The sequence below is a fragment of the Saccharopolyspora erythraea NRRL 2338 genome (assembly GCF_000062885.1).
Lineage (GTDB): Bacteria > Actinomycetota > Actinomycetes > Mycobacteriales > Pseudonocardiaceae > Saccharopolyspora_D > Saccharopolyspora_D erythraea.
In genome coordinates this window covers 5,840,471-5,898,141 of the sequence record NC_009142.1, presented here as the reverse complement: position 1 = coordinate 5,898,141, position 57,671 = coordinate 5,840,471, and the positions used below count along the sequence as shown (strand labels likewise).

At 69.7% G+C, this 57,671-nt stretch carries 51 protein-coding genes and 3 rRNA genes (2 of these 54 running past the window's edge); 46 read left to right on the top strand and 8 right to left on the bottom strand.

From position 1 onward, the window contains the following. Positions 1-137, top strand: partial view of a gamma-glutamylcyclotransferase family protein gene (locus tag SACE_RS25450; protein WP_009951180.1) — the 3' end only. Its footprint begins 610 nt before the window's first position; only the last 137 of its 747 coding nucleotides appear in the window; its start codon lies off the left edge, out of view; its stop codon occupies positions 135-137. 61 nt (positions 138-198) lie between these two features. Here the strand turns inward: SACE_RS25450 and SACE_RS25445 are convergent, their stop codons facing one another. From SACE_RS25445 to SACE_RS25435, 3 genes are read right to left on the bottom strand one after another with little or no spacing between them, the layout of a single operon-like run. Then, on the bottom strand, positions 199-834 hold the full coding sequence (locus SACE_RS25445; RefSeq protein ID WP_009951181.1) for a GNAT family N-acetyltransferase: 636 nt from the start codon (positions 832-834) through the stop codon (positions 199-201). A 39-nt stretch (positions 835-873) separates the two neighbouring features. Further along, positions 874-2,031, bottom strand: coding sequence for a glycoside hydrolase 5 family protein (locus SACE_RS25440; RefSeq protein ID WP_009951184.1), 1,158 nt, complete (start codon positions 2,029-2,031; stop codon positions 874-876). Positions 2,032-2,056: 25 nt separating this feature from the next. Beyond that, on the bottom strand, positions 2,057-2,272 hold the full coding sequence (locus SACE_RS25435; protein ID WP_143538340.1) for a helix-turn-helix transcriptional regulator: 216 nt from the start codon (positions 2,270-2,272) through the stop codon (positions 2,057-2,059). 39 nt (positions 2,273-2,311) lie between these two features. Between SACE_RS25435 and SACE_RS38920 the strand changes: the two genes are divergently transcribed. Together SACE_RS38920 and SACE_RS38915 are read left to right on the top strand one after the other, a co-directional pair. Beyond that, on the top strand, positions 2,312-2,815 hold the full coding sequence (locus SACE_RS38920; protein WP_197537713.1) for a helix-turn-helix domain-containing protein: 504 nt from the start codon (positions 2,312-2,314) through the stop codon (positions 2,813-2,815). Then, entirely contained in the window at positions 2,728-3,534 is an 807-nt protein-coding gene (locus tag SACE_RS38915) for an RNA-guided endonuclease InsQ/TnpB family protein (protein WP_231850088.1), read from the top strand. The genes SACE_RS38920 and SACE_RS38915 overlap by 88 nt, the downstream gene beginning before the upstream one ends. Positions 3,535-3,568: 34 nt before the next feature. On the opposite strand, the gene SACE_RS38435 is transcribed toward SACE_RS38915, so the two are convergent. After that, entirely contained in the window at positions 3,569-3,721 is a 153-nt protein-coding gene (locus SACE_RS38435) for a hypothetical protein (protein ID WP_009951360.1), read from the bottom strand. A gap of 206 nt (positions 3,722-3,927) precedes the next feature. Here SACE_RS38435 and SACE_RS25425 point away from each other — a divergent pair, with 206 nt between their 5' ends. From SACE_RS25425 to rrf, 16 genes are all read left to right on the top strand, one after another. Then, positions 3,928-5,193: a hypothetical protein gene (locus tag SACE_RS25425; protein ID WP_009951362.1), complete on the top strand. Its 1,266-nt coding sequence runs from the start codon at positions 3,928-3,930 to the stop codon at positions 5,191-5,193. Further along, entirely contained in the window at positions 5,190-5,699 is a 510-nt protein-coding gene (locus SACE_RS25420) for an arginine repressor (protein WP_009951364.1), read from the top strand. Before SACE_RS25425 ends, SACE_RS25420 begins: the two co-directional genes overlap by 4 nt. Before the next feature lie 16 nt (positions 5,700-5,715). Then, positions 5,716-6,066, top strand: coding sequence for an Lrp/AsnC family transcriptional regulator (locus SACE_RS25415; protein ID WP_011874658.1), 351 nt, complete (start codon positions 5,716-5,718; stop codon positions 6,064-6,066). Between the two features lie 158 nt (positions 6,067-6,224). Further along, positions 6,225-7,253, top strand: a complete 1,029-nt coding sequence (gene argC, locus SACE_RS25410; RefSeq protein ID WP_009951368.1) for an N-acetyl-gamma-glutamyl-phosphate reductase — start codon at positions 6,225-6,227, stop codon at positions 7,251-7,253. Next, positions 7,250-7,726 (top strand): ACT domain-containing protein, encoded by a 477-nt coding sequence (locus SACE_RS25405; RefSeq protein ID WP_009951370.1) that lies wholly within the window; start codon positions 7,250-7,252, stop codon positions 7,724-7,726. The genes argC and SACE_RS25405 overlap by 4 nt, the downstream gene beginning before the upstream one ends. Beyond that, positions 7,723-8,880, top strand: coding sequence for a bifunctional glutamate N-acetyltransferase/amino-acid acetyltransferase ArgJ (gene argJ / locus SACE_RS25400; RefSeq protein ID WP_009951371.1), 1,158 nt, complete (start codon positions 7,723-7,725; stop codon positions 8,878-8,880). Before SACE_RS25405 ends, argJ begins: the two co-directional genes overlap by 4 nt. Then, a complete protein-coding gene (argB, locus tag SACE_RS25395; RefSeq protein WP_009951373.1) occupies positions 8,877-9,788 on the top strand; it encodes an acetylglutamate kinase in 912 nt (303 codons plus the stop codon). Before argJ ends, argB begins: the two co-directional genes overlap by 4 nt. Continuing rightward, a complete protein-coding gene (locus tag SACE_RS25390) occupies positions 9,788-10,969 on the top strand; it encodes an acetylornithine transaminase (protein WP_009951375.1) in 1,182 nt (393 codons plus the stop codon). The genes argB and SACE_RS25390 overlap by 1 nt, the downstream gene beginning before the upstream one ends. Further along, positions 10,966-11,895, top strand: coding sequence for an ornithine carbamoyltransferase (gene argF / locus SACE_RS25385; protein ID WP_009951376.1), 930 nt, complete (start codon positions 10,966-10,968; stop codon positions 11,893-11,895). The genes SACE_RS25390 and argF overlap by 4 nt, the downstream gene beginning before the upstream one ends. Beyond that, complete coding sequence (locus tag SACE_RS25380) at positions 11,892-12,389, top strand: arginine repressor (RefSeq protein WP_081495008.1); 498 nt, start codon at positions 11,892-11,894, stop codon at positions 12,387-12,389. The genes argF and SACE_RS25380 overlap by 4 nt, the downstream gene beginning before the upstream one ends. 50 nt (positions 12,390-12,439) lie before the next feature. Then, positions 12,440-13,882, top strand: coding sequence for an argininosuccinate lyase (gene argH, locus SACE_RS25375; protein WP_009951557.1), 1,443 nt, complete (start codon positions 12,440-12,442; stop codon positions 13,880-13,882). Between the two features lie 24 nt (positions 13,883-13,906). Beyond that, on the top strand, positions 13,907-14,530 hold the full coding sequence (locus SACE_RS25370) for a DNA-3-methyladenine glycosylase (RefSeq protein ID WP_009951558.1): 624 nt from the start codon (positions 13,907-13,909) through the stop codon (positions 14,528-14,530). 64 nt (positions 14,531-14,594) lie between these two features. Then, positions 14,595-15,869, top strand: coding sequence for a tyrosine--tRNA ligase (gene tyrS, locus SACE_RS25365; RefSeq protein ID WP_009951559.1), 1,275 nt, complete (start codon positions 14,595-14,597; stop codon positions 15,867-15,869). A 592-nt stretch (positions 15,870-16,461) separates the two neighbouring features. After that, a 16S ribosomal RNA gene (locus SACE_RS25360) occupies positions 16,462-17,985 on the top strand. Positions 17,986-18,222: 237 nt separating this feature from the next. Next, positions 18,223-21,297 (top strand): 23S ribosomal RNA (locus SACE_RS25355). A 127-nt stretch (positions 21,298-21,424) separates the two neighbouring features. Further along, positions 21,425-21,541, top strand: a 5S ribosomal RNA gene (rrf, locus tag SACE_RS25350). Together the 16S, 23S and 5S rRNA genes form the textbook arrangement of a ribosomal RNA operon. 190 nt (positions 21,542-21,731) lie before the next feature. On the opposite strand, the gene SACE_RS25345 is transcribed toward rrf, so the two are convergent. Next, complete coding sequence (locus SACE_RS25345) at positions 21,732-23,321, bottom strand: hypothetical protein (protein WP_044547563.1); 1,590 nt, start codon at positions 23,319-23,321, stop codon at positions 21,732-21,734. A 72-nt stretch (positions 23,322-23,393) separates the two neighbouring features. Between SACE_RS25345 and SACE_RS25340 the strand changes: the two genes are divergently transcribed. The 17 genes from SACE_RS25340 to SACE_RS25260 all read left to right on the top strand — a co-directional run bounded on the left by SACE_RS25340 (position 23,394) and on the right by SACE_RS25260 (position 41,605). Beyond that, the gene (locus SACE_RS25340; protein ID WP_021341836.1) at positions 23,394-24,431 is read left to right on the top strand and encodes a hypothetical protein; all 1,038 of its coding nucleotides are present in this window, start codon (positions 23,394-23,396) and stop codon (positions 24,429-24,431) included. Further along, positions 24,428-25,432 carry an HAD-IIA family hydrolase gene (locus SACE_RS25335; protein WP_009942359.1) on the top strand — a complete coding sequence of 335 codons (1,005 nt, stop codon included), beginning with the start codon at positions 24,428-24,430 and terminating at the stop codon, positions 25,430-25,432. The genes SACE_RS25340 and SACE_RS25335 overlap by 4 nt, the downstream gene beginning before the upstream one ends. Positions 25,433-25,535: 103 nt before the next feature. Beyond that, a complete protein-coding gene (locus SACE_RS25330; RefSeq protein WP_372491169.1) occupies positions 25,536-25,784 on the top strand; it encodes a hypothetical protein in 249 nt (82 codons plus the stop codon). Positions 25,785-25,787: 3 nt separating this feature from the next. After that, complete coding sequence (locus SACE_RS25325) at positions 25,788-26,654, top strand: TlyA family RNA methyltransferase (RefSeq protein WP_021341837.1); 867 nt, start codon at positions 25,788-25,790, stop codon at positions 26,652-26,654. An 11-nt stretch (positions 26,655-26,665) separates the two neighbouring features. Next, a complete protein-coding gene (locus SACE_RS25320; RefSeq protein WP_011874651.1) occupies positions 26,666-27,559 on the top strand; it encodes an NAD kinase in 894 nt (297 codons plus the stop codon). A 147-nt stretch (positions 27,560-27,706) separates the two neighbouring features. Next, entirely contained in the window at positions 27,707-29,527 is a 1,821-nt protein-coding gene (gene recN, locus SACE_RS25315) for a DNA repair protein RecN (protein WP_009942364.1), read from the top strand. Between the two features lie 102 nt (positions 29,528-29,629). Beyond that, complete coding sequence (gene steA, locus SACE_RS25310) at positions 29,630-30,814, top strand: putative cytokinetic ring protein SteA (protein ID WP_009942365.1); 1,185 nt, start codon at positions 29,630-29,632, stop codon at positions 30,812-30,814. Beyond that, complete coding sequence (locus SACE_RS25305) at positions 30,811-31,749, top strand: copper transporter (protein ID WP_009942366.1); 939 nt, start codon at positions 30,811-30,813, stop codon at positions 31,747-31,749. Before steA ends, SACE_RS25305 begins: the two co-directional genes overlap by 4 nt. 396 nt (positions 31,750-32,145) lie before the next feature. Further along, a complete protein-coding gene (locus SACE_RS25300) occupies positions 32,146-32,979 on the top strand; it encodes a helix-turn-helix domain-containing protein (RefSeq protein ID WP_009942367.1) in 834 nt (277 codons plus the stop codon). Between the two features lie 257 nt (positions 32,980-33,236). Continuing rightward, on the top strand, positions 33,237-34,943 hold the full coding sequence (locus SACE_RS25295; RefSeq protein WP_011874648.1) for a CTP synthase: 1,707 nt from the start codon (positions 33,237-33,239) through the stop codon (positions 34,941-34,943). Positions 34,944-35,750: 807 nt separating this feature from the next. Further along, a complete protein-coding gene (locus tag SACE_RS25290; RefSeq protein ID WP_009942370.1) occupies positions 35,751-36,419 on the top strand; it encodes an NUDIX domain-containing protein in 669 nt (222 codons plus the stop codon). Continuing rightward, positions 36,416-37,357 (top strand): site-specific tyrosine recombinase XerD, encoded by a 942-nt coding sequence (gene xerD, locus SACE_RS25285; protein ID WP_009942371.1) that lies wholly within the window; start codon positions 36,416-36,418, stop codon positions 37,355-37,357. Before SACE_RS25290 ends, xerD begins: the two co-directional genes overlap by 4 nt. Positions 37,358-37,546: 189 nt before the next feature. Beyond that, positions 37,547-38,509, top strand: a complete 963-nt coding sequence (locus tag SACE_RS25280; RefSeq protein ID WP_009942373.1) for a ParA family protein — start codon at positions 37,547-37,549, stop codon at positions 38,507-38,509. Between the two features lie 52 nt (positions 38,510-38,561). Further along, on the top strand, positions 38,562-38,879 hold the full coding sequence (locus tag SACE_RS25275; protein ID WP_009942374.1) for a hypothetical protein: 318 nt from the start codon (positions 38,562-38,564) through the stop codon (positions 38,877-38,879). Then, positions 38,876-39,736 (top strand): segregation and condensation protein A, encoded by an 861-nt coding sequence (locus SACE_RS25270; RefSeq protein WP_009942375.1) that lies wholly within the window; start codon positions 38,876-38,878, stop codon positions 39,734-39,736. The genes SACE_RS25275 and SACE_RS25270 overlap by 4 nt, the downstream gene beginning before the upstream one ends. Positions 39,737-40,122: 386 nt before the next feature. Further along, complete coding sequence (gene scpB, locus SACE_RS25265; protein WP_009942376.1) at positions 40,123-40,851, top strand: SMC-Scp complex subunit ScpB; 729 nt, start codon at positions 40,123-40,125, stop codon at positions 40,849-40,851. After that, a complete protein-coding gene (locus SACE_RS25260) occupies positions 40,844-41,605 on the top strand; it encodes a pseudouridine synthase (RefSeq protein ID WP_009942377.1) in 762 nt (253 codons plus the stop codon). The genes scpB and SACE_RS25260 overlap by 8 nt, the downstream gene beginning before the upstream one ends. A gap of 229 nt (positions 41,606-41,834) precedes the next feature. Here the strand turns inward: SACE_RS25260 and SACE_RS25255 are convergent, their stop codons facing one another. After that, entirely contained in the window at positions 41,835-43,196 is a 1,362-nt protein-coding gene (locus SACE_RS25255; protein ID WP_011874647.1) for a cation:proton antiporter, read from the bottom strand. A gap of 126 nt (positions 43,197-43,322) precedes the next feature. Further along, a complete protein-coding gene (locus SACE_RS25250; protein WP_011874646.1) occupies positions 43,323-43,805 on the bottom strand; it encodes a cation:proton antiporter regulatory subunit in 483 nt (160 codons plus the stop codon). A 145-nt stretch (positions 43,806-43,950) separates the two neighbouring features. Between SACE_RS25250 and cmk the strand changes: the two genes are divergently transcribed. The 7 genes from cmk (at position 43,951) to SACE_RS25215 (ending at position 50,304) form a co-directional block, all read left to right on the top strand. After that, positions 43,951-44,676, top strand: coding sequence for a (d)CMP kinase (gene cmk, locus SACE_RS25245; RefSeq protein WP_009942381.1), 726 nt, complete (start codon positions 43,951-43,953; stop codon positions 44,674-44,676). Positions 44,677-44,681: 5 nt separating this feature from the next. Next, positions 44,682-45,377, top strand: a complete 696-nt coding sequence (locus tag SACE_RS25240; RefSeq protein ID WP_011874644.1) for a lysophospholipid acyltransferase family protein — start codon at positions 44,682-44,684, stop codon at positions 45,375-45,377. Between the two features lie 21 nt (positions 45,378-45,398). Beyond that, entirely contained in the window at positions 45,399-46,841 is a 1,443-nt protein-coding gene (gene der / locus SACE_RS25235; protein WP_009942383.1) for a ribosome biogenesis GTPase Der, read from the top strand. Positions 46,842-46,910: 69 nt separating this feature from the next. Next, a complete protein-coding gene (locus tag SACE_RS25230) occupies positions 46,911-47,612 on the top strand; it encodes a response regulator (protein ID WP_009942385.1) in 702 nt (233 codons plus the stop codon). Then, a complete protein-coding gene (locus tag SACE_RS25225) occupies positions 47,588-48,706 on the top strand; it encodes a sensor histidine kinase (RefSeq protein ID WP_231849779.1) in 1,119 nt (372 codons plus the stop codon). Before SACE_RS25230 ends, SACE_RS25225 begins: the two co-directional genes overlap by 25 nt. 368 nt (positions 48,707-49,074) lie before the next feature. Continuing rightward, the gene (locus tag SACE_RS25220; protein ID WP_009942387.1) at positions 49,075-49,314 is read left to right on the top strand and encodes a hypothetical protein; all 240 of its coding nucleotides are present in this window, start codon (positions 49,075-49,077) and stop codon (positions 49,312-49,314) included. Positions 49,315-49,470: 156 nt separating this feature from the next. Continuing rightward, on the top strand, positions 49,471-50,304 hold the full coding sequence (locus tag SACE_RS25215; RefSeq protein ID WP_011874642.1) for an aldo/keto reductase: 834 nt from the start codon (positions 49,471-49,473) through the stop codon (positions 50,302-50,304). Positions 50,305-50,347: 43 nt separating this feature from the next. Here SACE_RS25215 and SACE_RS25210 read toward each other — a convergent pair whose 3' ends face one another. Continuing rightward, positions 50,348-52,429, bottom strand: coding sequence for a S9 family peptidase (locus SACE_RS25210; RefSeq protein WP_029621362.1), 2,082 nt, complete (start codon positions 52,427-52,429; stop codon positions 50,348-50,350). Positions 52,430-52,577: 148 nt separating this feature from the next. Here SACE_RS25210 and SACE_RS25205 point away from each other — a divergent pair, with 148 nt between their 5' ends. From SACE_RS25205 to SACE_RS25195, 3 genes are all read left to right on the top strand, one after another. Further along, positions 52,578-54,665, top strand: a complete 2,088-nt coding sequence (locus SACE_RS25205) for a glycoside hydrolase family 43 protein (protein WP_231849777.1) — start codon at positions 52,578-52,580, stop codon at positions 54,663-54,665. 252 nt (positions 54,666-54,917) lie between these two features. Further along, the gene (locus SACE_RS25200; RefSeq protein ID WP_009942392.1) at positions 54,918-55,886 is read left to right on the top strand and encodes a glycosyltransferase family 2 protein; all 969 of its coding nucleotides are present in this window, start codon (positions 54,918-54,920) and stop codon (positions 55,884-55,886) included. A gap of 37 nt (positions 55,887-55,923) precedes the next feature. Then, on the top strand, positions 55,924-57,671 hold the 5' portion of the coding sequence (locus tag SACE_RS25195) for a GtrA family protein (protein ID WP_009942393.1). The gene runs 823 nt beyond the window's last position; 1,748 of the gene's 2,571 nt are visible here — the first part of the coding sequence; it begins with the start codon at positions 55,924-55,926; its stop codon lies beyond the right edge, outside the window.

Here is a 57,671-nt window from a genome sequence, read left to right as displayed (position 1 = left end):
ACCTGGTGCGCTGCGCCGACGTCGGCCAGGACGACGCGGTGCGCCTGGTCGGGGAGCAGGCCGCCTCCGACGGGCTCCTCGTCGCCGAGATCGAGGGCGAACCGAGCGGGCCGACGCTGGCGGAGCTGTACGGCTAGGACCCTCAGCCGCCTTCTCTCTCCGGGATCTTCGACTGATGTATGTCCGGTTCGGCCGCGCCTACCCGGCGACGGGTCCGCTCGACCCACCCGGCCCGGCCAGGTGGGTCGACAGCGCCGGCCCAGCAGGGGCGCCCGGGCCCTGCGGTGAGCCGGGGTAGGAAAGCCGCGAGTAGGCGAAGCGCTCGGCGAACTCGTCGGCGGTGATGCCCATGAGCACCAGGTACTTGGCCTGCCCGCACAGGTACTCCGGGTCGCGCAGCCGCCCGTCCTCGCGGAACCCGAGCTTGCGGTGCAGGGCGAGCGAGGCGTGGTTGCAGCCGTATATGCCGACCTCGCAGCGCCGGTATCCGAGCTGGTTGAACATGAAGTCCAGCAGCACGCCGATGGCGTCCTCGGCGTAGCCGTGGCGCCGGTGGCGCGGTCCGATGCCCACGCCGTAGCCGAACCGGTCCGAGCCCGGCGCGATCCGCGTCGCGCACACCGAGCCGACCAGCACGCCGCCGTCGCGCGTCTCGATCGCCAGCCGCGGCTCGTCACCGGCGGCGGTCGGGTTCGCCCGGTGCGCCGCCCAGTGCCGGTAGCCGTCCACCGAGGGGTACCGCGCGGCGTCCCGGTCGAAGCGGATCAGGGTCGGCCGGTCCGCGTGCTGGACGCGGCGCAGCCGAACCCTGCGCCCGGCCAGCATCGCGTTCATGATCGACATTGAACCAACCCGCCCCCGGGGCCCGCGACATCAGGGGCGCACGAGCTCGGTGATCCCGCGCTGCCGCAGGTGCTCCTCGTCGCCGGCGCGGCCGGCGAGGACGAACGCGGCCCGCGCACCGTCCGCGGCCATCTCGAAGAAGAGGTCGGTGCCCTGTCCCGGATCGTCATCGGCGACGATGATGCCGGTGCGCCGCGGCTGCACCGCAGGTGGGTTGCGGTCGAACTCGGCGGCCAGCTCCCGCAGGGCCGCCCCGGCCGGCTTCAGGCGGCGGTCGTTGGTGTAGAGCCCCAGGTCGTACTCCAGCGGGTTGAGCGCGGGCACCAGCGCCTCGGAGACGTCGTGGGAGGACCACCAGGTGAAGCCGAAGACGTGGTCGCAGCTCGCGACGTTGCGCACCGACCGCCTGATCCACTCGCCGAGCAGCGGCCGTGTCTGGTCGCTGAAGTGGATCGACGGCGCGGCGCCGTCCTCCTCCACCCACACCGGGCGGTCGACCACCGGGCTGTAGGACTGCATTACCTGCACCAGCCGCTCGGCGTTGTGGGTGGCCGGCGGCCCCAGCGGATCGGTCTTGAGCACGCCCTTGAACGAGGTCCACGGGTGGATCGAGGTGACCGAGCCCGCCGACGCCAGCGCGTGGCGGCCGAACAGCCGGGTGCCGCGGGCGTCCCACGGCGCGGAGTCGCAGCCCTTGGTGTTGATCCGGCCGGGAGCGACCTGCTGGCTCACCCGCGACAGCGCGTCGAGCCACGCGTCGGCCTCGGCGGGGGAGACCTCCAGGCCCGCGTAGTTGTCCCAGTAGTAGTAGACCTCGTTGGACAGGTCGAACCCGAGGAACCGGCGGTGCCCGCCGATCCGCTCGGCGAGCGCGTGCAGCAGCCGCTGCTGGGCCGCGATGGCGGCCGGGTCGGTGAACCAGTTGGCCGGCGTGGGCTCGGTCTGCAACCAGTTCGGTGTCCAGTAGCGCGCCGAGATGTGGCCGTTGAAGACCGTCACCTCGACGTCGAGGCCGGCGTTGTCGGCCAGGTCGAGGAACCGCGCCAGCAGGTCGAGCTGGTGGCCGCTGACCAGGTCCGGCTCCGGCTGGAACGCCGACCACAGCAGGAGCAGCCGGATGTGGTGGCCCACCGCGGCGATGTCGTCGAGGTCGCGGCGCAGGTCGTCGGCGCGGAAGTCCTCCCACATGTTGTCGGTCGAGGGTGCCCGTCTGTTAGGGCGGGGGTGAATCGACCGGGCGTTTTTGGATGGCCGGGTGATCGTGTCTCCACGCTGTCAGCTCGTTGGGTTGGTAGAGGACGGTGCGGCCGATCTTCACCGGCTCCGGGAAGTCGTCGTAGGTGCTGGCGTAGCGGTACAGCGTCGCGCGGGTGACTCCGAGCAGCGCAGCGGCTTGCGGCGCGGAGATCAACCCTTCCAAATCTGTCATGGTCAAGCATGACAGATTGTGATCATGGCAAGGTTCCGCATGTACCCCACCGCAGTGCAGGAGCAGCAGATGCTGTTGCACTGCGCGCACGCGAGGTACGTATGGAACCTCGCCGTGGAGCAGCATTCGCACTGGCAGAAGGGCCGCAGGTCCGCTCCCGGGTTTGCCGAGCAGTGCAAGCAGCTCACTGAAGCCCGCGCTGCCAGCGAGTGGTTGCGCGCTGGGAACGTGGATGTGCAGCAGCAAGCGCTCAAGGACTTCGCCTACGCCAAGCAAGCTCGGTTCAGCGCTGGTTTCGGTGAGCCGACTTGGCGCAAGAAGCACAAGCACGAAGGCTTCCGAGTGATCGGAACCGACCGGGTACCAGCCTGCCGAGACGACGGAACACCGCTGCTCAACGGCAAGGGCAAGCAGGTGATGTCCCGCTCGGTGGTGGTGCGGAAACTCAACAAACACTGGGCACAAGTCAAAGCCCAGGCTGCGGATGGGTACGGTTCCGGCTCTCCCGCCGCCAACCGCCGGACGCGAAAACGTTTCGGGTGACCTGCCACAACGGTCAGTGGCACGTTGCGTTCGCCGTGATCCCCGAGCCGATCGAGGCACCTGGCAACGGTGAGACCGTGGGTATCGACCGGGGCTTGACGATCACTGCGCACCTTTCCGACGGTCGAGTGCTGAACTGCCCGCAGCTCACCGCCAAGGAACGCGCTCGGATTCGCAAACACCAGCGCCGTGCCGCCCGCGCAGCCAAGAACAGCCCCGCCAAGCAAGCCGAGTACGCCAAGGTCGCCCAGCTCAGAGCGCGGGAAGCGAACCGGCGCAAAGACTGGGCGGAGAAGACCAGCACCATGCTGGCCAGCGAATTCGATGTCATCCGGTTCGAAAAACTCAACATCCGCAACATGACCCGCACCGCGCGCGGAACCGTGGCTGAGCCCGGCCGCAACGTCCGTGCCAAGGCCGGTCTGAACCGCAGCATCCTTGCGCAGGGCTGGGGCATGCTGCGATCCCGCGCCGAACACAAAGCACCAGGCCGGGTCGAAGACGTCCCGGCGCCCTACACCAGTCTGCGTTGCAGCGACTGCGGATGGATCGAGAAGAACTCACGCAAGAGCCAAGCTGAGTTCGTCTGCGTGTCCTGCGGTTTCACCTGCAACGCTGACCTGAACGCCTCGATCAACGTCGCGGCAGGACATGCCGGAGGGACAACAACGACCCCTGGTCGTTCACCTGTCCGTGAACCTCAACTCGCCTCGCGGTGAGTTGGAATCCCACGCCTTCAGGCGAGGGAGGATGTCAAATGTGGAACCAGCGCGTCGACGGCGTGTAGTTCACGCCGAGCCGCACGCCCCGGCGGCTCGCGCCCGCGGCGTTCGCGGTCGCCGGCGCCCAGGCGAGCGTGCTCGCGGTCGCCGCCGCTGCGAACAACGTGCGTCGGTTGATGCGCATGCGGCCTCCCCGTCTCGTGGCTGTCGGTGATGGTGGTCCAGACCTGCGACGCCGACCAGCGCCCGATCGGCGCATGACCGGCGACGCGAGTGCGCCGGGCGGTCGATTCAGCCCGCTGGTCCCCCGGTCGGAGATCGCCCGGAAGGGGTCGCCGGAACGCGCCGCTGCCGTACTCTTGGCGAGGTTCGAGAACGATCTTGGGGGCGGTGGGGTTGCGCAAGCTGATCCGGCGGGCGAGGTCCCGGGCCGACTACACGTGGTTCCTCGCCGCCCGCGAGTGGCCGGTGCTCGTCTCGGCGCTCGGCGTGCTGCTCGGCGCGATCACCATCCTGCCCAGCGCGGTCGGGATCGTGCTGTCGCTGCTCGCCCTGGTGCTCGGCATCGTCACCTTCGTGCGCGACCTGCGCCAGCTCCGCGGCCGGTGGTCGGCCTACGAGTTCTCCTCGATCGCCTCGCCCTTCCCGCACCAGCGGATCCCCGCGCCCGCGGCCTACCCGGCATCCCAGTACCTTCACTTCGCCAACCGCGGCACCGCGCTGGTCAGCGACGAGATCGACCGGGCACTGCGCGAGCGTTCGTTCACCGCGGTGGTCGACGAGCAGCCCTACGCGCTGCCACCGCTCCTGCGCGCGACCGCACCGCACGTGCTGCCGATACGGGCCCGCGGCAGGCTGCTGTTCAACGGCGCGGTGGTGGGCATGCGCACCGACCCGCTGCCCGGCGCCGGCGGCGCGCCGACGCCGATCCGCCTGCACCGCGCCAGGTTCTTCGACGTCCAGTGCTCCAACGAGCTGTGCTCGATGCGCATCACCAGGCGCGACACCGGCGAGGAGTTCGACCCGCGCACCCGGCTGCTGACCGACGCCTCGGGCAGGCTGCGCACGCTGGCCGCCGGCGAGCTCGCCGACGTCGTCGGGATCTCCACCCTGGCGCTGACCACCGACGGCCACGTGCTGCTGGTGCTGCAGTCCGACCGCAACGCCGCCAGCCCGATGCTGCTGGCGCCCTCGGGCAGCGGGTCGCTGGAACCCCGCGACCTCAAGGGCCCTGGCGGGGCGGTCCACGGGGCGCTGCGCGACTCCCTGCGGGCGGGCATGGAGCGCGAGCTGCGGGAGGAGACCGGCCTGCCCGCCGAAGCGCTCGCCGGCACCGAGCTGACCGGATTCGCGCGCTGGATGGAGCGCGGCGCGAAACCGGAGTTCTTCGGGGTGACCAGGCTGTCGGTCTCCAGCGCCGAGGTCCGCGGCACCCGGGCCAAGGGCGCGGAGCTGCTGTACAGCGAGGGCGTGGACGCGGTCGGGATCGACCTCGCCGCGCTGGGTGAGGAGCTGCGGGCGGGCACCGGGGTCCTGGCCGCGGACAGCCTCCCGGACAAGATCCGCGACGTCGGATCGCTGCCCCTGCTGCTGGCGCTGCGCGCCGCGGCGCTCGTCGAAGCCGGCGAGGCGGCGGTGGAGGAGCGACGACCGTGACGACGAGGGTGGCGCGGCAGGCCCGCATCGTGGAGCTGGTGTCGTCCATGGGCGTGCGCAGCCAGACGGAGCTGGCCAGGCTGCTGGCCGGCGACGGGATCGAGGTGACGCAGGCGACGTTGTCGCGGGATCTCGACGAGTTGGGTGCGGTGAAGCTGCGCGGCCCGGACGGCGGTGCCGCGGTGTATGTCATTCCGGAGGACGGGAGTCCGGTGCGTGGGGTGCAGGGCGGGACGTCGCGGTTGAGCCGGCTTCTCGGTGAGTTGCTGGTCAGTGCCGACGGTTCCGGCAACCTGACGGTGTTGCGGACTCCGCCGGGGGCTGCGCAGTTCTTGGCGAGTGCGATCGACCGTTCGGCGTTGTTGGAGGTCGTGGGTTCGATCGCGGGTGATGACACGGTGATGGTCATCGCTCGGGAGCCGTTGACCGGGCTTGACCTGGCCGAACGCTTCACCGCCATGGCCTCCGGTCTTGAAGCCCCCGATGGGGCTTCAAGTGGCCCATAGGGCATCCGCGCTCCGCGTGGATCCCGGAGGCGAGTGCGGTGCCCGCCGCGTCAGGCCCGTCGAGCGCGACGTCGACCCGGCCGACGCTCTCGGCCTCAACTTCGAGGCTCTCGTCTTCGTCACCATGCGCAGCGCGGACCGCGAGACCCTCGACTCGGTCGTACAGGCCGTCGCCCGCGTCCCCCACGTTCTGCAGGCCCAACGGCTCTTCGGCGACCCCGACTGCCTGCTCCGCGTCATCACGCGGGACCTGCCCGCCTTCCAGGAGCTCTACGACGAGCGCCTCTCCACCCTCCCCGGAGTCCAGCGCCTCAGCTCCACCCTCGTCACGAAGAGCGTCGTCGAGAACCGGCCCCTGCCCCTCTGACAATCGCCATGCCGGACGCGCCCGGCATGGCGCTCCAACGGCTACGTTGGGGTCCGGACGGCGGTCGCCGAGAGGTGTGCCTGGCAAACCGGTGATCTTCTGCACCGGCACCCCCACTCGGTTTGATTGATGTTGCATAGGCGTGCATAATCATCCGCATGACGGTTCGGGTGGCGGTTGCGGGTGCGAGCGGCTACGCGGGCGGGGAACTCCTGCGCCTGCTGCTGTCGCACCCGGAGGTCGAGATCGGCGCGCTCACGGCGGGCGGCAATGCGGGCAGCGAGCTGGGTGCGCACCACCCCAACCTGCTGCCGCTGGCCGACCGCGTGCTGGCCGACACCACGACCGCGCAGCTCAGCGGCCACGACGTCGTCTTCCTGGCGCTGCCGCACGGCCACTCGGCCGCCATCGCCGCCGAGCTCGGCGACGACACCGTGGTCATCGACTGCGGCGCCGACCACCGGCTCAACGACCCGACCGACTGGGCCCGCTGGTACGGCGGCGAGCACCCCGGCACCTGGCCCTACGGCATCCCGGAGCTGCCCGGGCTGCGGGAGCGGCTCACCGGCGCCCGCCGGGTGGCCGTGCCCGGCTGCTTCCCGACCGTCTCGTCGCTGACCATCGCGCCCGCGCTGGCGGCAGGCCTGGTCGACCCCGAGGTCGTCGTGGTCGCGGTCACCGGCACCTCCGGCGCCGGGCGGGCGCTCAAACCGCACCTGCTCTCCGCCGAGGTCATGGGCTCGGCCAGCGTCTACGGCGTGGGCGGCGCGCACCGCCACACCCCCGAGCTGATCCAGAACCTCAGCGCCGCCGGAGGCGAGCCGGTGCGGGTGTCCTTCACGCCGGTGCTGGCCCCGATGGCGCGCGGCATCCTGGCCACCTGCAGCGCCGCGCTGCGCGCGGACACCGATGCCGAAGCGGTCCGCAAGGTCTACCTCGACGCCTACGGCGACGAGCCCTTCGTGCACGTGCTGCCCGAGGGCACCTGGCCGCAGACCTCGGCGACGCTGGGAGCCAACACGGTGCACCTGCAGGTCACCGTCGACGACGACGCCGGCCGCCTGGTCGCCGTCGGCGCGGTCGACAACCTCACCAAGGGCACCGCGGGCGCAGCCGTGCAGTGCATGAACCTCGCGCTGGGACTGCCGGAGACCACGGGCCTGCCGCTGGTGGGGGTGGCGCCGTGACCGGCTTCGACCTGCGGCTGCACCCCGAACGACTCGCGGTCGGCCTGGTGCCGCCGCACGCCAACATCGCGCTCACCGGCGGCACCGCCGCGATCCACGGCACGCTGACGACCGAGGCGGGCCGCACGGTGGTCTTCCCGCACAGCCTCGCCGAGGACGCCGGGCCCGACATCCGCGTGGAGGGCCCGTTCGTGGCGCTGGAGGTCGCCGAGACGCTGGACTTCTCGCTGACCGGCGTCCTGGTCAGCCTGCTGACCCCGCTGGCCGACGCCGGTATCGGCGTGTTCACGCTGTCGACCTTCGACACCGACTGGATCCTCGTCCCGGCCGACGACGCCGATGCCGCGGCCAAGGCGCTCACCGCCGCCGGGCACTCGGTCCGCACCGAGCCCGGCGGCACCCGCACCGGCGCATCGCAGGAGCCGCACCACCCGACCTCAGACAGCGCCCAACACACCGAGGAGCAGCGATGAGCGTGACCGGTCCAGCCGGTTTCCGTGCGGCCGGGGTGGCCGCGGGCATCAAGTCCGGGGGCGCCCTGGACCTGGCGCTGGTGGTCAACGACGGGCCGGCGAGCACCGCGGCCGGGGTGTTCACCACCAACAGGGTCAAGGCCGCGCCGGTGCTGTGGTCGCAGCAGGTCCTCCAGGAGCGGCGGCTGCGCGCGGTCGTGCTGAACTCCGGCGGCGCCAACGCCTGCACCGGCCCGGAAGGCTTCCAGGACACCCACGCCACCGCCGAGAAGGTCGCCGACGTGCTCGGCGCCGGCGCGATCGACGTCGCGGTGTGCTCCACCGGCCTGATCGGCGAGCGGCTGCCGATGGACGCCGTGCTCTCCGGCGTCGAGACCGCCGCCAAGGCCCTCGACGGCACCGAGCAGGCCGCATCCGACGCCGCCAACGCCGTGCTCACCACCGACACCCGCGCCAAGCAGGCACTTGCCACCGGGGACGGCTGGTCGGTCGGCGGCTTCGCCAAGGGCGCCGGGATGCTCGCGCCGAACATGGCCACCATGCTCAGCGTGCTGACCACCGACGCGGTGATCGGCGGCGACGACCTGGAGCGGGCGCTGCGCGAGGCCAGCCGCGTCACCTTCGGCAGGCTCGACGTCGACGGCGGCACCTCCACCAACGACACCGTCCTCGTGCTGGCCTCCGGCGCCTCCGGCGTCGAGGTCTCCGCCGAGGACTTGACCGCGGTGCTGACCGAGGTCTGCACCGACCTCGTGCGCCAATTGCAGGCCGACAGCGAAGGCGCGACCAAGGCCGTCGACATCACCGTGCGCGGCGCGCTCAGCGAGGACGACGCCGTCCACATCGGACGCACCATCGCCGAGGACAACCTGGTCAAGACCGCGCTGTTCGGCTCCGACCCGAACTGGGGCCGGATCGCCATGGCGCTGGGCCGCTCCGGGGTGGACATCGAGGCCGACAAGGTCGAGATCGCCGCCAACGGCGTCACCCTGTTCGCCGCCGGTACGCGGGCCCGCGACCGCAGCGAGGCCGACCTGTCCGGCCGCGACATCGAGATCGTGGTCGATCTGCACCTCGGCGAGCACCAGGCCACGATCCTGACCACCGACCTGTCGCACGGCTACGTCGAAGAGAACAGCGCGTACTCGTCATGACCGAGAACCCCGTGAGCGACCGGCTGTCGACCGCCGCGGAGAAGGCCAGCGTGCTCATAGAGGCGCTGCCGTGGCTGCAGCGCTTCCACGGCGCCACCGTCGTGGTCAAGTACGGCGGCAACGCCATGATCGACGACGAGCTCAAGACCGCCTTCGCCCAGGACATGGTGTTCCTGCGGCTGGCGGGCCTGCACCCGGTCGTCGTGCACGGCGGCGGACCGCAGATCACCGCGATGCTCGAACGCCTCGGCATGCAGGGCGAGTTCCGCGGCGGGCTGCGCGTCACCACGCCGGAGACGATGGACGTGGTGCGGATGGTGCTGTTCGGCCAGGTCGGCCGCGAGCTCGTCGGCCTGATCAACCAGCACGGCCCGCACGCGGTCGGCATGTCCGGGGAGGACGCCGGGCTGTTCACCGCCAGGCGCCGCACCGCGACCGTCGACGGCGAGGCCGTCGACGTCGGCCTGGTCGGCGACGTCGTGTCGGTCAACCCCGACGCCGTGCTCGACCTGATCCGCGCAGGCCGCATCCCGGTGGTCTCCACCATCGCCCCGGATCCCGACGGCGTCGTGCACAACGTCAACGCCGACACCGCCGCCGGAGCGCTGGCCGAGGCCCTCGGTGCGGAGAAGCTCGTGGTGCTCACCGACGTCGAAGGCCTCTACACCGACTGGCCGGACAGGTCGTCGCTGGTGACCAGGCTCGACGCCGACGAGCTCGAAGCGCTGCTGCCGGGACTGGCCTCCGGGATGGTGCCGAAGATGGAGGCCTGCCTGCGGGCGGTGCGCGGCGGGGTGCCGCGCGCCCACGTCATCGACGGCAGGCTCGCGCACTCGGTCCTGCTCGAAGTGTTCACCAGTGCGGGCGTGGGCACCATGGTGCTGCCCGCCGGAACGGGGGAGAAGTGATGACCGGCAACACCGACGGCGGGCAGCGCTGGCAGTCGTCCATGATGGACAACTACGGCACCCCGAAGCTGACCCTGGTCAGCGGCTCGGGCTGCGAGGTCACCGACGCCGACGGGCGGACCTACCTGGACCTGGTCAGCGGCATCGCGGTCAATGCGCTCGGCCACTGCCACCCCGCGGTGGTCCAGGCGATCGGCGACCAGGCCGCCCGGCTCGGCCACGTCTCCAACTTCTACGCCCACGACGGCGGGCTGCGGCTCGCCGAGGAACTGCTCGACCTCGCCGGGCTCACCGGCCAGGGCCGCGTCCTGTTCTGCAACTCCGGCGCGGAGGCCAACGAGACCGCGTTCAAGATCTCCCGGCTGACCGGCAGGACCAAGGTGGTCGCCACCGACGGCGGTTTCCACGGCCGCACCATGGGCGCGCTGGCGCTGACCGGCCAGCCCGCCAAGCGAGCCCCCTTCGAACCGATGCCCGCAGGCGTCGAGCACGTGCCCTACGGCGACGTCGCGGCACTGGAGTCCGCCGTGGACGACACCACCGCGGCGGTGTTCCTCGAACCGATCCAGGGCGAGAACGGCGTCATCGTCCCGCCGGAGGGCTACCTGCAGGCCGCCCGCGAGATCACCAGCCGCAACGGCGCCCTGCTGGTCGTCGACGAGGTGCAGACCGGCATCGGCCGCACCGGCTCGTGGTTCGCCTTCCAGCGCGCCGGCATCCTCCCGGACGTGATCACGCTGGCCAAGGGCCTCGGCGGCGGCCTGCCCATCGGCGCCTGCATCGGCGTCGGCGCGGTGGGCGACCAGCTGCGCCCCGGCATGCACGGCACCACCTTCGGCGGCAGCCCGATCGCCTGCGCCGCCGCGCTGGCGGTGCTGCGCACCATCGCCTCCGAAGGGCTGCTCGAACACGTCGACCGGATGGGCAAAAACCTCACCGCCGGGATCCAGGCGCTGGGCCACCCGCTGGTCGGCGAGGTCCGCGGCGCGGGCCTGCTGATCGGCGTCGGCCTGACCAGTCCCGTGGCCGCCGACGTCGCGGCCCGCGCGCTCGAGGCCGGCTACCTGATCAACCCGGTCCAGCCCGACGCGCTCCGGCTCTGCCCGCCGCTGGTGATCCAGCCCCAGCAGGTCCAGCGGCTGCTGGCCGACCTGCCCGCTCTGCTCGAGGTGACCAAGTGACTCTGAGGCATTTCCTCCGCGACGACGATCTCAGCCCGGCCGAACAGGCCGAGGTGCTCGACCTCGCGGCCGAGCTGAAGGCCGATCCGCTCGGCTGCGACGCGCTGGCCGGTCCGAAGTCGGTGGCCGTGATCTTCGAGAAGAACTCCACCCGCACCCGGCTGTCCTTCGAGGTCGGCATCCGCCAGCTCGGCGGCCAGCCGGTCGTGGTCGACGGGCGGATGATGCAGCTCGGCCGCGAGGAGACCATCGAGGACACCTCCCGGGTGCTGTCCCGCTACGTCGACGCCGTGGTCTGGCGGACCTTCGCCCAGGCCAGGATCGACTCGATGGCCTCGGCCTCGACGGTGCCGGTGGTCAACGCGCTCACCGACGAGTTCCACCCCTGCCAGGTGCTGGCCGACCTGCAGACCATCCGGGAGCGCCACGGCGACCTCGCCGGGCTCACCCTGACCTACCTCGGCGACGGCGCCAACAACATGGCGAACTCGCTGCTGGTCGGCGGTGCGACGGCGGGCATGCACGTGCGCGTCAGCGCCCCCGAGGGCTTCGCGCCCGCCGACTGGGTCCTCGACGCGGCCAAGAAGCGCGCCGCCGAGACCGGCGGTTCGGTGTCGGTGTTCACCGAGCCGAAGCCGTCGGTCGAGGGCGCCGACGTGCTGGTGACCGACTCCTGGACCTCGATGGGCCAGGAGAACGACGGCAAGGACCGGGTCAGCCCGTTCCGGCCGTTCCAGGTCAACGCCGACCTGCTGGCCGCGACCGGCAAGCCGGCCGCCAGCGTCCTGCACTGCCTGCCCGCCCACCGCGGCTGGGAGATCACCGACGAGGTCATCGACGGCCCGGCCAGCGCGGTGTTCGACGAGGCCGAGAACCGCCTGCACGCCCAGAAGGCGCTGCTGACCTGGCTGGTGCGACGACCGTGACCACCCGGGTTGCGCGGCAGGCCCGCATCGTGGAGCTGGTGTCGTCCATGGGCGTGCGCAGCCAGACGGAGCTGGCCAGGCTGCTGGCCGGCGACGGGATCGAGGTGACGCAGGCGACGTTGTCGCGGGATCTCGACGAGTTGGGTGCGGTGAAGCTGCGCGGCCCGGACGGCGGTGCCGCGGTGTATGTCATTCCGGAGGACGGGAGTCCGGTGCGTGGGGTGCAGGGCGGGACGTCGCGGTTGAGCCGGCTTCTCGGTGAGTTGCTGGTCAGTGCCGACGGTTCCGGCAACCTGACGGTGTTGCGGACTCCGCCGGGGGCTGCGCAGTTCTTGGCGAGTGCGATCGACCGTTCGGCGTTGTTGGAGGTCGTGGGTTCGATCGCGGGTGATGACACGGTGATGGTCATCGCTCGGGAGCCGTTGACCGGGCTCGACCTGGCCGAACGCTTCACCGCCATGGCAGCCGGCGAACGCGAGGCGAGTGGCCCGTAGGGCCGTGCAGATCCAGACCGAAACCCACCACGACGACTGAGGAACCCACCGTGACGCAGCAAGACGGCGGCCAGGCCGGCCAGGCGGAGCCCACCAAGCTCTGGGGCGGCCGCTTCGCCTCCGGCCCGGCCGAGGCGATGGCCGCGCTGAGCCTGTCGACGCACTTCGACTGGCGCCTGGCGCCCTACGACATCGCCGGTTCGCGCGCCCACACCAGGGTGCTGCACAAGGCGGGCCTGCTCACCGCCGACGAGCTCGAACGCATGCTGGCCGGGCTGGACGTGCTGGCCGCGGACGTCGAGTCCGGCGCCTTCCAGCCCGTGATCGACGACGAGGACGTGCACACCGCCCTCGAACGCGGCCTGCTCGAGCGCGTCGGCCCCGAGCTCGGCGGCAAGCTGCGGGCCGGCCGCTCCCGCAACGACCAGGTCGCCACGCTCTTCCGGATGTGGCTGCGCGACGCGGTCCGCCGCGTCACCTCCGGCGTGCTCGACGTCGTCGACGCCCTCACCGCCCAGGCCGCGGCGCACCCCGACGCGGTGCTGCCGGGCCGCACGCACCTCCAGCACGCGCAGCCGGTGCTGCTCGCGCACCACCTGCTCGCGCACTGCCAGTCGCTGCTGCGCGACGTCAGCCGCCTGCGCGACTGGGACGCCCGCACCGCGTTCTCGCCCTACGGCTCCGGCGCGCTGGCGGGCTCCTCGCTCGGGCTGGACCCGCAGGCCGTCGCGGCCGAGCTCGGCTTCGACGGCGGCGCGGTCGACAACTCCATCGACGGCACGGCCTCGCGCGACTTCGCCGCCGAGGCGGCGTTCTGCCTGGCGATGCTCGGGGTGAACTTGTCCAGGGTCGCCGAGGAAGTCATCATCTGGAACACCGCCGAGTTCGGCTACGTCACGCTCGACGACGCCTGGGCCACCGGCAGCTCGATCATGCCGCAGAAGAAGAACCCCGACGTCGCCGAGCTCGCCCGCGGCAAGTCCGGACGGCTGGTCGGCAACCTCACCGGCCTGCTGGCCACCCTCAAGGCCCAGCCGCTGGCCTACAACCGCGACCTGCAGGAGGACAAGGAGCCCGTCTTCGACTCCGTCGAACAGCTCGATCTCCTGCTCCCCGCGATGGCGGGCATGCTCGGCACGCTGACCTTCCACACCGAACGGCTCGCCGAGCTGGCACCGGCCGGCTTCACCCTCGCCACCGACATCGCCGAGTGGCTGGTGCGCCAGGGCGTGCCGTTCCGCGTCGCGCACGAGGCGTCGGGGGAGTGCGTGCGCAAGGCCGAGGCGCGCGGCGCCGGGCTCGACGAGCTCACCGACTCCGAGCTGGCCGCCACCCACCCGGCGCTGACCCCCGAGGTGCGCGAGGTCCTCACCGTCGGCGGCTCGATCGCCTCCCGCGACGCGCACGGCGGCACCGCCCCGGCCAGGGTCGCCGAGCAGCGCGAACGCGTCGTGGCCACCGTCGCCGGCCATCGGCAGTGGCTGGCCGGCTGATCAGGACGGGTAACCTCTACGCACGTGAGCCAGGTGGAACGCGACGAGCTCGCGCACGACCCGCTGTGGGTGGCGCGGCGGCTGCTGGGCTGCGAACTGCGCTCGGTCAGCCCCGACGGTGAGGTCCGCGTCCGCCTGGTCGAGGTCGAGGCCTACCGCGGCGGGGACGACCCGGCGTCGCACTGCTACCGGGGCCGGACCGAGCGCAACGCCGTGATGTTCGGCCCCGCCGGGCACCTCTACGTCTACTTCGTCTACGGCATGCACTTCTGCATCAACGTCGTGTGCCTGACCGACGGGGTGCCCGGCGCGGTGCTGCTCCGCGCGGGTGAGATCACCGCCGGGCACGACCTCGCCCGCCTGCGCAGGCCCGCGGTGCGCAAGGACGACCAGCTCGCCAGCGGCCCCGCCCGGCTGGCCAGCGTCCTCGGCATCACCCGCGACCACAACGGCATCGACCTCACCGCACCCGACTCGCCGATCGGCCTGCACAACGGTCACCCGGTCGACGAGGACGACGTCCGCACCGGCCCCCGCGTGGGCGTGGCCGCCGCGATGGACCTGCCGTGGCGTTCCTGGGTGGACGGCTCGCCCGCGGTCAGCCCCTACCGGCGCGGCGGCCGCCGCCGGGCCCGCGAGCGGGCATAACGCGCACCGCGAGGCGGGGGACCGGCCGTTATAGCGCTTGCGCGCATGCAGCAGAATTGCGGGCGTGAGTGAGCACATCCTTGACGACCTGTCCTGGCGCGGCCTGATCGCGCAGTCCACCGACCTCGACACCCTCCGGTCCGATCTCGACGCCGGCCCGCTCACTCTCTATGCCGGCTTCGACCCCACCGCGCCGAGCCTGCACGCCGGGCACCTGATCCCGATCCTGACCCTGCGCCGCTTCCAGCAGGCCGGCCACCGGCCGGTCGTGCTCGCCGGTGGCGCGACCGGCCTGATCGGCGACCCGCGCGACGTCGGCGAGCGCAACCTCCACGACGCCGACACCGTCGTGGAGTGGACCGAGCGCATCAGGCGCCAGCTGTCGGCGTTCGTCGACTTCGACGACACCCCGACCGGCGCGATCATGGCCAACAACGCCGACTGGACCGCCGACCTGCCGGTGACGGCCTTCCTGCGCGACATCGGCAAGCACTTCTCGGTCAACACCATGCTGGCCAGGGAGACCGTGCGCAGGCGCCTGGAGACCGACGGCATCTCCTACACCGAGTTCAGCTACATGCTGTTGCAGGCCAACGACTACGTCGAGCTGCACCGCCGCCACGGCACCAGCCTCCAGCTCGGCGGGTCGGACCAGTGGGGCAACATCATCGCCGGGGTCGACCTGGTCCGGAAGCAGAACGGCGCCGCCGTGCACGCCCTGACGCTGCCGCTGGTCACCGACGCCGAAGGACGCAAGTTCGGCAAGTCCACCGGCGGCGGCAACGTCTGGCTCGACCCGGCGATGACCTCGCCGTACGCCTGGTACCAGTACTTCGTCAACGCCGCCGACGCCGACGTCGCCAAGTACCTCCGGCTGTTCACCTTCCTGTCCCGGGAGGAGATCGAGGAGCTCGAGCGCACCACGGCCGAGAAGCCCCAACTGCGAGCCGGCCAGCGCCGGCTAGCCGAGGAGCTGACCACCCTGGTGCACGGCGAGCAGCAGACGCGCCAGGTCGTCACGGCCAGCCAGGCCCTGTTCGGCCGAGGCGAACTGCGGGACCTCGACGAGTCGACGCTCGACGCCGCGATGGCGGAGGTGCCCACCGGCGAGGTCGACCTCTCCGACGGCCCGACGATCGTGGAACTGCTGGTGGAGACCGGCCTGGTGGCGGGACGCGGCGCCGCCCGCCGCACCGTCAACGAGGGTGGCGCTTACGTCAACAACAGCAAAATCGCAGATGAGACGTGGTCTCCGTCGAAGGAAGACCTGCTGCACGGCCGCTGGCTGGTAGTGCGCCGTGGCAAGCGTCACACTGCGGGCGTGAAGGTGTTGCATTAACCTGGGAGCAGCGCCGGAAACGGTCATTGACCTGCGGCTTTAGCCGGGTCGGATCGCTTCGGGCGCTGCTTCGAGCCGATTTGACTCCGTGTTCATCGGCGCGTAAATTACTTCATGTCAGCGCGGAACGGGCCGGACGGAGAAACGGACCGGGCACTGACGGGGGTTGCGAACCAAGCTCCTGCCTTCGGGTGGTAGAGTGGGCGGCCTTGAAACACGAATGAGCTTTGATAGCTTGACTGGTGTTGACAACTCAAATGCAGTGCTCGTTCGGTGAGCGCGGTGGGAAACGGGAAAGGCCGACCCCCCTGAAATCGCCGAAAATCGGGTCTGCTAGAGTGGTGGACACAAGCGAGAGGAAATGCTCCCCGGAGCTTCGCGGCCTGAAAATGGGGTCGGGTGATGGTGTGGGTGTGTTCTTTGAGAACTCAACAGCGTGCCGATGATTTAGGTTAGTGTAGATTGTATGCCCCTGAATCTCGTGAACGGCCTTGATGGTTGTTTGTGGGGTTTGGTGGTTTCTTTGAGTATGGCGCTCCGGCCCTTGTTGTGGGGTTGTTTGAGTGTCTGCTGGGATTGTTTTCGACAGTCATTGTTGGAGAGTTTGATCCTGGCTCAGGACGAACGCTGGCGGCGTGCTTAACACATGCAAGTCGAACGCTGAAGCATCTTCGGGTGTGGATGAGTGGCGAACGGGTGAGTAACACGTGGGTAATCTGCCCTGCACTCTGGGATAAGCCCGGGAAACTGGGTCTAATACCGGATAGGACACATGGCCGCATGGTCTGTGTGTGGAAAGTTCCGGCGGTGCAGGATGAGCCCGCGGCCTATCAGCTTGTTGGTGGGGTGATGGCCTACCAAGGCGACGACGGGTAGCCGGCCTGAGAGGGTGACCGGCCACACTGGGACTGAGACACGGCCCAGACTCCTACGGGAGGCAGCAGTGGGGAATCTTGCGCAATGGGCGAAAGCCTGACGCAGCAACGCCGCGTGGGGGATGACGGCCTTCGGGTTGTAAACCTCTTTCGACATCGACGAAGCCTTCGGGTGACGGTAGGTGTAGAAGAAGCACCGGCTAACTACGTGCCAGCAGCCGCGGTAATACGTAGGGTGCGAGCGTTGTCCGGATTTATTGGGCGTAAAGAGCTCGTAGGCGGTTTGTCGCGTCGTTCGTGAAAACTGGAGGCTTAACCTTCAGCTTGCGGTCGATACGGGCAGACTTGAGTTCGGTAGGGGAGACTGGAATTCCTGGTGTAGCGGTGAAATGCGCAGATATCAGGAGGAACACCGGTGGCGAAGGCGGGTCTCTGGGCCGATACTGACGCTGAGGAGCGAAAGCGTGGGGAGCGAACAGGATTAGATACCCTGGTAGTCCACGCCGTAAACGTTGGGCGCTAGGTGTGGGGACTGTTTCCACGGTTCCTGTGCCGTAGCTAACGCATTAAGCGCCCCGCCTGGGGAGTACGGCCGCAAGGCTAAAACTCAAAGGAATTGACGGGGGCCCGCACAAGCGGCGGAGCATGTGGATTAATTCGATGCAACGCGAAGAACCTTACCTGGGTTTGACATGCACTAGACTGCCTCAGAGATGGGGTTTCCCTTGTGGTTGGTGTACAGGTGGTGCATGGCTGTCGTCAGCTCGTGTCGTGAGATGTTGGGTTAAGTCCCGCAACGAGCGCAACCCTTGTCCTGTGTTGCCAGCACGTAATGGTGGGGACTCGCGGGAGACTGCCGGGGTCAACTCGGAGGAAGGTGGGGATGACGTCAAGTCATCATGCCCCTTATGTCCAGGGCTTCACACATGCTACAATGGCCGGTACAGAGGGTTGCGATGCCGTGAGGTGGAGCGAATCCCTTAAAGCTGGTCTCAGTTCGGATCGGGGTCTGCAACTCGACCCCGTGAAGTCGGAGTCGCTAGTAATCGCAGATCAGCATTGCTGCGGTGAATACGTTCCCGGGCCTTGTACACACCGCCCGTCACGTCATGAAAGTCGGTAACACCCGAAGCCCATGGCCCAACCCTTTGGGGGGGGAGTGGTCGAAGGTGGGACTGGCGATTGGGACGAAGTCGTAACAAGGTAGCCGTACCGGAAGGTGCGGCTGGATCACCTCCTTTCTAAGGAGCAGCATCACGTCCATCGACAGTTGTCTGTTGGTGGGGTGTCCATGGTGGGCAAGGCGAGTGTTCTTGCGCTGTGGGTGCTCGGAGGATTAGTGGAAACGCTGACCGTTGGTCTTGTTGTTCAAGGCTTGAAGATCGTTTGGCACGTTGTTGGGTCCTGAGGGAACACACTGTGTGTGGGCTCGTCTGGTTGTTGTTTGAGAACTGTATAGTGGATGCGAGCATCTTTGTGGCCAAGTTTGAAAGGGCACATGGTGGATGCCTTGGCACCAGGAGCCGATGAAGGACGTGGGAGGCTGCGATATGCCTCGGGGAGTTGTCAACCGAGCTGTGATCCGAGGATGTCCGAATGGGGAAACCCAGCCCGAGTGATGTCGGGTTACCAGCATCTGAATGTATAGGGTGTTGGGGGGAACGCGGGGAAGTGAAACATCTTAGTACCCGTAGGAAGAGAAAACACTGGTGATTCCGTGAGTAGTGGCGAGCGAAAGCGGAGGAGGCTAAACCGTGCATGTGGGATACCTGGCAGGGGTTGCGTGTGCGGTGTTGTGGGGCGCTGCTGGAGGAGGCTGCTGACTCTTCAGCGTGTGTGTGTTGGTTAGTTGAACAGGTTGGGATGCCTGGCCGGAGTGGGTGAGAGTCCCGTAGGCGAAAACCGATATGCCGCGTGTGGTGGTGTTCCCGAGTAGCAGCGTTTCCGTGGAGGGCGCTGTGAATCTGGCGGGACCACTCGCTAAGCCTAAATACTTCCTGGTGACCGATAGCGGATAGTACCGTGAGGGAATGGTGAAAAGTACCCCGGGAGGGGAGTGAAAGAGTTCCTGAAACCGTGTGCCTACAATCCGTCAGAGCCTTTGGGTGATGGCGTGCCTTTTGAAGAATGAGCCTGCGAGTTGCTGCTGCGTGGCGAGGTTAACCCGTGTGTGGGGTAGTCGGAGCGAAAGCGAGTCTGAAGAGGGCGTTTGAGTCGCGTGGTGCAGACCCGAAGCGGGGTGATCTACCCATGGCCAGGGTGAAGCGCGGGTAAGACCGTGTGGAGGCCCGAACCCACCAGGGTTGAAAACCTGGGGGATGAGTTGTGGGTAGGGGTGAAAGGCCAATCAAACTCCGTGATAGCTGGTTCTCCCCGAAATGCATTTAGGTGCAGCGTTGCGTGTTTCCCGGGTGGGGTAGAGCACTGGTTGGCTGATGGGCCCTATCAGGTTACTGACGTCAGCCAAACTCCGAATACGCCTTGGGTGAAGCGTGGCAGTGAGACGGCGGGGGAGAAGCTTCGTCGTCGAGAGGGAAACAGCCCAGAACACCGGCTAAGGCCCCTAAGTGTGTGCTTAGTGGGAAAGGATGTGGGATCGCTGAGACAACCAGGAGGTTGGCTTAGAAGCAGCCATCCTTGAAAGAGTGCGTAATAGCTCACTGGTCAAGTGGTCCTGCGCCGACAATGTAGCGGGGCTGAAGTACACCGCCGAAGCCGTGTCAATGCGATTGAGGTCGTGTTGGGTAGGGGAGCGTCCTGCATGCTGTGAAGTGCCGCCGTAAGGTTGGTGTGGAGTGTGTGGGAGTGAGAATGCAGGCATGAGTAGCGAGTGCAGAGTGAGAATCTCTGCCGCCGGATGACTAAGGGTTCCTGGGGCAGGTTCGTCCGCCCAGGGTGAGTCGGGGCCTAAGGCGAGGCCGACAGGCGTAGTCGATGGATAACGGGTTGATATTCCCGTACCCGTGCGCATGCGTCCATGGTGAAACGGTTGAGACTAACCATCCGCTGGCTGTGTGAGTCTTCGGACGAGCGTAGTTGGTGCATGGGACCTGATTCCGCGGTAGTCAAGTGATGGGGTGACGCAGGAGGGTAGCTCTGCCAGTGAGTGGTAGTACTGGTGTAAGCCTGTAGCCCGGTGTGTAGGTAAATCCGCGCACCATTGGGGTGAGGGGTGATGCGTAGCCGTGGTGGTGAAGTGAGTGATCCCATGCTGCCGAGAAAAGCCTCTAGCGAGTGTGTGCATGGCCCGTACCCGAAACCGACACAGGTGGTCAGGTAGAGTATACCGAGGCGGTCGGGTGAACTGTGGTTAAGGAATTCGGCAAAATGCCCCCGTAACTTCGGGAGAAGGGGGGCCACTGCTGGTGAACGCCCGTGCGGTGGGAGCTGGTGGTGGCCGCAGAGGCCAGGGAGAAGCGACTGTTTATTAAAAACACAGGTCCGTGCGAAGTCGTAAGACGATGTATACGGACTGACGCCTGCCCGGTGCTGGAACGTTAAGAGGACCCGTTAGCCTCCTTGTGGGGTGAAGCGGAGAATTTAAGCGCCAGTAAACGGCGGTGGTAACTATAACCATCCTAAGGTAGCGAAATTCCTTGTCGGGTAAGTTCCGACCTGCACGAATGGCGTAACGACTTCTCCGCTGTCTCGACCACAGGCCCGGTGAAATTGCAGTACGAGTAAAGATGCTCGTTTCGCGCGGCAGGACGGAAAGACCCCGGGACCTTTACTATAGCTTGGTATTGGTGTTTGGTTCGGCTTGTGTAGGATAGGTGGGAGACTGGGAAGCGCTCACGCTAGTGGGTGTGGAGTCGTTGTTGAAATACCACTCTGGTCGTTCTGGGCATCTCAACCTCGGGCCCTGATCGGGTTCAGGGACAGTGCCTGGTGGGTAGTTTAACTGGGGCGGTTGCCTCCTAAAGGGTAACGGAGGCGCCCAAAGGTTCCCTCAGCCTGGTTGGCAATCAGGTGTTGAGTGTAAGTGTATAAGGGAGCTTGACTGTGAGACTGACGGGTCGAGCAGGTGCGAAAGCAGGGACTAGTGATCCGGCACTGGCTGGTGGAAGCGGTGTCGCTCAACGGATAAAAGGTACCCCGGGGATAACAGGCTGATCTTGCCCAAGAGTCCATATCGACGGCATGGTTTGGCACCTCGATGTCGGCTCGTCGCATCCTGGGGCTGGAGTTGGTCCCAAGGGTTGGGCTGTTCGCCCATTAAAGCGGCACGCGAGCTGGGTTTAGAACGTCGTGAGACAGTTCGGTCCCTATCCGCCGCGCGCGTAGGAGACTTGCGGAAGGCTGTCCCTAGTACGAGAGGACCGGGACGGACGGACCTCTGGTGTGCCAGTTGTCCCGCCAGGGGCATGGCTGGTTGGCTATGTTCGGAAGGGATAACCGCTGAAAGCATCTAAGCGGGAAGCCTGTTCCTAGATGAGGTCTCCCTCCCCTTTGTGGGTTAAGGCCCCCAAGAGATGATTGGGTTGATAGGCTCGACATGGAAGTCCAGTAATGGATGGAGTGGACGGGTACTAATAGGCCGAGGACTTGTTCACAAAGATTGCTGCGCATCCACTATACGGTGTCTGAAACAACAACCAGGTTGGTTGTTGTGGCATCTAATTGAATGGTTTGTGATGGACCCTTGAGGTTTCCTGCCACGGTGGTGGTGGGGTGGGGTTTGTCGGTGGCGATAGCGGTGGGGAAACGCCCGGTCCCTTTCCGAACCCGGAAGCTAAGCCTGCCAGCGCCGATGGTACTGCACTCGACAGGGTGTGGGAGAGTAGGACACCGCCGACAATCAACGAGGAAGTAGGGGCCGGTCGGCCCGTCCCAGAGGGGACGCAACTGGCCGGCCCCTATTTTCGTGCGCATATTCGATCAAAAGCACTGCAAGTAATCCGTACCGGCACGTGATCTGGCGTGGCCGGGACCCGCCGCGACCCGCTTCAGCGTGGGTTTACGCTGGTGGGAGTCAGTTTCACAGCGTTCAGGAGGTCCGGTGTCCGGTTCCGACGACAGGTACGGCGGGTCCCGCCGTGGGGCCGGTTCCGGCCGAGGCGGCCAAGGTGGCCGCGAAGGCTACGGCAACCGCAGCTCTGGCGAAGGGCGTGGCGGCGGCGCGCCGCGTCGAGACCGAGAAGGCGGACCCCAGCGCTGGTCCGGTGACCGTGACAACAACCGCGGTGGACGTGACCGGTTCGAGAACCGAGGCGGCCAGGACCGCCGCTCGGGCGGGTACCGCGACGACCGGGGCGGCCAGCGCCGCGGCTCCGGGTACGGACGCGACCGCTTCGGTGACGACCGCAAGCCCTACGGCAGCTCGAACGATCGGGCCCCTCGCGACGACCGCGGCCGGGGCGACCGTGACGGTGGCTTCCGCGGTGGACGCTTCTCCGACGATCGGCGCCCGGGCGGCGACCGCGGTGACGACCGCCGCGGTGGTCCGCGTGGAGACCGCGCCGGCGGCCGGCAGGACAACCGCCGCGATTTCGGTGACCGCCGCGACTTCGGCGGGCGCCCCCGCCGCGACGACTCGAAGCGCGACGACCGACCCGGACGCCGCTTCGACCGCGATGACAGGCGAGGTGGCGACGACCGCGGCGGACGCCCCGGTTTCGACGATCGCGGTGGCAAGCCCCGTTTCGACGACCGCGGTGGCAAGCCCCGTTTCGACGATCGCGGTGGCAAGCCTCGCTTCGACGATCGTCGCGACAAGCCGCGTTTCGACGACCGCGGCGGCCGCCCCCGGTTCGATGACCGGCGGGACAAGCCGCGTTTCGACAACCGTGGAGACAAGCCCCGCTCTGATGACCGAGGCGGCCGCGGACGTTTCGACGACCGCAAGGACCGCCCCCGCTTCGACGACCGCCGTGACAAGCCGCGCTTCGACGACCGCCGTGAGGGCGGCCCCCGCCGGGATCGAGGCCGGGACTTCAGTGGCCCGCGCGACAGCAGGCGTGACGACCGCCGCGATGACCGGCGTAACGACGGCCCAAGGCAGGGCGGCCGCCGCTTCGACGACCGTCGTGACGACTTCCGCGGCGGTAACCGCAACGACGAGCGCCGCCAGGGCGACCGTCCCCGCGACGACCGGGGCGAGCGCCGTCGAGATGACTTCCGACGCGACGACCGTCCCCGTGACGACCGCGGCCGTGATGATCGCCGTCGTGACGACAGGGGCGAGACCGACCGGCCCCGCCACGACCGTCCACGGGATGACCGCCCCCGCCAGGGCGACCGATCCGACCGGGGCTGGGGCGGACGCCCCGGCGACGACCGGCGCCGTCCGGACGACCGGCGAGGCCGCCGCGACGATCGCGCTCCACGTGGCCGCGACGACCGGCCGCGCCGGGAGGAAGCAGCCCGTGAGCAGAAGGCTCCGGAACAGCCCGAGGAAGCCGCGGTCCCGGAGAGCCAGGCACCCGAGCTTCCCGAAGGCGCGACCCCGTCGGAACTGCACGGTGACGTCAGGCGTGAGCTGCGTTCCCTGCCCAAGGGACTGGCTGACAAGGTCGCTTCGCACCTCGTCGCCGCCGGACAGCTGATCGACAGCGAGCCGGAGAAGGCCCTCGCGCACGCCCGCTACGCGCGGCACCGTGCCTCGCGGATCGCGTCGGTCCGGGAGGCCAACGGACTCACCGCCTACCAGATGGGCGAGTGGAGCGAGGCGCTGTCGGAGCTGCGTGCCGCGCGCCGGATGGCCGGCGGCCCCGGCCACGTCGCGATCCTGGCCGACTGCGAGCGCGCGCTCGGTCGCCCCGAGCGGGCCATCGAGCTCAGCCGGAGCCCCGAGGCGGCCCAGTTGGAAGGTGCGGACGCCGTCGAGCTCCGCATCGTCGCCGCGGGGGCCCGCCGCGACCTCGGCGAGATCGAGGCGTCCGTGGTGAGCCTGCAGATCCCGGAGCTGGACCCGCAGCGCCAGGAGCCCTGGAGCGCTCGGCTGTTCTACGCATACGCCGACAACCTGCTCGCGGCCGAGCGGACCCAGGAGGCGTTCACCTGGTTCGTCCACGCCGCGCACGCCGACGACGAGGGCGAGACCGATGCCCCCGAGCGCCTCGACGAACTGGTCGTGCTGCTCGGAGGTCCGGAGATGATCGAGGACCTGGTCAACGAAGCCGAGGCCCAGGAGTCCGTAGTCGAGGAATCCGAGCTCGACGAGTCCGGAGCCGACGACTCCGGCGTCGAGCCGGCCGAGGTTGAGACGTCCGCGACAGCCGAAGCCGAGTCGGAGCCGGCCGAGGTGGACGAGCTCACCGGTCCGCACGACACCACCTTGCTCGACACCGATGTCGAGCGAGGTATGCAGGTCACGGAGTCCAGTGCCGTCGACGAGGACGACGAAGCCGCAGTGGACCAAGCCGATGCCGACGAGGTCGTCGATGCAGACGAGCGCAACGCCCCTGCCGGAGCGGAAGAGCTTGTCGAGGCCAGCGACGCGGAAGCTGACGGCAACGCATCCGCTGATGAGGGCAAGATCATCACCGAGGGCGAGGTCGCTGCGGACGGCGACACGATTGCGGATGGCCAAGAAACGGCAGCGGCAGAAGTAGCAGCTGAGTCGGCAGTGGCGGCTGAGCAGTCCGAGCAGCCGCCCGAGGCACCCGCGACCGCCGAGAGTGCTGTCCCGCAAGCGACCGAGAGCGAGAAGCGGGACCGGACGCCGGGAGACGTCGAAGCGCCGTGAGTGAGACGTTGCTCGACGGACACGACGTGGTCCTGCTCGACCTCGACGGCACGGTGTACCGAGGGGGCGAACTCGTTCCCTCGGCAGCCGGGTCCGTTCAGGACGTGCGGGGACGCGGCGTCAAGGTCCGGTTCGTCACCAACAACGCGGCCAAGAGCCCGCAGGCGGTCGCGGACCACCTGGCCCGGCTGGGACTCCCGACCGAGCCGGTCGAAGTGAGCACCAGTTCGCAAGCGGGCGCGGCCGTCCTCGCCGAAAACCTGCCCGAAGGCGCGAAGGTCCTGGTGGTCGGCACATCGGCCCTCGAGTCCGAAGTGGACAAGGTCGGGCTTGTTCCCGTACGCGAGGTCGGCGAGGAGCCGGTCGCCGTGGTGCAGGGACATTCCCCAGACACCGCTTGGAAGAACCTCGCCGAGGCTTGCCTGGCCATCCGCGCGGGCGCGCTGTGGGTGGCGTGCAACGAGGACGTCACACTGCCGACCGAGCGGGGTGAGCTGCCAGGCAACGGCGCGATGGTCGCCGCGCTCAAGGCCGCGACCGGTCAGTCGCCGACGGTGGCGGGCAAGCCGGAAAGGCCGTTGCTGGACAACGCCGTCGTGTCCGCCGGCGGCACCCGGGCGCTGATGGCCGGTGACCGGCTCGACACCGACATCGCCGGTGCCGTCCGGGCCGGGATGACCTCGCTCATGGTGCTCACCGGCGTCCACACGCCGGCCGACCTGCTCGCTGCCGGACCGGACAAGCGACCGGACCACGTCGCCCCCGATCTCAGTGCGCTGCACCGTCCGGGCGCGGAGTCGGTCGTCGCCGAACAGCCGGAGTGGAAGGTCCGGGTGGACGACACCGTCCTCGAACTCGCATCCAACTCCGGCAAGGACGATCCGCTCGGCGCCCTGCGCACCATGTGCGCCGTGCGCTGGCGGCACGGCTCCGGCGCGATCGCCGTCCGAGGCGCCGATCCCCACGCGGACTCCGCTCTCAGGACACTCGGGTTGAGCTGACGAAGGACACGGCCAGGCTGCGGTGTCCCGGCGTGGACATTCCGCTAGCGTGGACATGTCGACGCAGGGACGCGTGCGGCATGATCGATGGGAGCGGGAGCAAATGGCCTCTCCAGGACGGTTCGACGGTGCTCCGGCGCCGAATCCGGCGATGTTCGCGGCACAGGTCCAGGGTGACGACGGCCAGGCCGCGGTGCAGGCCATCGAAGCCGCCCTTTGCAGGCTCGACGAGGTCGGTGACCTTCCGGTGCCCGAGCACGTCGAGCGCTTCGAAGCAGTGCACACCGCGCTCACCGACGCCCTGAGCAAGGCCGACAACCCGCATTCCGGTACCAACGGCAACGGGAGCTGAGCAGTGCCACGCAAGGCGCGGTTGGACGCCGAACTCGTTCGACGCGGACTCGCCCGGTCCAGGGAGCACGCTTCCGAACTGGTCGCGGCGGGCAGGGTGAGCGTGCGCGGGATGGTCGCCCGCAAGTCCGCCACGGCGGTCGAGCTCGACGCCCCCGTGCTGGTCGCCGAGGACGTCGACGATCCGGGCTGGGCCTCCCGCGGCGCGCACAAGCTCCTCGGCGCCCTGGAGGCGTTCGAGCCGGAAGGTTTTCGCGTAGATGGCCGCCGGTGCCTCGACGCTGGCGCCTCCACGGGCGGCTTCACCGACGTGCTCCTGCGCCGCGGAGCCAAGGAGGTCGTGGCGGTCGACGTCGGATACGGCCAGCTCGTCTGGAAGCTGCAAACCGATGAACGGGTCAAGATCCACGACCGCACCAACGTGCGCTCCCTGACCCCGGAGGAGATCGGTGGCCAGGTCGAACTGGTCGTCGCCGACCTGTCGTTCATCTCGCTGAAGCTCGTCCTGCCCGCGTTGATCGCGTGCGCGGCCGAGGGAGCCGACATCGTCCCGATGATCAAACCGCAGTTCGAGGTGGGCAAGCAGCGTCTCGGCTCGGGCGGGGTCGTCCGTGATCCCGATCTCCGAGCCGACGCGGTGCTCGAGGTGGTGCGCTTCGCCGAGAACAGCGGCCTCGGCCTCCGAGGGGTCGTGGCCAGTCCGCTGCCGGGCCCGTCCGGCAACGTCGAGTACTTCGCATGGCTGCGTGTCGGCGAAGGAGCAGGCGCGGTGGACGCTGACGAACTCGTCGCCGAGGCGGTGCGCAGGGGGCCGCAGTCCGCGGCCAAAGGCGTCGACAACGACGTGACCAAGGCGAGCAAGCAGTGGTGAGGGAGTGACCCTTGACCCGAGAGTTGCTGCTGGTGGTGCACACCGGCAAGCAGTACAACCTGCGGACCGCTGAGAAGGTCGCAGGCCAGCTCCTCGGCGCGGGCATACGGGTGCGCGTGCTCGCCGAGGAGGCCGCGGAGCTCGACCCGGCCTGCTACACCCAGGCGGTGAAGACCGGCCCGCTGGCCGCCAAGGGCACCGAGCTCGTCCTGGTCCTCGGCGGCGACGGCACGCTGCTGCGCGCCGCCGAGCTGGCGCGGATGGCGCAGGTCCCGGTGTTCGGGGTGAACCTCGGCAGGGTCGGATTCCTGGCCGGGGCCGACTCCGACGCGCTCGACGAGGCGGTCAACGCCGTGGTGGAGGGCTGTTACCACGTCGAGGAGCGGATGACGGTGGAGATCACCGCCTCTCTCAACGGTGAGATCCTCGCCACCACCTGGGCGCTCAACGAGGCCAGCGTCGAGAAGAGCAGCCGCGAGCGCATCCTCGACGTGGTCATCGAGGTCGATGGCCACCCGGTTTCGGCGTTCGGCTGCGACGGTGTGCTGTGCTCGACGCCCACCGGCTCCACCGCGTATGCGTTCTCGGCAGGCGGGCCGGTGGTCTGGCCGGAGGTGCAGGCCCTGCTGGTCGTGCCGAGCAACGCGCACGCGCTCTTCTCCCGCCCGCTCGTCGTCTCCAGGGAGTCGCTGATCGCCCTGGAGATCGCGCAGAACGGCCACGACGCGGTCCTGTGCTGCGACGGACAGCGCCACTTCGACCTCCCTGCCGGAGCCCGCGTGGAGGTCGTCGCAGGCAACACCCCGGTCCGCCTGGTTCGCCTGCACGACACGGCCTTCACCGACCGGCTGGTTGGCAAGTTCGAGCTGCCGGTGCAGGGCTGGCGCGGGCCCGTGACGGACTGACGACCTCTCGAATGCGCTCTGACTACTGAGAACGGCGAGATCGGCGGTGCGCGAGGACTTGGCCGACTGATCGCTCCGCTCGCCCGGAGCGCGTTGATCGGGCTGGCGGCGCCCCGCCCGAACGGCGGTGCGGCTAGGGTGCTTGGTGTGTTGGCGGAGATGCGCATCCAGGGCCTGGGCGTCATCGACGACGCTACGCTCGAACTTCACCCGGGTCTGACGGTTGTCACCGGCGAGACCGGTGCGGGCAAGACGATGGTGGTCACCGGGCTGCACCTGCTCGGCGGTGGCCGGGCGGACGCGTCGCGCGTTCGCTCCGGAGCCCCACGCGCGGTGGTCGAGGGCCGGTTCGAGACGACGCCGGAGTCGCCGGCCGCCAAGGTCGCTCGGGACGCCGGAGCGGAACCGGACGAGGACGGCAGCCTGATCGCGGTCCGCAACGTCAACGCGGACGGCCGCTCCCGAGCGCATCTCGGTGGCCGCTCGGTGCCCAACGCAGTGCTCTCCGAACTCGCCGAGCAGGTTCTCGCGGTGCACGGGCAGAACGACCAGCTTCGGCTGTTGCGCGGGGGAGAGCAACGCGCGGTCCTCGACCGGTTCGCGGGCGACTCCGTGCTCCGGCCGTTGGCCGACTACCAGCGCACCCGGTCCGAATGGGCCGAGGCGGTGCGGGAGATCACCGAGCGCACCCAGCGCTCGCGGGAGCTGGCCCGGGAGGCCGACCTGCTCCGTCACGGGCTGTCCGAGATCGACGCCGTCGCCCCCGAACCCGGTGAGGACACCGCGCTGGTCGACGAGGCCCGTCGGCTCGCCGACGTCGACCAGCTCCGGGAGATCGCCACGGGCGCACAGATCGCGCTGAGCGGCGCCGTCGACGGAGATCCGGACGCGCCCGGCGCGATGGGACTGATCGGAGATGCCCGACGCCGTCTCGGTGGCGCTGAAGACCCCGTGCTCAGGGAGATGGAGCCGCGGGTCGCCGAGGCGGCAGCCGTGCTGGCCGACGTCGGAACCGAGCTCGGCGGTTACCTGGACCGCCTCGACGCCGACCCGGCGCGGCTGGAGCAGGTGCTCGCACGGCAGGCGGAGCTCAAGCAGCTGACGAAGAAGTACGCGGCCGACATCGACGGCGTGCTGGATTGGGCCGAGGACGCCCGGCAGCGGCTGTCCGGGATGGACACCTCCGACGAGGCGCTGGCCGCACTGGCGGCGCGCCGCGACGAGCTGGCCGCCGAGGTCGCCGAGCACGCGCAGATCGTGTCGGCGGGGCGTGCCGAGGCGGCTGTGCGGCTGGCCGGCGCGGTGACCGCGGAGCTGGCCGGCCTTGCGATGTCGCAGGCGCGGCTGGAGGTCGTCGTGCGTCCGAGGGAGACCGACGACTCCGACACGTCGGCGTTGACCGTGGACGGCCGGACGGTGCACGCCGGTCCGGACGGGGTGGACGAGGTCGAGCTGCAGCTGGTGGCGCACTCGGGCGCCCCCGCGCTGCCCATCCACAAGGGCGCCTCCGGTGGTGAGCTCTCGCGCGTGATGCTCGGCCTGGAAGTCGTGCTCGCCGACGCCGACACGGTGCCGACGCTGGTGTTCGACGAGGTCGACGCGGGTGTCGGCGGGCGCGCGGCGGTGGAGATCGGTCGCCGCCTCGCGCGCTTGGCGCGGACCCACCAGGTCATCGTGGTGACCCACCTCCCGCAGGTGGCCGCGTACGCCGACCGCCACCTGGTGGTGGACAAGGGCGCGAGCGACGGCGGGCTGACGCGCAGCGATGTGCGCACCGTCGCGGACGAGGAGCGGGTCGCCGAACTCGCCCGGATGCTCGCCGGACTCGACTCCACCGAGACCGGCCGTGCGCACGCCGAGGAGCTGCTCGCCACCGCGAGCTCGCACAAGTCGCGCGACGGCTGGACGGAGAACGGCGAGAAGTCCGGACGGCGCGCGAAGAGGACCGCGGCACGCAGCCGACGCTGACCAGGCGCAGAACCGTTCGATCGCGTTGACAATGCGACAGACGGCGTAATGTTCCCGGCGTGGCGTGACGACCGCACGTGATCGGTTTGTCACCATCTGCGCATGAGGTTCAGCAGACTGCTTTCCCGGGACAAGGAGCGTCTGCCCGGCGTCGTCGGGATCGCCAGGGTCGAGCGCAGGCCGGGTGATCTGCTGCGGCGCGTCAGCGCCGGCGACATCGCCATCCTGGACCAGCCGGATCTCGACCGGCGAACGGCGGAGGCGTTGGTCGCCGCGGAGGTAGTCGGAGTCGTGAACGCCTCCCCCTCCATCTCCGGGCGGTTTCCCAACCTCGGCCCTGAAGTCCTGCTCTCCGCCGGTATCACGCTCGTCGACGGGGCGGGGGCCGCGATCATGCACCGCCTGCGCGACGGCGCGCGCATCCGGCTGCACGAAGGCGGGATCTTCGTCGGCGACCGGGAGGTCGGCCGCGGCAACGAACAGGACGCCGACTCGGTCGCCGACCACATGATCGAGGCCAAGGCGGGGATGGCCGCACAGCTCGAGGCCTTTTCCGCCAACACCATCGAGTTCCTCCGCAGGGAGCGGATGCTGATCCTGGACGGGATCGGCGTTCCGGATCTGACCGTGGCGATGGAGCAGCGCCACGTGCTGGTGCTCGCTCCCGGGCAGGGTCACGCCGAGGAGTTCAAGCGGCTCAGGCGATACGTCCGGGAGTACCGGCCCGTGCTGATCGGTGTCGAGCGCGCCGCCGACACGTTGCGCGCGCTGGGCTACCGCCCCGAAGTCATCGTCGGCGACCCCGCCGACATCAGCACCGACACCCTGAAGTGCGGTGCGGAAGTCGTGATCCCTGCGCATATCGACGGTCACGCTCCCGGACTCGAACGGATACAGGACCTGGGCATCGGGGCGGTGACCTTCCCCGCCGCGGGCAACCCGGAGGACCTCGCCCTGCTGCTGGCCGAGTCGCACCGCGCGAGTCTGGTGGTCACCGTCGGGTTCCAGGCGACCCTGCACGAGTTCCTCGACCGCGGCCGCTCCGGCTCCAACCCCTCGACCTTCCTGACCCGGCTGCGGCTCGGAGGCAAGGTCGTGGACGGCACCGCGCTGACCACGCTGCAAAGCAGCAGGACGCCGGTCAGCGCGGTGCTGCTCCTGGCGGTGGCGGCGCTGGCGGCGACGTTCATCGCCCTGGTGGCATCCGGGCTCGGCTCTTCGTACTTCGACGTGCTCGCCGACACCGGCAACGCCGTCTTCGCATACCTCAAGGGGCTTTTCACGTGATCTCGCTGCGATACCACATCGTGTCGGTCGCCGCCGTGTTCCTCGCGCTCGCACTGGGGGTCGTGCTCGGCTCCACCTCGGTCAGCGAACGCCTGCTCTCCAGCGTGGTGGCGGACCGGGACTCGTTGGACGGCCAAACCGAACAGCTGCGCGCCGAGCGGGACGCGCTCAGGGCGCAGGTCGAGGGAGCCGACCGGTTCGGGCGGGCGATCGGTCCCGCCGCGGTGCAGGGTCAGTTGAACGGGCGAACGGTCGTGCTGATCAGCGACCACCGGGTGGACCCGGCGGATCGCGACGCCCTCAAGGAGCTGCTTTCGGCCGCCGGAGCGTCCGTGACCGGCGAGCTGCAGCTCACCGACGGTGTCACGGATCCGTACCGGGCGGACCAGCTCCGCCAGGTGGTGAACGAGCTGCTGCCCACGGGGGTGCAGGTTCCCGCTTCGGCGGACCCGGGAACGCTCGCGGGCGGACTGCTGGGGCCCGTCAGCCTGCTCGACCCGAGGGCCGGCCAGCCCCACGCCTCCGCGGAAGAGCGAACGGCCGCGCTCGCCGGACTCACGGCGGGCGGCTTCGCCCACGTCGCGCAGGAGGTGAAGCCGGCGCAGGCGGCGGTGGTGCTGACCCGTGCGCGCGTGGAGGACGAGTCGGCCGGTGCCCGCTCGGCGATCCTCGCGAGAATGGCCACCCAGCTCGACCGATCCGGTGCCGGAACAGTCCTCGCCGGTACCGCGGGTTCGGCCGACGGCAGCGGCCCGGTCGGCATCGTCCGGGCCGACAACTCCATCGCATCGTTGGTGTCCACCGTGGACAACACCGATACGGCCGCAGGACGGGTCGCCGTGATCATGGCTTTGCGGGAGCAGTTCGACCGCCAGTCCGGTCACTACGGCAGCGCGGGCAACGCCCAGGGGGCGTTGCCCGGTTCGCGAGGCTGACCGGGGACGAGCCCGGTAGCCGGATCCTCTGCCCGCCCACCGCGGTCGACGGTGGGCGGGCAGAGGCGTGCCGGGCGGCGTGTTCGGGGCGTGCCCGCCCGGCCATGGGATCCGGCGCTCAAGGGGGAGGGGGCCTGCGCCGGATCGTGGTCTGAGGTCCATGCACCAGATGATCCACGGGAATTATTCGATTTGCTCGAATTCTTCAAACAATCATTCGAACAGGTGGTATTCCTGGACTGCCGAGCTGGGGCTCGGGAAGGTGGAGTCATGACATCGACATCCGCCTCCGCTCCTCTCTCGGTTACTGCCTCTGCCTCCACTGCCGCCGCAGTCCACGACCCCGGCGAGGTGGCGACCTCGCCTCGGGAGGTCGCGCCCTCCCCAGGGGCGAAAATGGTGAGCCCGACCCTGCGCCGCCGGGTCCTCGCGTCCGAACTCAAGCGACTCCGCCTGTCGGCCGGCCTGACCCACGTCGACGTGGCCCACCGCCTCGGTTGGCAACAGGGAAAAGTCAGCAAGATCGAGAGCGCCAAGCAGGGCGTGGGAATCGACGCCGTCATCGCTCTGGCCGAAGTGTGCGGTGCGACCCCGCAGCAGCGGGAACGGCTGGTGGAGCTCGCACGCGAGGCCCGCGCACGAGGTTGGTGGGAGGGCTTCGCAGATGTGCTGCCTACCGAACGCAAGGTGTACGTGGGGCTCGAGGCGGAAGCGAACGTGATCCGAGGCTTCGCCGCGGAACTGATCCCGGACCTGTTCCAGACCCGCGACTACGCGGCGTCGGCGATGGGACGCGGTGCCTCGGCTCAGGGCTCGATTCTTGAACGAAGACTCGAGCTGCTCCTCCAGCGGCAGCAGCACGTGCTCGAGGACCGCGAGACCGAGTTCGACTTCGTGCTCTCGGAGTCGGCGCTGCACCGTGCTTCAGGGGCGGAGCAGCAGCTCAGCAGGCTCTTGGAGCTAGTCGCTCGCCCGGAGGTGCGGCTCCGGGTCCTGCCGTTCTCGGCCGGGGCGGTGCCGGTCGAGGCGCCGTTCTCGATCCTGGAGTTCAGGCAGAACGCGCACCCCGACATCGTGTTCGTGACCGGGCGCGTCGACTGCGTCTACTTCGAGGAGGCTCCGGAGGTGGCGGCGTACCGCGAGGCGCTGGCCGAACTGGAGGCGCTGTCGATGACACGCGAGGATTCGGCGGCGTTCGTCGAGGAGGTGGTGGGCCGGGGCGCGAGCTGAGGCAAGGGGCGTTCGGTGTCGACCGTCACCAGGTGGGATTGCGACGGGCTGGCCAGGTCGTGCACACGCCGTGTCCGGGGCAATGGACCCGGATGGCGGTTGACCTGCCGCATCCAGCGGGCCCGGCAGCGTTGGGGCTTGGTGCGACCCGCCGCGGCCGTGCGATAGGCTGGAATTCCGTGGGAGCGACGGATCCAGCCGTCCTGCCAGCGCAGAACATCAGCCCGGCGACGGCTTGACCACGGGGAGCTTTCTTGGTGCCGCAAGCACGCACGATCAAGCACGTGTTCGTCACAGGGGGCGTGGCCTCCTCTTTGGGTAAGGGGCTCACGGCGTCAAGCCTGGGCGAACTGCTGACTTCCCGCGGGCTGCGGGTGACCATGCAGAAGCTCGACCCCTACCTCAACGTGGACCCCGGAACGATGAACCCGTTCCAGCACGGTGAGGTCTTCGTGACCGAGGACGGCGCGGAAACCGACCTCGACATCGGCCACTACGAGCGGTTCCTGGACCGCGACCTGACCCGCAACGCCAACGTCACGACAGGCCAGGTCTACTCCGCGGTCATCGCGAAGGAACGCCGCGGCGAGTACCTCGGCGACACGGTGCAGGTGATCCCGCACATCACCGACCAGATCAAGGCACGGATCCGGGTGATGGCCGAGCCGGACGAGGACGGCCGCACGCCGGACGTGGTCATCACCGAGGTCGGCGGCACGGTCGGCGACATCGAGTCGCTGCCGTTCCTGGAGGCGTGCAGGCAGGTCCGTCACGACGTCGGCCGGGACAACTGCTTCTTCCTGCACGTCTCGCTCGTGCCCTACCTCGCGCCTTCCGGTGAGCTGAAGACCAAGCCGACCCAGCACTCGGTGGCGGCGCTGCGCAACATCGGTATCCAGCCCGACGCGCTGGTGTGCCGGGCCGACCGGGAACTGCCCGAGGACCTCAAGCGCAAGATCGCGCTCATGTGCGACGTCGACTCCGACGGTGTCGTCGCCTGCCCGGACGCGCCGTCGATCTACGACATCCCGCGCGTGCTGCACAGCGAGGGCCTCGACGCGTATCTCGTGCGGCGTCTGGGCCTGCCGTTCCGCGACGTCGACTGGTCGGTGTGGGGAGACCTGCTCGACCGCGTGCACAAGCCGTCCGAGCGGGTGCGCATCGCTCTGGTGGGCAAGTACGTGGACCTGCCCGACGCCTACCTCTCGGTGACCGAAGCGCTGCGTGCCGGCGGATTCGCCCACCGGGCCAAGGTCGAGATCGCGTGGGTGCCCTCCGACACCTGCGAGACCGAGTCCGGCGCGGCGCACGCGTTGTCGGGCATGGACGGCGTGCTGATCCCGGGCGGCTTCGGCGTCCGGGGCATCGAGGGCAAACTCGGTGCGATCCGCTACGCCCGTACCCACGGGATCCCGACGCTCGGCCTGTGCCTCGGCCTGCAGTGCATGGTGATCGAGACCGCGCGTGCGCTGGCGGGGTTGGAGCGGGCGAACTCGACCGAGTTCGAGGAGCCGTGCCAGCACCCGGTGATCAGCACCATGGCCGACCAGCACGACGTGATCTCCGGTGACCGGGACATGGGCGGCACCATGCGGCTCGGTTCGTACCCGGCGAAGCTGGTGCCCGGCTCCGTGGTCGCCGAGGCCTACGGCGAGACCGAGGTGGCCGAGCGGCACCGTCACCGCTACGAGGTGAACAACTCCTATCGGGACCGACTGAGCAAGGCCGGGCTGGTGTTCTCGGGCACCTCGCCGGACGGCCGGCTCGTCGAGTTCGTCGAGTTGCCCCGCGACCAGCACCCGTTCTTCGTCGGTACGCAGGCGCACCCGGAGCTGAAGAGCAGGCCGACCCGCCCGCACCCGCTGTTCGCGGCTTTCGTCAACGCCGCGCTGGAGTACCGGGCAGCGGAGCGGTTGCCGGTGGACATCTCCGACAGCGTTCAGGAGTCCACCGCGAGCGTGTAGCCGCGGCGAACAGGTCGGGCGGCTCGGGATCGCAGGTGGTCCCGAGCCGCCCGTCCTTCCGCCTGGTGTGAGTCGGACGTGGCCGGTGAGGGTCGGTTTGCACTGCGAGTGCTGCAGGGACTGGTGTGGTGTCGGCGACGAGGCTGAGTCGATGGCGGTTCGGGGCGTGATCCCGGACAGGTTGAACAGCCGCGGCGAGTAGGCGTGGCGGGCATGCGGTGACCGCCGGGCCGTTCCGAGCATGCCGTGTCGACCGGGGAGCGCGCTCAGAAGGCGCGTGGATCGAGGGATGCCGAACGTTGGCACTAGTGCCTGAGTAGGGGTCTTTCCAGTGCCTGGTGCGTTCGGGACTGGTGAATTGCCGACGTGCGGTGCACGGAACTTGCTTGTGCGCTGTATGGCGATTTCGCCGGCACCAAGGCTTGGTGTTGGAGCGGTGTCGGAGATGCCGGAAACGGGGTGGCGGCTTTCACTGGACTCCGGCCTACTGTGAATCGATCTTGACCAGTGCGTGATGGTCTCGTGTGCGGAGCGAAATCAGCGGTGAGGTGGCTGTCGCGTCGAGCGGGACCCCGATGGTTGCAGTGGGCGGAGGGCTGGCAGGGCCCTCATCCGGTGCCCGCTGCCGGAGCACCGCAAGCGGTCCTGAGGAGAGGCGGAGGACGCGGCACAAGCGGATCGCCGATGCGATCCGGGACCAGCACGATGGCGGACTGGAGAGGGCGTTGGATCCCGGAACTGCGGGAGATCGGTCCGGTGTGGCCTTGCAGTCGGCCTTTTCGGTGATCAGGCTCTAGGGTGGGCCGCGTGAGCACGAGCGACGCCGCAGACGCAGGCGGTATCAAGCGCACCAACGGGGAGCACGAGTTCACCACGCTGGACAGCTCCGATGTGTACGTCGGGAAGATCCTTGCCCTGCGCAAGGACGAGGTCTCCATGCCGGGCGGCGGGCGTGCGCGCCGCGAGGTCGTCGAGCACCTGGGTGCGGTGGCGGTGGTCGCGGTCGACGCCTACGACCAGGTCGTGCTGATCCACCAGTACCGCTACCCGCTGGGCCGCCGACTGTGGGAGCTGCCCGCCGGGCTGCTCGACGTCGCGGGCGAGGACCCGCAGCGCACGGCGCAGCGGGAGCTGGTGGAGGAGGTCGGCCTCGCCGCCGACGACTGGTCGGTCCTGGTGGACATCGCCTCCTCGCCGGGCTTCACCGACCAGTCCGAGCGGGTGTTCCTGGCGCGCGGCCTGTCCGAAGTGGAACGCCCGGACGCTGTCGGGGACGAGGAAGCCGACCTGGTGATCCGCCGCTTCCCGCTGGAGGAGGCGATACGGATGGTTTTCGCCGGCGAGATCGTCAACGCCCCCGCCGTCTCGGGCCTGATCGCGGCTCAGGCCGTGCTGGACGGACGTGCCGAGGCCAGACCTGCCGACGCCCCTTGGCGGGACCGTCCCCGGCGCCTGGCCGCACGTGACGAGCGGTGAAGTCCTTCGACGACCTGCCGCCGGAGCTCTCCAGCGTGTTCAGCGGCTACCTGAACCACCTCGCGGTGGAGCGGGGCACCGCCCGCAGCACCCTGGACTCCTACGCCCGCGATCTGCGGCGCTACGCCGACCACCTGCTCGAGTCGGGGGTTCGCGCGCTCGGTGAGGTCCGCTCGACGCACCTGTCCGCCTTCCTCGCCGAGCTGCGCGAAGGCGGTCCCGAGCGGCCCGCGCTGGCGCAGTCGTCGGCCGCGCGGGCGCTGATCGCCGCGCGCGGCCTGCACCGCTTCGCCCACGCCGACGGCATCGTCGAGGTCGACGTGGCCAGGGAGATCTCGCCGCCGAGCCCGCCGAAGCGACTGCCCAAGGCGTTGCCGGTCTCCGACGTGCTGCGCCTGCTGGACAACACCGGTGGGGAGGACGTCCGCGGTCTGCGCGACCGGGCTTTGCTGGAACTGCTGTACTCCTCGGGGGCCCGGATCTCCGAGGCGGTCGGGCTCGACGTCGACGACGTGGACGAAGCCGAGCGCACGATCCTGCTCGACGGCAAGGGCGGGCGGCAACGCCTCGTGCCGGTCGGTCGCCCCGCTCTGGCTGCGCTCGGGGCCTACATGGTGCGGGCCAGACCGGTGCTCGCGGGCCGCGGACGGGGCAGCTCCGCGGTATTCCTCAACTCCCGCGGGACCCGCCTGTCCCGCCAGAGCGCGTGGAACGCGTTGAAATCCGCGGCCGAGCGCGCGGGCATCGGCAGCGGTGTTTCGCCTCACGTCCTGCGGCATTCGTTCGCCACCCATCTGCTCGAAGGCGGCGCCGACGTGCGCGTCGTGCAGGAACTGCTGGGCCACGCCTCGGTGACGACGACCCAGGTCTACACCCTGATCACGGTCAACACGCTGCGCGAGGTCCACGCGACCGCGCACCCCCGTGCCCGGCATTGATCACCGCGTGATCGCTCGCGGGTTTTCGATGTGATTCCGCGACATGCGCGACGGCGCGTGACAGGGTAGAAGAAGATCTCAGGAACGCTGAACGCATTTCCGACATGTCGGCGAGGCACGTTGCCGCTGGTCGTTAATGCCACTTAGGCTGCGATTGATCGCCGCCGGTACAGAAGGAGTCAGATCGCCATGTCGACACCGCAACCCTCCGCCGACGGGCGGTCCCGGGGCGCTGTCGACCTGAGCATCGCCCCGCACAAGCCCGACACCGCCGACGAGGACATCGACCTGTCGCCGGAAGCCTCCCGGGGTGTCGGCCCGACCGGCCGGCCACTCCGGCACATTCCCGAGCCGCCGATGCTGGACAGGCACGGTCCTGCTTCGGTGCTGGCGATGTGCAACCAGAAGGGTGGGGTCGGAAAGACCACGTCGACGATCAACCTGGGAGCCTCCCTGGCGGAGTTCGGACGCCGGGTGCTGCTGGTGGACTTCGACCCGCAGGGCGCGCTTTCGGTCGGCCTCGGCGTGCACCCCCACCAGCTCGACCAGACGATCTACAACGTGATCATGGAACGGTCGGTCGACGTCCACGACGTGGTGATGCGCACCACGGTCGAGGGCATGGACCTGCTGCCGAGCAACATCGACCTGTCGGCCGCCGAGGTGCAGCTGGTCGCCGAGGTGGGCCGGGAGCAGACGCTGGGCAGGGTGCTCGGCCCGGCGCTGGCCGACTACGACTACGTGCTGGTGGACTGCCAGCCCTCGCTCGGCCTGCTCACGGTGAACGCACTGGCCGCCGCCGACGGGGTGATCATCCCGCTGGAGTGCGAGTTCTTCAGCCTCCGCGGGGTCGCGCTGCTGATCGACACCATCGAGAAGGTCCGGGAACGGCTGAACCCCAAGTTGGAGATCAGCGGCATCCTTGCGACGATGTTCGACCCACGCACCCTGCACTCCCGCGAGGTCATGGCCAGGGTGGTAGAAGCATTCGGGGACATCGTGTTCGACAGCGTCATCAACCGCACCGTCCGCTTCCCGGAGACCACGGTCGCCGGCGAGCCGATCACGCGCTGGGCACCGCGCTCGGCCGGCGCGCGGGCCTACCGGGCGCTCGCCCGCGAGGTGATCGCCCGCGAGGTGATGGCTCGATGACCAGGGGACGAGGTGCTCCGCGGTCGTGCCGCCGAGTGATGGGAGGAACGGCGTGACCCGCCGCGCCGCGCTGCCCGGTGCGGCCGAACTGTTCCGGACGACGGTTCGGCCCGCGGAACCGCCGGTCACCGATGCGGGACGGGTGGGCTCCGGTCGCGGCAAGCACGACTCGAAGATCACCGTGTACGTCTCGGCCGAGGAACTGGTCGGGTTGGAGCAGGCCCGGCTCGCTCTGCGCGCCGAGCACGGCGTGGCCGTCGACCGCGGCCGGATCGTGCGTGAGGCGATAGCCGTGCTGCTGGCCGACCTCGAAGAACGCGGTGCCGACTCGATCCTCGTCCGAAGGCTGCGTCGGGAGCACTCCGCGTGACCGCTTCCGCTGTCCCGGACGAGGCATCCGACCCGACCGAGCAGCAGGGTGGCGGCAGCAGCCGGTTCACCGTGCGGCTCGAGAACTTCGAGGGCCCGTTCGATCTGCTGCTCCAGCTGATCTCGCAGCACCAGCTCGACGTCACCGAGGTCGCGCTGCACAAGGTCACCGACGAGTTCATCGCCTACACCAAGGCGCTGGGCGAGCACTGGGACCTCGACGAGACCACCGAGTTCCTGGTGGTCGCCGCGACCCTGCTCGACCTGAAGGCGGCCCGGTTGCTTCCCGCCGCCGACGTCGAAGACGAGGAGGACCTGGCGCTGCTGGAGGCCAGGGACCTGCTCTTCGCCCGGCTGCTGCAGTACCGCGCGTACAAGCAGGTGGCCGCCCTGTTCGGCGAGCTCGAAGCCGGGGCGCTGCGGCGGTATCCGCGCTCGGTGGCGCTGGACCCCAGGTTCGAGGGACTGCTCCCCGAGGTCATGATCGGAGTCGGGCCGGAACGGTTCGCCGAGGTCGCCGCCGCGGTGTTCCGGCCGAAACCACCGCCGACCGTTTCGCTCGACCACATCCACCAGCACCAGGTCTCGGTCCGGGAACACGCGGCGCTGCTGCGGGTGCGCCTGGCCGAGAAGGGTTCTCTGACCTTCGCCGAGCTGGTGTCCGACTGCGGCCACACCGTCGAGATCGTCGCCCGCTTCCTGGCGCTGCTGGAGCTGTTCCGGGAGACCGTCATCCTGTTCGAGCAGGAGAGCCCGCTCGGTGATCTGTCGGTGCGGTGGGTCGGCGGCAGCGTGGCGCAGGCGCAGGCCGACGCGGAGGCGGCGCGGGCCAGCCAGGAGGAAGAGGAGTACGGGTGAGCGAGCGAAGCGGAGCCGAGCACGAGGGCACGGCGCCCGAGGCCGGGCCCGCAGGGCCGGCCGGGCCCTCCCCGGCGGAGCCGGGGACCGCGGCGACGGAGTCGCCCACGGACGCGGCGGTCGCGGCGGAGCCGGGCCGCGGCGAGGCGGAGCGGTCGGCCGCCGCCGGGTCGGCGGAGCCGGACGGCGCTGCGGAGCGCGGCGACGGCGGAGCCGGGCGGCCGACGGCGGAGGCGGACGGCGCGCGGGAGCGCGCGGACGGCGGAGCCGCGTCCGCGGAGGGAGCGCCTGCCGAAGGCGGCGCGGTTTCCGACGCGGTCGAGGACTTGCTGGCGGCGACGCACGCACCCGCGGAGACGACCTCAGAGCCCGGCGCGAATTCCGCAGTGGCCGAGGATGGGCCTGCCGAGTCGGGTTCGAAGTCCGAAGCGGCGTCCGCGGTGGTCGCCGAAGTGCTCGCTGCGGAGACGTCAGACACAGGAGCAGGGGACGCTGCCGCGGAGGACGGTAGTGCCGAAGAACCCGGAGCCGAGGACGGAACGGCCGCTGTCGAGACGAACGCGGCGCCGGACCTCAGTTCCGACGACGACCTCGACGCCGCCCTGGAGGCGCTGCTGCTCGTGGTCGACGTCCCCGCCGGTGAGGAACTGCTGGCGAACACGCTCGACCAGCCCGTCGCCCGCATCCGGGAAGCCCTGCGGCGGCTGTCGGACGGCTACGCCGAAGCCAGGCGCGGCATCGACCTGCGCCGGGTCGGTGACGGCTGGCGCTTCTACACCCGCGAGACCTACGCGCCCTACGTCGAGCGCTACCTGCTTGACGGGCAGCGGGCCAAGCTGACCAGGGCCGCGCTGGAGACCCTCGCCGTGATCGCCTACCGGCAGCCGGTCACGCGTTCCCGGGTGGCCGCGGTACGCGGTGTGAACGTCGACGGCGTCATCCGTACCCTTGTGGGGCGCGGCCTTATCGAAGAGGCCGGTACCGACCCGGAGACCGGCGGCATCCTCTACTGCACGACCGAGCTGTTCCTGGAACGGCTCGGCCTGTCCTCGCTGAAGGATCTGCCGCCGTTGGCCCCCTTGTTGCCCGAAGTGGATGCGATCGACGATGTCTGAACACCGTTCCCCGACCAACTCGCCCAGCGCGGAAGGCGTCCGGCTGCAGAAGGTGCTCTCCCAGGCCGGGGTGGCCTCGCGGCGTGCGGCGGAGCAGATGATCGTCGAGGGACGCGTCGAGGTCAACGGCGAGATCGTCCTGGAGCTGGGCACCCGGGTCGACCCGGACACCGCGGTCATCCACGTCGACGGCAACCGGATCATGGTCAACGCGGACCTGACGCACCTGCTGCTCAACAAGCCCAAGGGCATCCTCTGCACGATGTCCGACGACCAGGGCAGGCCGTGCATCGGCGACTACCTGCGCGAGAGGCAGGGCAGGCTCTACCACGTCGGCAGGCTGGACGTCGACAGCGAGGGCCTGCTGCTGATCACCAACGACGGTGAGCTGGCGCACCGGCTGATGCACCCGTCGTACCGGATCCTCAAGACCTACCTCGCCGAGGTGCCGGGCCCGATCCCGAAGAATCTGGGCCGCGAGCTGCGCAACGGCATCGAGCTGGAGGACGGCCCGGTCAAGGTCGACTCGTTCAAGCTGGTCGACGTCAACGAGGGCCGCGCCCTGGTCGAGGTCGTGCTGCACGAGGGCCGCAAGCACGTGGTGCGGCGGCTGCTGAAGCAGGTCGGCCACCCGGTGCTTCGGCTGGTCCGCACCGCCGTGGGCGACGTGCGGCTGACCACCGAGCGCCAGGGCGCGATCCGGCCGCTCGACCGCAAGGAGATCAGCTCGCTGTACCGCGCCGTCGGGCTCTGAGAGGCAGCGCGGAAGCATCCGGACGACTCGGACTGTCGTCTTGCGCCGCCTGATGTCTATAGCGCTAGTGGTTTCAGTCCGGATCGAAATCAGTACTAGGCGGAGATTCAGCGGGGTAGCGGAGTAGCGCTGGGACCAGAGCTGGACGCCGGACGTCGGAGCTTGACGTCGGAGTCAGAGCTGGGCGCTGGGACCAGAGCTGGGCGACGGGTCAGAGTTGGGCGCCCGCTCAGCGCTGGGCGTCGGAGTCAGTGCTGTGTGCTGAGTCAGTGCTGAGCGCCGAATCTGTGCTGAGCGACGGGTCAGAGTTGGGCGCCGCGTCAGAGCTGGTCGCCCGGTCGGCGCTGGCCGCTGGGTCAGTGCTGGGCGCCTGGGGCCTGACCTGGGCGGGGGAGTCGGAGCTGGGCACCGGAGGGCGGGCCTGGGCGGCGGGGCGCTGCACGATGCGGCGGGCGACCGGCTCGACGAAGCGCGCGGCCATCGGCCCGATCACCGCCATGAGCAGGACGTAGGTCGTGGCCAGCGCCGCGAGGTCGCCGGTGACCGCACCGCTGGCGACGGCCAGGCCTGCGATGACGATCGAGAACTCGCCGCGCGCCACCAGGGCCGCGCCGGCCCGGGCCCGGCCGAGCTTGCCGACGCCCTGCATCCCGGCCGCGACCCAGCCGGTGGCGATCTTGGTCACGCTGGTCACCACAGCCAGCAGCAGCGCGGGCAGCAGCACCGGCGGAATGGCCGTCGGGTCGGTGTTGAGGCCGAACACCACGAAGAACATCGCCGCGAACAGGTCGCGCAAGGGTTCCAGGATGCGCGTGGCGTTGGTGGCGGTCGAGCCGGAGATCGCGATGCCGAGCAGGAACGCGCCGACCGCGGCCGAGACCTGCAGCTCGGAGGCGATCCCGGCGACCAGCAAAGCGGCGCCGAGCAGCCGGAGCAGGAACACCTCCGGGTTGGGGCTGTCGACCAGCGCGGAGACGTAGCGCCCGAAGCGCAGCGCGATGATCAGCACCACCGTGATCACGACCAGGGAGATGCCGACGGCGGTGAGTCCACCGAAGAAGGTCACCCCGGCCAGCACGGCGGTCAGGATCGGCAGGTACACCGCCATCGCGAGGTCCTCGAAGACAAGGATCGACAGGATCACCGGTGTCTCCCGGTTGCCCAGCCTGCCGAGGTCTCCGAGCACCTTGGCCACGATGCCCGAGGACGAGATGTAGGTGACGCCGGCCATCGTCAGCGCGCCGACCACTCCCCAGCCCAGCATCAGCGCGACGATGACACCGGGTGCGGCGTTGAGGACGAGGTCGACGAGTCCGGCGAGCCACGAGCGGCGCAGGCCGGTGACGAGCTCGCCCGCCGAGTACTCCAGCCCGAGTAACAGCAACAGCAGCACCACGCCGATCTCGGAGGCGAGGTGGGTGAACGATTCGATGCCGTGCAGCGGGATGAGGCCGCCGGTGCCGAAGGCGAGACCGCCGACGAGGTAGAGCGGGATCGGCGAGATGCCGATCTTCCACGCGAGCCTGCCCAGCACTCCCAGTCCGAAGAACACCGCTCCCAGCTCGATGAGCGACAAAGCTGTGTCGTGCAACGGTGTTTCCCCTCACCTGGTCAGTACGTGTGCAGTTGTCGTGTTGCCCGGCCGGACCCGCGCACGTCGGCATGAGCCCGGGTGCCCGGGCTCATCCGATCCCTGATCGGCCGTGCAGGCGCGAGATCAGCCCTTGTCGAGGATCTCGGTGGCCGCCCGCAGGCCGTCCGCGGTGCCCACCGCGACGACCAGGTCACCGCCGGCGAACTCGAAGTCCGGCCGGGGTGAGGGGTGCACGGTGCCGCCGCGGACCACCGCGACGATCGAGGTGCTGGTGCGGGTGCGCATCTCGGTGTCGCCGAGGGCGCGGCCGTCGTACGGCGAGCCGGGGGCCACCGGCAGCTGCCGGGTGGTGATCCCCGCCACCTCGCGCTGCTGCTCGGTGAGCTGTGCGACGAGGTGGGGCGCGCCGAGCAGGTTGGCCAGGGCGCTGGTCTCCTCGACGGTGAGGTCGACCGACGTCGCCACCTTGTCCGGGTCGCCGTGGTTGCAGACGATCAGTTCGAACCGGCCGTCCCGGTAGGAGATAACGCCGATGCGGTGACCGGAGCGGGTCGTGAAATCCTGCTGCGTCCCCAGCCCCGGCAACGGGGTCACTGTCACGTCCACACCGGCGACCCTAGTACAGGCGTTCGGGGCGGCGGCACCGCCGATCCGGATGCGATTGGGGTGCCCGCGTGCCGAACAGGCAGAATGGATTGTCGGTCGCGGTGGGTATCCACCGCCGATGTCGGTACGAAGGAGGACAGGCGACGTGGCACACGCCAGGTTGCGCGGTGTGGTGGCCCTCGACGGTCCGTCGGGCACCGGCAAGTCGACGGTGGCCCGCAAGCTGGCGGCGGAGCTGGGTGCGACGTACCTGGACACCGGTGCGATGTACCGGGCGGTGACGCTCGGCGTGCTGCGGGCCGGGGCGGCGCCGGACGATGCCGCCGGGGTCGAGCGGATCGCCTCCGCCGCGAAGCTGGAGATGGGGACCGACCCGCTGGCGCCTACTGTCTTCCTGGACGGTGCCGATGTGGCCGTGGAGATCCGCGGGCCGGAGGTGACTGGTGCGGTTTCGGCGGTTTCGGCGGTCGGTGCGGTGCGCGAGTTGCTGGTGGAGCAGCAGCGCGGGCTGATCCGTGAGGCGCTGTCGGCGCCGGGCGGCATAGTGGTCGAGGGCCGCGACATTGGCACGGTCGTCGCACCGGATGCAGGGCTGAAGGTGTTCCTGACGGCTTCGTCGCACGCCCGCGCGCAGCGCCGCACGGCGCAGGACACAGCCGAGGGACGCGTGAGCGACCTGGAGCGGACCCATGCCGACGTGCGGCGCCGGGACGCGCTGGACTCCGGGCGCCGGACCTCGCCGTTGCGGCGGGCCGACGACGCGCTCGAACTGGACACCACCGAGCTGGACGTGGCGGCCGTGGTGGGGCGGCTGCTCGAACTGGTCGAGAACCGGGGCCTGCTCGCGGGAATGGAACGGACATCGCGGTGAACTCGATGGGAAGCGGCCCGGCGTCGCAGGGCGGTCGGGCACCGGCGCGGGAGCGTGGCGGCACGCTGCCCGACGGTGCTTCGCCGTTCCTGCACCGGGTGGGGCAGTGGATCTCGATCCTGTTCGTGCGCCCCGCGTACCGGGTGCGCATCCACCACGCCGACCGGATTCCGCGAACCGGGCCGGTGGTGCTGGTGGCCAACCACAGTTCGCTGGCCGATGGGCCGCTGCTGTTCGGAATGATCCCACGCACCGCGGTGTTCCTGATCAAGCACGAGATGTTCCGCGGGCTGCTCGGCTGGTTCCTGCGCAAGATCGGGCAGCTGCCGGTGCGCCGTGGCGAGCCGGACCGCACGCCGCTGCTGGCGGCGGTGCGCGTGTTGCGCTCGGGCGGGTTGGTGGGGGTGTTCCCCGAGGGAACCCGCGGCGGTGAGATGGCCACGGCGCAGAACGGGGCGGCGTGGCTGGCCCGTTCCTCGGGTGCGGTGCTGCTGCCGGTGGCGTGCCGGGGGACGCGGCGTCCCGAGGGGCGCGGCCGTAGGCTCCTGCCGAGGGTCGACGTGCTGTTCGGGGATCCGGTCGTGCTGCCGGACGCGAAGGGGCGCGCGGGCTTGACCGCAGCGACCGAGCGGGTGCGCACCGAACTGGTCGAGCTGATCGCCGAGTTGGACCGGCTGGTCCCGACCGCTGACAAGACTTAGTACTACCGAGAGGAACGAAGCGTGACCGACGAGTCGCTGGAAGGCGGTTCCGGTCTGGACGGCACGTGGTCCGACGAGGCCGAGTGGGCCCAGTTCGACGACGCCGACCTTTCCGATGACGAGAACGCCCCGGTGCCGCAGCCGGTTCTGGCCGTGGTCGGCCGCCCCAACGTGGGCAAGTCGACGCTGGTGAACCGGCTGCTCGGCCGCCGGGAGGCGGTCGTGCAGGACACCCCGGGGGTGACCCGCGACCGGGTGGCCTACGACGCGCTGTGGAACGGCAGGCGCTTCACCGTGGTCGACACCGGCGGCTGGGAGCCCGACGCCAAGGGCCTGCAGGCCGCGGTCGCCGCGCAGGCGGAGATGGCGATGTCGACCGCGGACGCGATCCTGCTGGTCGTCGACGCGCAGGTGGGTGCCACCGCCACCGAGGAGGCCGTGGCGCGGGTGCTGCGGCGCTCGAAGCGGCCGGTGCTGGTGGCGGCGAACAAGGTCGACGACGAGCGGGCGATGGCCGAGGCGCACGCGCTGTGGTCTCTGGGTCTGGGCGAGCCGATGCCGGTGAGCGGTCTGCACGGTCGTGGTTCCGGTGACCTGCTCGACAAGATCCTGGCGGTCTTCCCGGACGTGCCGCACGAGGAGTTCGGCAAGACCGGTGGTCCGCGCCGGGTCGCGCTGGTCGGCAAGCCCAACGTGGGCAAGTCGAGCCTGCTCAACCGGTTGACCGGTGAGCTGCGCGCGGTGGTCGACGACGTCGCGGGGACCACCGTCGACCCGGTCGACTCGCTGGTGGAGCTCGACGGTGAGGTGTGGCGGTTCGTCGACACCGCCGGCCTGCGCAAGCGGGTGAAGACGGCCAGCGGTACGGAGTACTACGCCTCGCTGCGCACCAAGGCCGCGATCGAGGCGGCCGAGGTCGCGATCGTGCTGGTGGACGCCTCGCAGCCGCTGACCGAGCAGGACCTGCGGGTGTTCACGATGGTCGTGGAGGCCGGGCGCGCGCTGGTCATCGCCTACAACAAGTGGGACCTGGTCGACGAGGACCGCAGGCACCAACTGGACAAGGAGATCGACCGCGAGCTGGTGCGGGTGCGGTGGGCCGAGCGGGTGAACGTCTCGGCGCTGACGGGGCGTGCGGTGGGCAAGCTCGCGCCGACGCTGCGCACCGCGCTGAACTCCTGGGACACCCGGATCCCGACCGGGCAGCTCAACTCGTGGCTGTCGGACCTGGTCGCGGCGCACCCGCCGCCGGTGCGCGGCGGCAAGCAGCCGAAGATCCTGTTCGCGACGCAGGCCCATTCGCGTCCTCCGACGGTGGTGCTGTTCACCACCGGTTTCCTCGAGGCCGGCTACCGGCGCTTCCTGGAGCGCAAGTTGCGCGACACCTTCGGCTTCGTGGGCAGCCCGGTGCGGATCTCGGTGCGGGTGCGGGAGCGAAAAGGCCCCAAGAGCGGTCGTCGCTGACCTGTCGTGGCGCCCGCGCCGGGTGGTGCGGGCCCAGTAGGCTGCTCAAAACCCTCGGAAACAGGGGAGGTGACCGAGGTGCGCGGGGAGACGGCGGGGGCCGCGCAACGTCCGATCCGCCTGGTGCTGGCCGATGACGAGGTCATGTTGCGGCGTGGCCTGCGCGTTCTTCTGGAGCAGGGCGGCCGCATCCGGGTGGTGGCGGAGGCGGGCAACGGCGAGGAGCTGCTCGCCGCGGTGCGCGGGCATCGCCCCGACGTGGTGCTGGTCGACGTGCAGATGCCGAGCAAGGACGGGTTGAGCGCGCTGCGGGACCTGCGCGCGATGGCGGCTCCGCCGATCGCCGCGGTTCTGACCACTTTCGACCTCGACGACTACGTCGCCGAGGCGTTGCGGTTGGGGGCCAACGGTTTCCTGCTCAAGGACGCCGACCCGGCGGTGCTGGTCCGCGCGGTGATCGACCTGGCGGCCGGTGGCGCGGTGCTCGATCCGCGGATCACGGCGCGGCTGCTGCCGCGGTTCCGCAACCTGGGGGACAGCGCCGATGAGGTCCGGCTGGTCCGGACGCTGTCGGCGCGGGAGCGGCAGGTGCTGTTCCTGTTGGCCGACGGTCGGTCCAATGCCGACATCGGCGACCGCCTCGGGCTGACCGAGGCGACGGTGAAGAGCTACGTGTCCACTGTGCTCGGCAAGCTGGGGGCGGAGAACCGCGTGCAGGCGGCGCTGATCGCGCAGCGGGTGTCCGGTTGCGGAGACGGCGAGTCGTGGTGAACCGGGCCGGTTCGTGGTGGCGCCTGGTCGTGTCGGAGGTCCTCGCGGTCGGGCTTCCGGTGGTGGCGGTGCTGTTCTCCCACTCCAGTTCGTGGTTCTCGCTGGTGTCGGCGCTGTCGGCGTGCGCGGTGCTGCCGTTGCGGCACCGGTGGCCGAGGCTGGTCGTGGCGCTGTGCGTGCCTGCGTTCGTCGGTGGTCTGGGTTGGGCGCCGGGTGTGGTCGCGCTGTACGCGTTCGGCCGGGCCCGTCCGCACTACCGCTGGCAGGTCGCTGCACTGCTGGTGGTGCTGGTGGCGGCAGTGGTGCCGGTGCTTGTCCAGCAGTCGCTGGGACTGCCGGCGGTCCTGCTGACGGTGAGCTTCGTGCTGTTCGCCGCCGGTGCCCCGGTGGCGCTGGGTGCGTTGGTGACGACCCGCCACCAGCTCACCGACAGTCTGCGGCAAGTTCGCGAGGCGACCGAGGCGGAGCTGGCGGCCAAGGCCGAGACGGCGCGCGCCGAGGAGCGCACCCGGATCGCTCGGGAGATCCACGACGCGGTCGGGCACCAGGTGACGTTGATCGCGGTGGAGTCGGCGGCGCTCGCGGCCACCAGTGAGGAGCCCGCGACGCAGGAGTCGGCGGGGCGGCTGCGTGCGCTGGCGAAGCAGGCACTGGACGAGATGCGCACGACGCTCGGCCTCGCCGGCGACCGCAACCCGGCGGCCGCGTGCGTGCGCGCGATCCCGGACCTGGTCACCCGGGCCGGCGACAGCGGTCTCGACGTGCGGTTGGCCCTCGAGGTCGACGAGCGCGAGGTGTTCACCCCGGGACTGGAGCGCGCGGCCTACCGGGTGGTCCAGGAAGCGTTGACGAACGCTTCGAAGCACGCTCCGGGGGCGCGGGTCGCGGTCCGGGTCGACGTCACCGGGGGCTCTCTGCGGGTTTCGGTGGTCAACTCGGCGGCCGACGGGCAACCGGTGGACATCGGTTCCGGCGGGTCCGGGTTGGAGGGCCTGTCCGAGCGGGTGCAGATGGCCGGTGGCCGGCTGGATGCCGGGCCGGCCGCGGACGGTGGTTTCGAACTGGTGGCGCTGCTGCCGCGAGGGCCGCGCTGAGGTGCGTTCCGGATATCGATCGGGCTACCTCGATCATCACCCGCAAGCGTGGTCGCGGTGCGTGTCCAACGACCTCCAAGCAGTCTTGGAAAATCTTTAACCTGAGGGAAACGGTGCGCCGCATCGGCGATCTGCAGGGTGGCGTTACGGGCCGCCGAAGTTTTGGAAATGCGAGTCCGCTGCGGTTGAGGGGGCGCGTGTGGCGAGTTGAGAATCGATGCACGGAAATGGTTCCGGGGAGTTTTCCGAAGGTCATTTCCAGGCATTTGGTTCCGAACCGATCAGTTATAGCGGCTGATCGGGACCCGTCACGGAAAGGCGTGAGTATGCGTACTGTCTGTCGTGCCCTGATCGCGGGAAGCCTGAGCGTGCCGCTGCTGCTGGGGGCTTCGAGTGCGGCCATGGCGGCCGGTAACGACGGCTGGAGGTGGCATGACCACTGGGCCGTCCAGGACCAGTTCAACGCCACCTCCCAGAGCAACTTCGCGATCAACAGCGCCAGGCCGATCCAGGTCAACGTCGGTAGCGACGGCAACGTGCAGCCCACCCGCATCCACAACAACCAGTGGAACGACAACGGCACCCTGCAGGCACAATCCGCTAAGTGACCGGTCACTGGTCCGTGGGAGCACGCGGGGTGGTCACCGCTTCGAGCGGTGGCCACCCCGTTCCGCGTCCGGTGATCGGCCGGTCCGGCGCCGCCTAGACTGTCGACGCGCCCGGCACGACCTGTTGATCGAGAACGAGATGCGGAGTGTGCGAGCATGCGACAGCTTCGGTTGCCCGGTGGCGGCGACCTGCCGGTTCTGGGCCAAGGCACCTGGGGGATGGGCGAGCGGCGCTCGGACCGGACGACGGAGATCGAGGCCCTGCGCAGGGGGCTGGACCTGGGTGTCGGGCTGATCGACACCGCCGAGATGTACGGCAACGGCGGTGCCGAGGAGGTGGTCGGCGAGGCGATCGCCGGTCGCCGCGACGAGGTCTTCCTGGTCAGCAAGGTGTTTCCGCACAACGCGAGCAGGCGGGGTGCGGTCGAGGCGTGCGAGCGCAGCCTGCGACGGCTGAACACCGACCACATCGACCTGTACCTGCTGCACTGGCGTGGTGGCACGCCGCTGGCCGAGACGCTGGAGGCGTTCGAGCAGCTGCGCGCCGACGGCAGGATCGGCCGCTTCGGGGTCAGCAACTTCGACCCGGACGACATGCGCGAGCTGTGGGAGCACGAGCTCGGCAGGGAGTCGGTGACCGACCAGGTCCTGTACAACCTGACCCGCCGGGGTGTCGAGTACGACCTGCTGCCGTGGTGCGGCGAGCACGGGCTGGCGGTGATGGCCTACTCGCCGATCGAGCAGGGGCGCCTGCTCGGCGACTCGGTGCTCAAGCAGGTCGCGCAGCGGCACTCGGCCACGCCCGCGCAGGTCGCGATCGCCTGGGTGCTGGCCACCGAAGGGGTGTGCGCGATCCCGAAGGCGGCCACCGCCGAGCACGTCGAGCAGAACCACGCCGCGCTGGAGATCCGGCTGTCCGATGAGGACCTGGCCGATCTCGACGCGCGTTTCCCCGCGCCGGGGCGCGCGGTGCCGCTGGAAATCCTGTGACGTCGCGACCGCCGCGAGGCGCGGACCTCGCGGCGGTCGCCGGTCAGCGGCTCGCCAGCGCGCGACGCAGGAAATCCACCTGCAGCAGCAGGAGGTTCTCGGTCGTGCCCTCGTCGGTGGGCATGTGGCTGACACCGGGCAGCGGCAGCACGGTGTGCGGCCGGGCCGCGGCGGTGAGCGCGGCCGAGAACCGCAGCGAGTGCGCCAGCACCACGTTGTCGTCGACCGTGCCGTGCACCAGCAGCAGCGGGCGTTCGAGCGCGGCGGCGTCGCGCATCAGCGAGTTGGCCTCGTAGACCTCCGGGACGTCGTTCGGATCGCCGAGGTAGCGCTCGGTGTAGTGGGTGTCGTAGAGCCGCCAGTCGCAGACAGGCGCGCCCGCGATGGCGGCGTGGAACACCTCGGGCCTGCGCAGCACGGCCAGCGCCGCCAGGTAGCCGCCGAAGGACCAGCCCCGGATGGCGACGCGGTCCAGGTCCAGCTCGGGGCGCTGCCGCGCGGCGGCGTGCAGGGCGTCGACCTGGTCGTCCAGCGTCGGGCCCGCCAGGTCGCCCGCGATGGCCCGGTCCCAGTCCGGTCCGCGGCCGGTCATGCCGCGCCCGTCGGTCACCAGCACGGCGAAGCCCTGGTCGGCGAACCACTGCGAGGTCAGGTAGCCCTGCTGGCGGGCGAGCACGCGCTGCGCCTGGGGGCCGCCGTAGGGGTCGACCAGCACCGGCAGCTTGCCGCGTTCCTCGCGGTAGTCGCTGGGCAGCAGCAAGGCGCTGCGCAGCTCCCGGTCGCCGAGCCGCAGGAGCTCGACGTTGAGCGCCATGGCCGGGGACTGCGCACGGGAGTCGACCTCGGCGACCTCGCGGGTGCCGCGCAGCACGCGGAACCGGGTGCGAGGCTCGTCGAGGGAGCCGGTGGCAACGACCACGACCTCGCCGCAGCGGGTTGCGCTGTGCACGCCGGAGGACCGGGTGATCCGTTCGACGCCGTCCTCGGTCGCGCGGTAGACGTGGACCTCCGCCGGGTCGTCCTCCGATGCCGACAGCAGCACGTCCTCGCCCACGTCGAGCACCGCGCGGACCTGCAGCTCCGGAGGTGTCCACGGCCGGTCGCCGACAACGAGCCGGTACGCGCCGTCCTGGGCGCTGATCCGGACCAGTCGGCCGCTGGGATGCCACGCGGGCCAGCCGGGCTTGATCTCGACCCAGTGCTGATCGGTGTCACGGTGCACCTCGCTGGTCGCGCCGGTGGCCGGATCGACCGCCAGGACCAGCTGCGTGCGCTGGTCGCGGGACTGCACGGCGATGAGCGGCCTGCCGTGGGCCGACCAGTGCGCGGCGACCAGGTACGGCAGGGACGCGCGGTCCCAGTCGACGTCCACGCGCGAACCGTCGAGGCCCAGCACGGCCAGCGTCACGTCGGCGTTCGCGCAACCCGCGGCCGGATAGCGCATCGGTGTCGGCGGACGGGCCGGGTCGGCCGGATCGCCGAGGTACCAGTGCGCGACCGCGGACTCGTCCACTCGCGCGCTCAGCACCGCAGAGCCGTCCGGCGACCACCAGTAGCCGCGGTAGCGGTGCATCTCCTCGGCCGCGATGAACTCGGCCGCACCCCACCCGACGTCGTCACCGTCGGGCTCGGCCAGCGCGCGGTCACCGGTGCCGTCGGCGGCGATGACGCGCAGCGCGCCGCCGGAGAGGTAGGAGACCGTGCGGCCGTGCGGGTCGAGCCTGGGATCTGCCACTGGCTGCCGCGCGGGCAGCTCGCGCACGGTCCCCGCGGCGACGTCGGCGATGAACAGGCTCCCGGACAGTGCGAACACGGCATGGCTCGCGGTGCTGTCGGTGGCGTAGCCGGTGATGCCGGCACCGCGCTCCCGGAGCCGCTCCCGCCGCGCTTGCTCCTCGGGCGTCACGTGCTCGTCGGCCTGCAGCGAGGCCGGATCGGCGAGTACTCGCTCTTCACCCGTTGCGGTGACCAGTGCGTGCAGTGCGTTGCGCCGGTCGGTGCCGGTGGCGGACCGGAGGAACAGCACTGTCGCGCCGTCGCCGGACACGGTGAAATTCCTTGGCGCGCCGAGGGTGAAGCCCTGAGTCCGGGCGCTGCGGCGAGGAAACGACTGCTCTGACGGCATAGCGGCCAGCCTGCCAAACCCGGCTGCCCTCCGCTGCGGCAGGGCGTTGGGCGTCCCGGGTGCCCGATGTTGACAACCCCACCGTCACCGGCAAGAGTCAACCCACGGTGAACGAGTCATCACTGCGGGTGTGATCGGGAGGCGACCGGTGGCACGCTGGCGAGGGGCGGTGTCGGTGGTGCCGCTCCTGCTCGTGGCGACGATGACCACCGCGACGGCGGAAACGCGCGACCCCATGACGACCAACGCGACCTACTGCAACGACGCGTCGCTGCCCGGCGCGGACCCGTTCGTGCTGCACGACCGGGACAGCGGCGCCTACTTCGCCTACTCCACCGAGGGCGCCGACCCGGGCTACCACTTCGCCGTCTACCGCTCCCCGGACCTCGCGACGTGGGAGCGGTTGCCGGGCGGGGCGCTGGACGCCGGCGACGGCACCCAGTGGGGCCGGGACTGGTTCTGGGCGCCGGAGGTCTACCACAACGAGGACACCGGCAAGTACTTCCTGTTCTACTCCGCCAGGATGCGCGACGGCGTGGCCGAGCACTTCGAATACGCCGACTTCGAGGAGCCCAGCAAAGTCGGCGTCGCGGTCGCCGACTCGCCCGCGGGCCCGTTCCGCAACATCGTGGACCATCCGATCGACTACTTCCCGTACGACCCGGACTACCACGACGTCAACCTCATCATGGACCACACCCAGAAGAAGCCGCCCGCGACGCTCGAGGAGGGCATGACGGCGCCGCTGGGCACCTACCTGCCGTTCATCGACCCGAACGTCTTCTTCGACGGCGACCGCATCTACCTGTACTTCTCCCGCAACGCCTACCGGAACTGGGTGTGGGACCACGATCTCGGAAAGTACGTCGAGGAGAGCAACATCTACGCGGTCGAGCTGACCGCGGACTGGTGGCACGACCCGGCGGGCGCCACCATGCCCGAGATCCACCCGAGCTACCGCGACGCCAACGGCTCCCCCGGCGATCCGCCGCTGGTGCGCAAGGACGGCTTCACCCCGGTGCTCAACTACGGCGGCGACCCGCAGCCGTGGGAGAACGCGCACGTCAACGACTACGCCGAGTCCGGAGGGGAGAAGAAGGACCGCCGGTGGGCCGAGGGATCGACGACCATCAAGCGCTACACCGAGGACGGATCGCCGGTCTACTTCATGACCTACTCCGCCAACAACTACGCCAACGCGTACTACGGAGTCGGGTACGCGGTGGCCGAGCACCCGCTGGGGCCGTGGAAGAAGAGCGACGCGAACCCGGTGCTGGAGCAGGACGAGCAGAAGAGCATGTATTCGACCGGGCACGGCAGCGTCATCGCGTCGCCCGACGGCTCGCAGCTCTACTACGTCCACCACGGCAGGCCCACCACCGACACCGGCCGCAGGCTCTACACCGAACGGATGCACCTCGACGCAGGCTCGGCGTCGCTGGGCATCGAGCAGTCGACCGCCGACGAGCCGATTCCCGCCGGTGTGGCGCCGTACTCGCTGACCAGCGACGTCGGCCTGGTCGACCTCGGCCCCGGGAGCGCGCGGGTCGGCTGGCGGGTGGCGACCGCGTCAAGCGCGGCGATGGGATTGGGCAACGCGCTCAACCGCGTCACGGCTACCGTCGAACCGCCCACGGCCGCAACGGTCGAGAAGTCCGAGAACCACGCAGTCCTCCGACCAGGGCCGGGAGTGCCCGAGATCGCCGCGTTGACGTTGCACTACCAGCGCCGTACTGCGGCGGGCAGCTACTTCGGCGTCGACAACCTGGACGGAGAGCGCAGGACCCCGGTCGCGGTGGCCGTTCCCGTGACGTCGTGCACGCGCACGCTGACCGGGGCGCAGGACTCGATCGACGTTTCCGAAGGCGTGCTGTGCCTGCGTGACGCGACGGTGTCCGGGACGGTGCGCGTGCGCGCAGGCGCGGCGCTGGTCGCACTCGACTCCACTGTGGACGGAGAAGTCGACGTGCGTGGTGCACTCGGGGTGTGGCTGTCGGGCGTCGAGATCGCCGGACAGCTGCGGGTCGACGGCGTGTCCGGACGGGTGCGCGTGCAGGACGGTCGGGTGTCGGGACCGGTGCGCCTGCAGGGGAACCGGAGCGCGAGCCCCATCGTGGTAGCGGGCAACGTCTTCGAGGATTCCCTGACGTGCCGCGCGAACTCTCCAGCTCCCAGCAACGAGGGCAGGCCGAACGAGGTGCGCGGCGCGGCCCAGGGGCAGTGCGCGCGGCTGTGACCCTGCGCGCGGCGTAGTGGCTGTTCGCTGACGCTGCACGCTCACGGATTCCAGCCGTCTGATCAGCGGAAACAGCCTCTCTGGCCGATGCAGGAATGCGCTACCGGATCGGCGGCGAATTCTCCTGCCCGGGTGACGCGTCGGCGTGTCGGGCGGGGGGTGCTTTCGGCGGCGCTCCTAGGGTCGATTCGACCGAAAACCCGTTCCCAGCGCGGATCGGGCTTCCCGCCGAGCCTGGATGAGAGCCGGACCATGTACCTCTCCGTAGTGATCCCGTGCTTCAACGAGGAACGCGCGCTGCCGCGGCTGCACGACGCACTCGCCGCTGTCCTGTCCGAGGTGGGCAGGGAATGCGAAGTCATCCTCGTCGACGACGGCAGCACCGACGGGACGCTGATCGAGGCACGGCGGCTGGCCTTCGCCGACCGCCGGGTCCGCTACCTGGCGCTGAGCCGCAACTTCGGCAAGGAGGCCGCGGTGCTCGCCGGACTCCGCGACGCCCGCGGGGAGCGCGTCGCGATCATGGATGCCGACCTCCAGCACCCACCCGAGCTGCTCAGCAGGATGCTGGCGCTGATGGACTCCGGCTGCGACCAGGTCGTGGCCCGCCGGAGCAGGGAAGGCGATCCGCTGCTGCGCTCGCTGCTCTCCCGCATGTACTACCGAGCGCTCAACGCGCTCACCGACATCGGTGTTCAGGACGGTGCGGGCGATTTCCGCGTGCTGTCGCGCCGGGCGGTCGACGCGGTGCTCTCGCTGGACGAGCGCAACCGGTTCTCCAAGGGACTGTTCGGGTGGATCGGGTTCGACACGGCCACCGTGCCGTTCCGCGGCGTCCCGCGCTCGATCGGCCGGTCGAAGTGGTCGTTGGGCAAGCTGGTCAACTACGGCATCGACGGGCTGGTGTCGTTCAACAGCAAGCCGTTGCGGCTGTCGGTCTACCTAGGCCTGCTCGTCGCGGTGCTGGCCGGTTGCTACATGGCTTTCGTGGTCGTGCACACGCTGGTCAACGGGGTGCGGGTACCGGGCTACACGACGCTTCTGGTCGCGGTCGCCGGCCTGGGCGGTCTGCACCTGCTGTTCCTCGGCGTGCTCGGCGAGTACCTCGGGCGGATCTACGTCGAGACCAAGCGCCGTCCGCACTTCCTGGTGAAGGAGTCGGGTGGCGGGCTGGCGCCGACGCACGCACAACGACTGGAGTCGTTGTCCAGGGCGGGCTGACTGCCGCGTTGTTCTGTCGATTTCTACTTCTGGGGGAATGGTGTGGGGAGACGCTGCGCGTTCGACGCTCGTGGGTTCGGGCTTCGTGCGCTTCGCCGCGGTGGGCGTGGCGAACACGGCGGTGCATTGCGCCGCCTACCTCGCGAGCTGGGTCGTGCTGCCCTACGTCGTGGCGCACGTGGTCGCGACGGTGACGGCGATGCTGTGCTCGTACGTGCTGAACTGCCGGTTCACCTTCGGCGTCGTGCCCCGAGCGCGCACGCTGCTGCTGTACCCGCTGTCGAACGTGCCCACGATCGCGCTCAGCGCGGGTGTCGTCGCGGTGCTGGTCGGCGTTTTCGGTGTCGGACCGGTGGTGGCCCCGGTCCTGGGCGGTCTGCTGGTGCTGCCGGTCACCTTCCTGCTGAGCAAACGCGCGCTCACATGCGCTCCCACGCCCGCGGCGGCCGCCTCCCTGACGTGGCGTGCTCGCTTCCACGCGAGGAAGCCGGAAATCCGGGCGGCTGTCGCGGTGGCCGCGCTGGTGGCTGTGCTCGCCCAGATACCGGCTCTGGTCAACCCGTCCTTCTACTTCTGGGACGACAGCGCGGCGCAGTTCCTGCCCATGTGGCACCGGCTGGGCGAGCGGCTGCTGGCCGGCGAGTGGCCGCTGCTGCTGGACGCCGATGCCTGGATGGGCGGGAACCTCGCGGCGGAGGCCCTGTTCGGTGTCTGGAACCCGCTGCATCTGCTCGACTACCTCCTGGTCGTCGCGATCGGTGACCTCGCGGTGGCCGCGACCGCGATCAAGACGCAGTTCCTGGTCGTCCTCGGTGTCGGCGTCCACGCCCTGTGCCGCGGCTACGGTGCCTCGCGCGCCGCCGCCTCCGTGCTCGCCACGGCACTGCCGGTATCCGGGTTCGTCCTGTACTTCCAAGCGTCGAGCTGGGCGGCCGGGCTCATGGGGTTCGCGTGGGTCCCGTGGGTGTGGTGGTCGCTGCGCCGGATGGCTGACGGCCGGGCCGCGCCGTGGGTGGTGTGGGTGTTCTGCTTCCTGTGCGTCTCGGCAGGAGATCCGTACGGCGTTCTCGCGATGTGCGCGATTTTCGGTGCTGTGCTGGTCGAAACCGCGCTTGCCGGCAAACCGGTCGCGCGACTGGCCGGGGTGGGCGCGGCTGCCGCGCTCACGCTGCCGCTGGTCTTCCTGCCGTTGGTGATGACCGGCCCGGTGACCTGGCGTTCCGGCCTGGAGCTGTTCAACGTCGGCCAGCTCGTGCCGGACATCGCCGACCTGCTCAACGCCAGCATGCCCGGCTTCGCCCCGCAGATCCTGTCGTTCGGCTCCTTCCGGATGACCGTGCCCGCCACCTACCTGGCGTGGTTCGTCGTGCCGCTGCTGCCGTGGCTGAACTGGCGGGCGGCGCTGGCGCACCGGCGGCGGTGCTGCGCCGCGCTCGTGCTCGCGGGTTTCTACGCGCTGCTGTGCCTCGGACCGTCCAACGCATGGCTGTTCCGGTGGCCGTTGCGGCACGTCGCGGTGCTGTGGCTGGCGGTGTCGGTGCTGTTCGCCGTAGCGCTCTCGCACGGCCTTCGCACCGACCGGCTGCGTGTTCGCCTCACGTGCACGGCGGCAGCGTTGGCGGGGTCGGCCTACCTGTCTTTCGCGGCTTGGCCGTCGCAGTCGCTCAAGCACCTGGCGTCCCTGGTGGTGATCTGCGGTCTGCTCGTGGTGGTTCTGGCTTCGCGGACGAGCGCCTCGCGTGCGGTGGTGATCCACCTCGGCACCGCCTGCGCACTGGTCATGCA

Coding starts and splice junctions, on each gene's coding strand:
- SACE_RS25445 (WP_009951181.1), bottom strand. CDS start 834: ATGAACGCGATGCTGGCCGGGCGCAGGGTTCGGCTGCGCCGCGTCCAG.
- SACE_RS25440 (WP_009951184.1), bottom strand. CDS start 2,031: ATGTGGGAGGACTTCCGCGCCGACGACCTGCGCCGCGACCTCGACGAC.
- SACE_RS25435 (WP_143538340.1), bottom strand. CDS start 2,272: ATGACAGATTTGGAAGGGTTGATCTCCGCGCCGCAAGCCGCTGCGCTG.
- SACE_RS38920 (WP_197537713.1), top strand. CDS start 2,312: ATGTACCCCACCGCAGTGCAGGAGCAGCAGATGCTGTTGCACTGCGCG.
- SACE_RS38435 (WP_009951360.1), bottom strand. CDS start 3,721: ATGCGCATCAACCGACGCACGTTGTTCGCAGCGGCGGCGACCGCGAGC.
- argC (WP_009951368.1), top strand. CDS start 6,225: ATGACGGTTCGGGTGGCGGTTGCGGGTGCGAGCGGCTACGCGGGCGGG.
- argJ (WP_009951371.1), top strand. CDS start 7,723: ATGAGCGTGACCGGTCCAGCCGGTTTCCGTGCGGCCGGGGTGGCCGCG.
- argB (WP_009951373.1), top strand. CDS start 8,877: ATGACCGAGAACCCCGTGAGCGACCGGCTGTCGACCGCCGCGGAGAAG.
- SACE_RS25390 (WP_009951375.1), top strand. CDS start 9,788: ATGACCGGCAACACCGACGGCGGGCAGCGCTGGCAGTCGTCCATGATG.
- SACE_RS25340 (WP_021341836.1), top strand. CDS start 23,394: ATGGGCGAGTGGAGCGAGGCGCTGTCGGAGCTGCGTGCCGCGCGCCGG.
- SACE_RS25330 (WP_372491169.1), top strand. CDS start 25,536: ATGGCCTCTCCAGGACGGTTCGACGGTGCTCCGGCGCCGAATCCGGCG.
- steA (WP_009942365.1), top strand. CDS start 29,630: ATGAGGTTCAGCAGACTGCTTTCCCGGGACAAGGAGCGTCTGCCCGGC.
- SACE_RS25300 (WP_009942367.1), top strand. CDS start 32,146: ATGGTGAGCCCGACCCTGCGCCGCCGGGTCCTCGCGTCCGAACTCAAG.
- SACE_RS25280 (WP_009942373.1), top strand. CDS start 37,547: ATGTCGACACCGCAACCCTCCGCCGACGGGCGGTCCCGGGGCGCTGTC.
- SACE_RS25260 (WP_009942377.1), top strand. CDS start 40,844: ATGTCTGAACACCGTTCCCCGACCAACTCGCCCAGCGCGGAAGGCGTC.
- SACE_RS25240 (WP_011874644.1), top strand. CDS start 44,682: ATGGGAAGCGGCCCGGCGTCGCAGGGCGGTCGGGCACCGGCGCGGGAG.
- SACE_RS25215 (WP_011874642.1), top strand. CDS start 49,471: ATGCGACAGCTTCGGTTGCCCGGTGGCGGCGACCTGCCGGTTCTGGGC.
- SACE_RS25210 (WP_029621362.1), bottom strand. CDS start 52,429: ATGCCGTCAGAGCAGTCGTTTCCTCGCCGCAGCGCCCGGACTCAGGGC.
- SACE_RS25200 (WP_009942392.1), top strand. CDS start 54,918: ATGTACCTCTCCGTAGTGATCCCGTGCTTCAACGAGGAACGCGCGCTG.